Annotated in this window: 60 protein-coding genes and 1 pseudogene; 31 read left to right on the top strand and 30 right to left on the bottom strand. The window is 69.0% G+C overall.

All coding sequences use genetic code 11. From position 1 onward, the window contains the following. Nucleotides 1-24 precede the first annotated feature (24 nt). From ACFQ7C_RS10900 to ACFQ7C_RS10890, 3 genes and pseudogenes are all read right to left on the bottom strand, one after another. Nucleotides 25-258: a hypothetical protein gene (locus ACFQ7C_RS10900; RefSeq protein WP_378900823.1), complete on the bottom strand. Its 234-nt coding sequence runs from the start codon at nt 256-258 to the stop codon at nt 25-27. A 4-nt stretch (nt 259-262) separates the two neighbouring features. Then, nucleotides 263-886: pseudogene (locus tag ACFQ7C_RS10895) on the bottom strand (IS481 family transposase); the annotation flags it as partial. A 91-nt stretch (nt 887-977) separates the two neighbouring features. Next, on the bottom strand, nt 978-1,544 hold the full coding sequence (locus ACFQ7C_RS10890) for a TetR/AcrR family transcriptional regulator (protein ID WP_378900412.1): 567 nt from the start codon (nt 1,542-1,544) through the stop codon (nt 978-980). A 104-nt stretch (nt 1,545-1,648) separates the two neighbouring features. Here ACFQ7C_RS10890 and ACFQ7C_RS10885 point away from each other — a divergent pair, with 104 nt between their 5' ends. Both ACFQ7C_RS10885 and ACFQ7C_RS10880 read left to right on the top strand, forming a co-directional pair. Next, the gene (locus ACFQ7C_RS10885) at nt 1,649-2,482 is read left to right on the top strand and encodes an oxidoreductase (RefSeq protein ID WP_378900409.1); all 834 of its coding nucleotides are present in this window, start codon (nt 1,649-1,651) and stop codon (nt 2,480-2,482) included. A gap of 114 nt (nt 2,483-2,596) precedes the next feature. Continuing rightward, nucleotides 2,597-2,863, top strand: a complete 267-nt coding sequence (locus ACFQ7C_RS10880; protein ID WP_378900406.1) for a hypothetical protein — start codon at nt 2,597-2,599, stop codon at nt 2,861-2,863. A 15-nt stretch (nt 2,864-2,878) separates the two neighbouring features. Here the strand turns inward: ACFQ7C_RS10880 and ACFQ7C_RS10875 are convergent, their stop codons facing one another. From ACFQ7C_RS10875 to ACFQ7C_RS10865, 3 genes are all read right to left on the bottom strand, one after another. Then, complete coding sequence (locus ACFQ7C_RS10875) at nt 2,879-3,136, bottom strand: hypothetical protein (RefSeq protein ID WP_378900403.1); 258 nt, start codon at nt 3,134-3,136, stop codon at nt 2,879-2,881. A 496-nt stretch (nt 3,137-3,632) separates the two neighbouring features. After that, a complete protein-coding gene (locus tag ACFQ7C_RS10870) occupies nt 3,633-4,172 on the bottom strand; it encodes an AAA family ATPase (protein WP_378900400.1) in 540 nt (179 codons plus the stop codon). Nucleotides 4,173-4,273: 101 nt separating this feature from the next. Continuing rightward, nucleotides 4,274-4,915, bottom strand: a complete 642-nt coding sequence (locus ACFQ7C_RS10865) for a hypothetical protein (RefSeq protein WP_378900397.1) — start codon at nt 4,913-4,915, stop codon at nt 4,274-4,276. A gap of 184 nt (nt 4,916-5,099) precedes the next feature. Here ACFQ7C_RS10865 and ACFQ7C_RS10860 point away from each other — a divergent pair, with 184 nt between their 5' ends. Both ACFQ7C_RS10860 and ACFQ7C_RS10855 read left to right on the top strand, forming a co-directional pair. Beyond that, nucleotides 5,100-5,339, top strand: a complete 240-nt coding sequence (locus ACFQ7C_RS10860; RefSeq protein ID WP_378900395.1) for a hypothetical protein — start codon at nt 5,100-5,102, stop codon at nt 5,337-5,339. An 88-nt stretch (nt 5,340-5,427) separates the two neighbouring features. Next, nucleotides 5,428-5,823: a hypothetical protein gene (locus ACFQ7C_RS10855; RefSeq protein ID WP_378900392.1), complete on the top strand. Its 396-nt coding sequence runs from the start codon at nt 5,428-5,430 to the stop codon at nt 5,821-5,823. Nucleotides 5,824-5,933: 110 nt separating this feature from the next. On the opposite strand, the gene ACFQ7C_RS10850 is transcribed toward ACFQ7C_RS10855, so the two are convergent. Beyond that, on the bottom strand, nt 5,934-6,164 hold the full coding sequence (locus ACFQ7C_RS10850; RefSeq protein WP_378900389.1) for a hypothetical protein: 231 nt from the start codon (nt 6,162-6,164) through the stop codon (nt 5,934-5,936). An 841-nt stretch (nt 6,165-7,005) separates the two neighbouring features. Between ACFQ7C_RS10850 and ACFQ7C_RS10845 the strand changes: the two genes are divergently transcribed. The 7 genes from ACFQ7C_RS10845 to ACFQ7C_RS10815 all read left to right on the top strand — a co-directional run bounded on the left by ACFQ7C_RS10845 (nt 7,006) and on the right by ACFQ7C_RS10815 (nt 12,231). Beyond that, nucleotides 7,006-7,713 (top strand): hypothetical protein, encoded by a 708-nt coding sequence (locus ACFQ7C_RS10845; RefSeq protein ID WP_378900386.1) that lies wholly within the window; start codon nt 7,006-7,008, stop codon nt 7,711-7,713. Nucleotides 7,714-7,773: 60 nt separating this feature from the next. Then, on the top strand, nt 7,774-8,055 hold the full coding sequence (locus ACFQ7C_RS10840; RefSeq protein WP_378900808.1) for a phosphatase PAP2 family protein: 282 nt from the start codon (nt 7,774-7,776) through the stop codon (nt 8,053-8,055). 445 nt (nt 8,056-8,500) lie between these two features. Beyond that, nucleotides 8,501-8,977: a hypothetical protein gene (locus ACFQ7C_RS10835; protein ID WP_378900383.1), complete on the top strand. Its 477-nt coding sequence runs from the start codon at nt 8,501-8,503 to the stop codon at nt 8,975-8,977. 233 nt (nt 8,978-9,210) lie between these two features. Beyond that, a complete protein-coding gene (locus tag ACFQ7C_RS10830; RefSeq protein ID WP_378900380.1) occupies nt 9,211-9,963 on the top strand; it encodes an SDR family NAD(P)-dependent oxidoreductase in 753 nt (250 codons plus the stop codon). 236 nt (nt 9,964-10,199) lie between these two features. Beyond that, the gene (locus tag ACFQ7C_RS10825) at nt 10,200-10,640 is read left to right on the top strand and encodes a pyridoxamine 5'-phosphate oxidase family protein (protein WP_378900377.1); all 441 of its coding nucleotides are present in this window, start codon (nt 10,200-10,202) and stop codon (nt 10,638-10,640) included. A gap of 257 nt (nt 10,641-10,897) precedes the next feature. Continuing rightward, nucleotides 10,898-11,830, top strand: coding sequence for a hypothetical protein (locus tag ACFQ7C_RS10820; RefSeq protein ID WP_378900374.1), 933 nt, complete (start codon nt 10,898-10,900; stop codon nt 11,828-11,830). Further along, on the top strand, nt 11,827-12,231 hold the full coding sequence (locus tag ACFQ7C_RS10815) for a GntR family transcriptional regulator (protein ID WP_378900372.1): 405 nt from the start codon (nt 11,827-11,829) through the stop codon (nt 12,229-12,231). The genes ACFQ7C_RS10820 and ACFQ7C_RS10815 overlap by 4 nt, the downstream gene beginning before the upstream one ends. A 440-nt stretch (nt 12,232-12,671) precedes the next feature. Here ACFQ7C_RS10815 and ACFQ7C_RS10810 read toward each other — a convergent pair whose 3' ends face one another. From ACFQ7C_RS10810 to ACFQ7C_RS10795, 4 genes are all read right to left on the bottom strand, one after another. Then, nucleotides 12,672-12,869 carry a hypothetical protein gene (locus ACFQ7C_RS10810; RefSeq protein WP_378900369.1) on the bottom strand — a complete coding sequence of 66 codons (198 nt, stop codon included), beginning with the start codon at nt 12,867-12,869 and terminating at the stop codon, nt 12,672-12,674. Between the two features lie 526 nt (nt 12,870-13,395). After that, entirely contained in the window at nt 13,396-14,379 is a 984-nt protein-coding gene (locus ACFQ7C_RS10805; RefSeq protein WP_378900366.1) for a hypothetical protein, read from the bottom strand. A 74-nt stretch (nt 14,380-14,453) separates the two neighbouring features. Beyond that, entirely contained in the window at nt 14,454-14,759 is a 306-nt protein-coding gene (locus ACFQ7C_RS10800; protein ID WP_378900363.1) for an NIPSNAP family protein, read from the bottom strand. A 166-nt stretch (nt 14,760-14,925) separates the two neighbouring features. Further along, the gene (locus ACFQ7C_RS10795; protein ID WP_378900360.1) at nt 14,926-15,549 is read right to left on the bottom strand and encodes a hypothetical protein; all 624 of its coding nucleotides are present in this window, start codon (nt 15,547-15,549) and stop codon (nt 14,926-14,928) included. A gap of 32 nt (nt 15,550-15,581) precedes the next feature. Between ACFQ7C_RS10795 and ACFQ7C_RS10790 the strand changes: the two genes are divergently transcribed. Beyond that, nucleotides 15,582-16,478, top strand: a complete 897-nt coding sequence (locus ACFQ7C_RS10790) for an alpha/beta fold hydrolase (RefSeq protein WP_378900357.1) — start codon at nt 15,582-15,584, stop codon at nt 16,476-16,478. Between the two features lie 65 nt (nt 16,479-16,543). After that, a complete protein-coding gene (locus ACFQ7C_RS10785) occupies nt 16,544-16,786 on the top strand; it encodes a hypothetical protein (RefSeq protein WP_378900354.1) in 243 nt (80 codons plus the stop codon). A 138-nt stretch (nt 16,787-16,924) separates the two neighbouring features. On the opposite strand, the gene ACFQ7C_RS10780 is transcribed toward ACFQ7C_RS10785, so the two are convergent. Continuing rightward, a complete protein-coding gene (locus ACFQ7C_RS10780; RefSeq protein WP_378900351.1) occupies nt 16,925-17,476 on the bottom strand; it encodes a GNAT family N-acetyltransferase in 552 nt (183 codons plus the stop codon). Nucleotides 17,477-17,544: 68 nt separating this feature from the next. Here ACFQ7C_RS10780 and ACFQ7C_RS10775 point away from each other — a divergent pair, with 68 nt between their 5' ends. Both ACFQ7C_RS10775 and ACFQ7C_RS10770 read left to right on the top strand, forming a co-directional pair. Then, nucleotides 17,545-18,309, top strand: coding sequence for a hypothetical protein (locus ACFQ7C_RS10775; protein ID WP_378900348.1), 765 nt, complete (start codon nt 17,545-17,547; stop codon nt 18,307-18,309). Nucleotides 18,310-18,404: 95 nt separating this feature from the next. Next, complete coding sequence (locus ACFQ7C_RS10770; protein ID WP_378900345.1) at nt 18,405-18,908, top strand: ASCH domain-containing protein; 504 nt, start codon at nt 18,405-18,407, stop codon at nt 18,906-18,908. A 98-nt stretch (nt 18,909-19,006) separates the two neighbouring features. Here the strand turns inward: ACFQ7C_RS10770 and ACFQ7C_RS10765 are convergent, their stop codons facing one another. Further along, nucleotides 19,007-19,948: an SMP-30/gluconolactonase/LRE family protein gene (locus tag ACFQ7C_RS10765; RefSeq protein ID WP_378900342.1), complete on the bottom strand. Its 942-nt coding sequence runs from the start codon at nt 19,946-19,948 to the stop codon at nt 19,007-19,009. 130 nt (nt 19,949-20,078) lie between these two features. Here ACFQ7C_RS10765 and ACFQ7C_RS10760 point away from each other — a divergent pair, with 130 nt between their 5' ends. Beyond that, nucleotides 20,079-20,348 carry a hypothetical protein gene (locus tag ACFQ7C_RS10760; protein ID WP_378900339.1) on the top strand — a complete coding sequence of 90 codons (270 nt, stop codon included), beginning with the start codon at nt 20,079-20,081 and terminating at the stop codon, nt 20,346-20,348. Between the two features lie 3 nt (nt 20,349-20,351). Here ACFQ7C_RS10760 and ACFQ7C_RS10755 read toward each other — a convergent pair whose 3' ends face one another. From ACFQ7C_RS10755 to ACFQ7C_RS10745, 3 genes are read right to left on the bottom strand one after another with little or no spacing between them, the layout of a single operon-like run. Next, nucleotides 20,352-20,813, bottom strand: a complete 462-nt coding sequence (locus ACFQ7C_RS10755) for an SRPBCC domain-containing protein (protein ID WP_378900336.1) — start codon at nt 20,811-20,813, stop codon at nt 20,352-20,354. 10 nt (nt 20,814-20,823) lie between these two features. Continuing rightward, nucleotides 20,824-21,471 (bottom strand): dihydrofolate reductase family protein, encoded by a 648-nt coding sequence (locus tag ACFQ7C_RS10750; RefSeq protein WP_378900333.1) that lies wholly within the window; start codon nt 21,469-21,471, stop codon nt 20,824-20,826. A 1-nt stretch (nt 21,472) separates the two neighbouring features. Beyond that, nucleotides 21,473-21,811, bottom strand: a complete 339-nt coding sequence (locus ACFQ7C_RS10745) for an ArsR/SmtB family transcription factor (RefSeq protein WP_378900330.1) — start codon at nt 21,809-21,811, stop codon at nt 21,473-21,475. A 139-nt stretch (nt 21,812-21,950) separates the two neighbouring features. Between ACFQ7C_RS10745 and ACFQ7C_RS10740 the strand changes: the two genes are divergently transcribed. The 4 genes from ACFQ7C_RS10740 to ACFQ7C_RS10725 are packed head-to-tail and all read left to right on the top strand — an operon-like array spanning nt 21,951 to nt 24,808. Then, entirely contained in the window at nt 21,951-23,273 is a 1,323-nt protein-coding gene (locus ACFQ7C_RS10740; protein WP_378900328.1) for an MFS transporter, read from the top strand. Further along, nucleotides 23,230-23,457, top strand: coding sequence for an RNA-binding S4 domain-containing protein (locus tag ACFQ7C_RS10735; protein WP_378900326.1), 228 nt, complete (start codon nt 23,230-23,232; stop codon nt 23,455-23,457). The genes ACFQ7C_RS10740 and ACFQ7C_RS10735 overlap by 44 nt, the downstream gene beginning before the upstream one ends. A 29-nt stretch (nt 23,458-23,486) precedes the next feature. Then, nucleotides 23,487-23,732: a hypothetical protein gene (locus tag ACFQ7C_RS10730; RefSeq protein WP_378900323.1), complete on the top strand. Its 246-nt coding sequence runs from the start codon at nt 23,487-23,489 to the stop codon at nt 23,730-23,732. 5 nt (nt 23,733-23,737) lie between these two features. After that, a complete protein-coding gene (locus ACFQ7C_RS10725; RefSeq protein ID WP_378900320.1) occupies nt 23,738-24,808 on the top strand; it encodes a winged helix DNA-binding domain-containing protein in 1,071 nt (356 codons plus the stop codon). Nucleotides 24,809-24,819: 11 nt separating this feature from the next. Here the strand turns inward: ACFQ7C_RS10725 and dinB are convergent, their stop codons facing one another. After that, on the bottom strand, nt 24,820-26,016 hold the full coding sequence (gene dinB, locus ACFQ7C_RS10720; RefSeq protein WP_378900805.1) for a DNA polymerase IV: 1,197 nt from the start codon (nt 26,014-26,016) through the stop codon (nt 24,820-24,822). Nucleotides 26,017-26,283: 267 nt separating this feature from the next. On the opposite strand from dinB, the gene ACFQ7C_RS10715 reads away from it, so the two are divergent. Continuing rightward, nucleotides 26,284-27,771, top strand: a complete 1,488-nt coding sequence (locus ACFQ7C_RS10715) for a YdiU family protein (protein WP_378900317.1) — start codon at nt 26,284-26,286, stop codon at nt 27,769-27,771. Nucleotides 27,772-27,885: 114 nt separating this feature from the next. Here ACFQ7C_RS10715 and ACFQ7C_RS10710 read toward each other — a convergent pair whose 3' ends face one another. The 4 genes from ACFQ7C_RS10710 to ACFQ7C_RS10695 all read right to left on the bottom strand — a co-directional run bounded on the left by ACFQ7C_RS10710 (nt 27,886) and on the right by ACFQ7C_RS10695 (nt 30,256). Then, nucleotides 27,886-28,584: a hypothetical protein gene (locus ACFQ7C_RS10710; protein WP_378900314.1), complete on the bottom strand. Its 699-nt coding sequence runs from the start codon at nt 28,582-28,584 to the stop codon at nt 27,886-27,888. Between the two features lie 54 nt (nt 28,585-28,638). Continuing rightward, nucleotides 28,639-29,562, bottom strand: coding sequence for a serine hydrolase domain-containing protein (locus ACFQ7C_RS10705; RefSeq protein WP_378900311.1), 924 nt, complete (start codon nt 29,560-29,562; stop codon nt 28,639-28,641). A 14-nt stretch (nt 29,563-29,576) separates the two neighbouring features. After that, entirely contained in the window at nt 29,577-29,987 is a 411-nt protein-coding gene (locus ACFQ7C_RS10700) for a GreA/GreB family elongation factor (protein WP_378900308.1), read from the bottom strand. Nucleotides 29,988-30,085: 98 nt separating this feature from the next. Next, a complete protein-coding gene (locus tag ACFQ7C_RS10695; RefSeq protein ID WP_378900305.1) occupies nt 30,086-30,256 on the bottom strand; it encodes a hypothetical protein in 171 nt (56 codons plus the stop codon). Nucleotides 30,257-30,359: 103 nt separating this feature from the next. Between ACFQ7C_RS10695 and ACFQ7C_RS10690 the strand changes: the two genes are divergently transcribed. Next, nucleotides 30,360-30,728: a VOC family protein gene (locus ACFQ7C_RS10690; RefSeq protein WP_378900302.1), complete on the top strand. Its 369-nt coding sequence runs from the start codon at nt 30,360-30,362 to the stop codon at nt 30,726-30,728. 104 nt (nt 30,729-30,832) lie between these two features. After that, nucleotides 30,833-32,416, top strand: a complete 1,584-nt coding sequence (locus tag ACFQ7C_RS10685; RefSeq protein WP_378900299.1) for an L-serine ammonia-lyase, iron-sulfur-dependent, subunit alpha — start codon at nt 30,833-30,835, stop codon at nt 32,414-32,416. A gap of 58 nt (nt 32,417-32,474) precedes the next feature. Here the strand turns inward: ACFQ7C_RS10685 and ACFQ7C_RS10680 are convergent, their stop codons facing one another. Both ACFQ7C_RS10680 and ACFQ7C_RS10675 read right to left on the bottom strand, forming a co-directional pair. Beyond that, nucleotides 32,475-33,056: a thymidine kinase gene (locus tag ACFQ7C_RS10680; RefSeq protein WP_378900296.1), complete on the bottom strand. Its 582-nt coding sequence runs from the start codon at nt 33,054-33,056 to the stop codon at nt 32,475-32,477. 28 nt (nt 33,057-33,084) lie between these two features. Further along, nucleotides 33,085-34,269: a low temperature requirement protein A gene (locus ACFQ7C_RS10675; RefSeq protein ID WP_378900293.1), complete on the bottom strand. Its 1,185-nt coding sequence runs from the start codon at nt 34,267-34,269 to the stop codon at nt 33,085-33,087. Nucleotides 34,270-34,382: 113 nt separating this feature from the next. Here ACFQ7C_RS10675 and ACFQ7C_RS10670 point away from each other — a divergent pair, with 113 nt between their 5' ends. Together ACFQ7C_RS10670 and ACFQ7C_RS10665 are read left to right on the top strand one after the other, a co-directional pair. Continuing rightward, nucleotides 34,383-35,207, top strand: a complete 825-nt coding sequence (locus ACFQ7C_RS10670) for an ABC transporter ATP-binding protein (RefSeq protein WP_378900290.1) — start codon at nt 34,383-34,385, stop codon at nt 35,205-35,207. Beyond that, nucleotides 35,204-35,938, top strand: a complete 735-nt coding sequence (locus tag ACFQ7C_RS10665) for an ABC transporter permease (RefSeq protein ID WP_378900287.1) — start codon at nt 35,204-35,206, stop codon at nt 35,936-35,938. The genes ACFQ7C_RS10670 and ACFQ7C_RS10665 overlap by 4 nt, the downstream gene beginning before the upstream one ends. 21 nt (nt 35,939-35,959) lie before the next feature. Here the strand turns inward: ACFQ7C_RS10665 and ACFQ7C_RS10660 are convergent, their stop codons facing one another. Continuing rightward, a complete protein-coding gene (locus ACFQ7C_RS10660) occupies nt 35,960-36,400 on the bottom strand; it encodes a MarR family winged helix-turn-helix transcriptional regulator (protein WP_378900284.1) in 441 nt (146 codons plus the stop codon). Between the two features lie 42 nt (nt 36,401-36,442). On the opposite strand from ACFQ7C_RS10660, the gene ACFQ7C_RS10655 reads away from it, so the two are divergent. Then, complete coding sequence (locus ACFQ7C_RS10655; protein WP_378900281.1) at nt 36,443-38,242, top strand: DUF2207 domain-containing protein; 1,800 nt, start codon at nt 36,443-36,445, stop codon at nt 38,240-38,242. A 21-nt stretch (nt 38,243-38,263) separates the two neighbouring features. Here ACFQ7C_RS10655 and ACFQ7C_RS10650 read toward each other — a convergent pair whose 3' ends face one another. The 4 genes from ACFQ7C_RS10650 to ACFQ7C_RS10635 are packed head-to-tail and all read right to left on the bottom strand — an operon-like array spanning nt 38,264 to nt 42,139. Next, nucleotides 38,264-39,745 (bottom strand): cation acetate symporter, encoded by a 1,482-nt coding sequence (locus ACFQ7C_RS10650; protein ID WP_378900278.1) that lies wholly within the window; start codon nt 39,743-39,745, stop codon nt 38,264-38,266. Next, nucleotides 39,742-40,155, bottom strand: coding sequence for a hypothetical protein (locus ACFQ7C_RS10645; protein WP_378900275.1), 414 nt, complete (start codon nt 40,153-40,155; stop codon nt 39,742-39,744). Before ACFQ7C_RS10645 ends, ACFQ7C_RS10650 begins: the two co-directional genes overlap by 4 nt. After that, the gene (locus ACFQ7C_RS10640; RefSeq protein ID WP_378900272.1) at nt 40,152-40,895 is read right to left on the bottom strand and encodes a LytR/AlgR family response regulator transcription factor; all 744 of its coding nucleotides are present in this window, start codon (nt 40,893-40,895) and stop codon (nt 40,152-40,154) included. Before ACFQ7C_RS10640 ends, ACFQ7C_RS10645 begins: the two co-directional genes overlap by 4 nt. Then, nucleotides 40,892-42,139 (bottom strand): sensor histidine kinase, encoded by a 1,248-nt coding sequence (locus ACFQ7C_RS10635; RefSeq protein WP_378900269.1) that lies wholly within the window; start codon nt 42,137-42,139, stop codon nt 40,892-40,894. The genes ACFQ7C_RS10640 and ACFQ7C_RS10635 overlap by 4 nt, the downstream gene beginning before the upstream one ends. A gap of 180 nt (nt 42,140-42,319) precedes the next feature. Here ACFQ7C_RS10635 and ACFQ7C_RS10630 point away from each other — a divergent pair, with 180 nt between their 5' ends. Next, complete coding sequence (locus tag ACFQ7C_RS10630; RefSeq protein WP_378900266.1) at nt 42,320-42,688, top strand: DUF485 domain-containing protein; 369 nt, start codon at nt 42,320-42,322, stop codon at nt 42,686-42,688. Continuing rightward, nucleotides 42,688-44,304, top strand: a complete 1,617-nt coding sequence (locus ACFQ7C_RS10625; RefSeq protein ID WP_378900263.1) for a cation acetate symporter — start codon at nt 42,688-42,690, stop codon at nt 44,302-44,304. Before ACFQ7C_RS10630 ends, ACFQ7C_RS10625 begins: the two co-directional genes overlap by 1 nt. Before the next feature lie 464 nt (nt 44,305-44,768). On the opposite strand, the gene ACFQ7C_RS10620 is transcribed toward ACFQ7C_RS10625, so the two are convergent. Next, nucleotides 44,769-46,370, bottom strand: a complete 1,602-nt coding sequence (locus ACFQ7C_RS10620) for a DUF5060 domain-containing protein (RefSeq protein WP_378900260.1) — start codon at nt 46,368-46,370, stop codon at nt 44,769-44,771. A 192-nt stretch (nt 46,371-46,562) separates the two neighbouring features. On the opposite strand from ACFQ7C_RS10620, the gene ACFQ7C_RS10615 reads away from it, so the two are divergent. Then, nucleotides 46,563-47,267 carry a DUF899 domain-containing protein gene (locus ACFQ7C_RS10615; RefSeq protein ID WP_378900257.1) on the top strand — a complete coding sequence of 235 codons (705 nt, stop codon included), beginning with the start codon at nt 46,563-46,565 and terminating at the stop codon, nt 47,265-47,267. A 66-nt stretch (nt 47,268-47,333) separates the two neighbouring features. On the opposite strand, the gene ACFQ7C_RS10610 is transcribed toward ACFQ7C_RS10615, so the two are convergent. Next, complete coding sequence (locus tag ACFQ7C_RS10610) at nt 47,334-48,239, bottom strand: phospholipase (RefSeq protein ID WP_378900254.1); 906 nt, start codon at nt 48,237-48,239, stop codon at nt 47,334-47,336. A gap of 304 nt (nt 48,240-48,543) precedes the next feature. Here ACFQ7C_RS10610 and ACFQ7C_RS10605 point away from each other — a divergent pair, with 304 nt between their 5' ends. Continuing rightward, nucleotides 48,544-50,499 (top strand): GMC family oxidoreductase N-terminal domain-containing protein, encoded by a 1,956-nt coding sequence (locus tag ACFQ7C_RS10605; RefSeq protein ID WP_378900251.1) that lies wholly within the window; start codon nt 48,544-48,546, stop codon nt 50,497-50,499. 176 nt (nt 50,500-50,675) lie between these two features. Next, nucleotides 50,676-52,781, top strand: coding sequence for a glucose PTS transporter subunit IIA (locus ACFQ7C_RS10600; protein ID WP_378900248.1), 2,106 nt, complete (start codon nt 50,676-50,678; stop codon nt 52,779-52,781). The last annotated feature ends 33 nt before the right edge of the window (nt 52,782-52,814 follow it).

Here is a 52,814-nt window from a genome sequence, read left to right as displayed (position 1 = left end):
AGGACATCTCTGACACTTCATGTATCAGGGCATCCCTGACAGTCGGTTGCGGGCGGGGCCGCGGGTTCGGCGGTTGCTGACGTAGGTGGTGCCGGGCTTGGGCCAGGCGTGCTCGATGATGAGGGTGCCGTGCAGGTCGAAGATCGTCACCGTCTTGCCGGCGTCCATGACGCAGACCCGCTGGCCGCCGAGGGCGCGGCCGATGCCGAACTCGATGCCGCGGAACTCGACCGATCCGCTGTCTTGCACCACCTTCACCCGGATGTCGTCCGCGGGTCCGGGCAGCGGTCGTCGGTTTGTAGGGCTTGCCGGTGAATCGGCTCGACACCGAGGGGGCGCAGCTAGGCGACCAGTTGGCCGAGCACGCCACGCCGGGACGGGTTCAACGCGGATCCGTTGTCGGAGAGCAGCCGCTGCGGAACACCGCAGGTTGCGACACCTTTCCGGATCACGGTGATCGCGGCCTCGGAGGTCTCGCCCCAGGCGACATGGGACGCGACTGCGAGGCGAGAGTGAGCTGCCAGCACGCGTTCGGCGCCGGATACACGAAGCGGCGGAACGCGGCCCGCGGCTTCTTCCGCGGCTCGATCTTCCCGACACGCTTGTCGCGGAAGATGCGGGACAGTGACGCGGTCGACGGCACCGGGTCCATTCCGAGCGCTCGCATCTTCTCGTGGACACTGATCGGGCCGTGATCCAGCCCGGACTGCTCCAGCGCCGCCCGCACCGCCACCGCCTGCGCCGCGACATCGTCGGTGAGCTTGCCGGGACTGTGATTCGGCCGCCTGGAGCGGGGCTCCAACGCCGCCGCCGGCCCCTCCGCCCGGGCTCGTTTGCGGATCGCGATCCTCGACGGCACCTGGACACCACCCGCCGTCACGCGCAACTGAACCACCATCGCGCCAGCGGGGCTTACCGCCGCGATCGCGGGGATCCTCATACGGGCACCACACGTACGGGGGACTGCGTGCGAACGATCAGTTCCTGGTGGTGGTGATGCCCGGGAGGATGAGGTCGAGCCAGCGGCGTCGGACGATCGCAGATTGCGCGGTGGGAGCGGTGGCCATCAGCAGGTAGATGTCGTCCAGGGTGATGTCGGGCCGGACGTCGCCGTCGGCCTTCCCGAGTTCGAGCAGGGTGCGGAGTGCTTCGCCGGCGCGGGTCTCGTCCGTGTGGTCGCCGTGCCCTTCGATACCCAGGCCTTGCGCTGCGGCTTTCACGGCGTGGTTCTGCGCGGATGACTCGGCGACTCTCTCGAGAAACCCGACGACCTCGTCCACAGCCCGGCCGCTGGCTTGTGCGCGTTCCAGGGAGGCTTCCGCGTCGTCGGCGACCTCGTTCACATGCACCGCGATCACCGCGGCGAGCAGGTCGGTCTTGGTCGGGAAATGGCGGTACAGGGTGCCGACCGCCACACCGGCGGCGTCGGCGATCTCGTCCATCCCGATCTCGGGGCCGTGGGTCGCGATCTGCAGCCCGGCGGCATCCAGGATCTTCCGGCGGTTGCGGACCGCATCGGCACGCATAGGGCGAACGGGGGTCATCAGCACTCCTGAAAACGATAGGCGGACTCTCACTTGCGCGAAAGTGAGTCATGGTTCATGATAGATAGTGAACCATGGTTCATTTTACTCTAGGAGTCCCCTTCATGACCAGCAAGACCGCCCTTGTCACCGGCGCATCCTCCGGGATCGGCGCCGAGACCGCCCGCCACCTCCAGTCGCTGGGCTTCACCGTCTATGGCGCGGCGCGCCGCACCGACCGCCTGCAGGCCCTCGGCGCAGACGGCATCCGTCCACTCGCGATGGACGTCACGGACGAGCAGTCGATGACCGACGGGGTCGCGCAGATCATCGCCGAGACGGGACGGATGGATGTTCTGGTCAACAACGCCGGCTACGGGTCCTACGGCGCGATCGAAGACGTTCCCCTGGAGGAGGCGCGCCGCCAGTTCGAGGTCAACGTGTTCGGGGCCATGCAACTCGCGCGTCTTGTCCTCCCGCATATGCGCGCACAGCGTTCGGGTACGGTCGTGAACATCACCTCGATGGGCGGGAAGATCTACACACCACTCGGCGGCTGGTACCACGGCACCAAGTTCGCCCTCGAGTCCCTCAGCGACTGCCTACGCCTGGAAGTCGCCCCGTTCGGCATTGACGTCGTCGTCATCGAACCCGGTGGGATCGCCACCGAATGGGGCGGGATCGCCGCGGACAACCTCGATGCCACCTCGGGCTCGGGCGCGTACAAGGCGCAGGCGGTCGCGGTCGCGAAGTCGCTGCGCTCCGAGGCGAACGCGAACCGCAACTCGCCGCCGTCTGTCATCGCAGAAGCGATCGGCAAGGCGGTCACCGCGAAGCGACCGAAGACCCGCTACGCGGTCGGGTTCGGTGCGAAGCCGCTGATCGCCACGCGGCGGGTCCTCAGCGACCGCGGCTTCGACTGGCTCATCTCCAGCGCTACCGGCCTACCCCGCAAGTAGATCGACTGGATCGGTGCGAGGGCAGTGCGCGCTGTGGCCGGCGTGACGAACGGGCCGATCCGTCTTGGGGAAACCGTGACCTGGCGAGCTCGACACCTCGGCATCCGGCGGACCATGACCTCACAGATCACCGCGCTCGACGAACCGACTCCCTTCGTCGATCAGCAGGTGCGCGGGCGGTTCAAGACCTTCGTTCACGAGCACCGGTTCGAGCAGCTCCCGATCGGCTCCCGAATCACCGACACCATCGCGGTCGCGTCACCCGCCTTCGGATCACTGGTCGGGCGACTCGTGCGCGTGCCATACCTACGCGGCTCATCGCCAAGCGCAACGCGCATCTTCTCAACGCGCTCGGCTGAGCCCCCGGCAGCTGCACGTTAGCGACCGGCGACAGTGTCAGCGGGTCCATCTCGCCCGGGACGCCCGGACTATCGCCCTGACCGCCGCGACGACTCCCCACACGAGCAGGGTAGACACGCCGATGAGAAAGATGCCGCCGATAATCCCACCCTCAGCGAACGCCTCGAGGACGCCCCACACGATGAACGGTAGCAGAGCGGCGCAAACGATGACGACACCAATGGCCCATGCCACCAGGCTCTTGTTGTTCTTCGGCGGGCGACTCTTGCCCTCGTTGTAGAGCATCCAGCTCATGCAGTTATCGCCCTCTTCACCGCGATGACAGTGTCACCGGCCAGCGCAGACAATGCCAATGTCATCAGATTCCCGTGCTGTCGGTCCGCACCCAGCGGATGTCACGCCGCCTCGTACGCTAGCGGACCGCCTTGAGAACCGCGGTATCGGGCTGCCCCCATCAGCGGTGTCACCAGGCGTCAAGAAGCCAGTGCAGCAGACGACCAAGGGCGCGCAACGGCAAGAGGAGAAGCCACACGAGGAACTGCCAAAGGAGCTCGCCAGCGACCTCGACGCCGACTCGACGAAAGAGACCGCGCGTTCGACCGGGCCCGTCCGGCATCCTCACCCCACCTCCTACAGCAGCAGATGACGTTGCTGACGGGACCAGATTTCCCACCTGTGGAGACATCAGGCGGTGCGGACTGGCGGACCGATGATCGCACGTCCAGAAGGGAAACTTCGACGGGCCACTTCCGCGCATGGACCGCTGGGCGACCCACTTGCGGTCGTGGGCTCACCGAGGTCGAACTCTGGGTTGGTTCGCCGTCGGCGGGATGAGCTGCCACAGAATGACGCTCGCAACATGCTGCGTCGACTCGCGGGCGTCGACTCGCAGGTGCACGTCGCCCCACGGCTCAAAGGACTCGCGACGACTGCTCACGTCATCCCAGCTCGGCTCGAGAACGTTCTGAAGGTTTCGACGTCGACCTTCCAGCCGACGACGATGTTCCACCTCGTCATCCAGGGCGAGGAGAACGAACTTCAGCGGGACGGCCGCTGTCGCGGACGCGCGACGCCATGTTTCGCGCGCGGGCTCGCTGTCGTTCACGGCATCGACCACGACGATGCGCCCCAGAGCCAGATTCTGCTCGGTCGCGGCGCGCACCGCTTCGTACGCGGCGACACCAGTAGTCGACGAACGCGGGAGTCCGGCACCAAGGAGCGCATCCTCGACGGTGTCGATCGAAAGGTGGACGGCTTTTGCCCTGCGAGCAACCTCGGCGGCGACGGCAGTCTTGCCCGTCCCAGGCAGTCCGGAGATCACAACAAGCATGAGCCCATTGTCCGACTTGGGACACACGGTGAACGGCTCGAGAACGGGTTCACGACGACGACGTGGACAACGGGCGGTCAAGGACCCAGGTGCGGGCGACGCTATTCAGCCGCAGAAGAAGAACCGAAGACAGCGACGGTCCTCGCGCCGGAACGACTGCTCAATACGACAGCGAGGATGCCCAGCCCAAGCGTGGCAGCCAGGAAGCCGAGGGTGCCGAGCGCGCTGAACAGGCCGACCATCTGGAGCAGCGCCGACGGTGCGGCGACTCCCAGCATCTGTGGCAGCACCCACAGTGCGACCTGTGCTGCCAGCACCCACAGCGGCGCCCAATTCCACGGACGCGGAACCACCTGCGCTCGGCCCACTTGGACCGTGGCGATCAACCCTGCCACTACGGGCAGGACGATCGAGAGGTAGACCCAGAACAGCCAGGCGTCTGAGCCGGCGGTCGTCGCATCTGTGGGTGTGGTGAGCAGGTTGACGACGGTCGCTACCGCGGGCCACAGCGCGACGATCGTTGCCGCCGCGAGGCCGAGCGGTGTTCGCGCGACGACGCTTCCTTCGCGGTGAAGTCCGAATGCCAGAACGAGGATCGCGGCGGCCCACAACGCGTCGGCGAGCAGGGAGAGAACGGTTCCCGCGATCGGGACTCCGAGAACAGACCCGCGCAGGATGCCGACGATCCCACACGCGATGAGTCCGATGCCGCCGATCCGCCAGGTGAGCCTGCGCCCATGCATGAGCCAAAACTACCCGCGTCGCCGCAAACCCATCGTCCGGTCGAGGACCCGCGATCGAACGCGCTTCTTCCCGCACGCGAGCACCGCAATGCGGGCAGTGCCCGACAGCGGACCGTCATTCGAACGAGTTCTGCAGCAATGTAAGTAGGATCGCTGGACCCACGGCTACACCTTAAGTTGCCACATGGACCCAGGGAACCTTGCCGCGCTCGTCATCGGCCTGGTCGTCGCGGCGATCGGCGCGCTGTTCCGCTGGCGTGCCCTCTGGGTCGCACGCCGGGTCTACGGAACCGCGTACTGGCGGGGCCAGTCGGTTGACGAGGTGGCGCTGATGCTTCGAGCCGGCAGCTACGGGGTGATCGTGATGGGTGTGCTTTACGCGGTCCTCGGAGCGCTCGGTGTGGAACTTAGGCCGCCTCGATGAAGGACCCCGTCCTGATCGACCCTAGTAGGGCATCGCGAGCCTGTGGATAACAACTTTGGCCCGGAGGGTGTCCGCTAGGGTCCTGGCTATGTCGACGCTTGCTGGAGATGGCACTGCCAACACGGATGCTCCGTCGAGCAACCACGTCGTCCCAGTTCCTGATGCGGGCGATCCGTTCCGCGTTTTCGGCATCGTCGGGTTTGTGCTGTCCCTCTTCGCGATCTTCAATTTCGCGGGTTTGGTCATCAGCATCATCGCCTTGATCCGCTCCAAACGAGCCGGTTTCCGGAATCGGTTCGCACTCGCGGGCGTCGTGATCGGCGGCGTCGGCGTAGTGATGACCTTGATCATCGTCGCCGTTGCGGTTGGCGCGCTCGTCGACGCCGCCCAAACCTGTGCACGTCTCGGCGACGGCGTTCACATCATCGGCAACGCGACTTACTCATGCGCGCCAGGCTCGTTCTACGTCAGCTACCCACGGTAGTGAGCGGCAATCTCGTCATCATCGCCCGGCCGCATTGACACTGGTTGAGCGACGACAGGTCCATCACAGACTTGCGGCGGGAACAGCGCGGTCGCCCGATGAAGGACCGATTATCGCGCGAGCAGATCCAGACGTCGGTCGCCGCTGATGACGATGCTCCCGACCGCGTGAAATCCGAGCTCAGCGTAGAACGCGCGGGCGGCCGAGGCCACCGCGAACAGGCCGAGGACGACAGACGTCGCCGCACGCACCAGGAGCTGTTGCCACTGAGGGTCCGCAGCCAGCGGCCGCCCGAGACCGAAGCCCACGATGCCGTCATCGTCACGCGCGACGACGAGCATGGCCCCCGGTGAAGAGAGGAACTCCGGCCCCCAAGCCGACATCCGCTGGGATCAGGCTCAGACGTTGGTTCCCATGCCTCAGCATGTCGACCGGAGCACTGCCGAACACTACTCGAGGGGCGGGGTCAGCGACGGCTGGCTGCTGGTCAACCGCGAGGACATGTCGGTCATCGAGGAACGCGTGCCGTCGGGCTCCGCTGAGGAGTGGCACGTGCACGCTGCACCGACGGCGCATCGCGCATCAGGCGTGCATGGGTTCACTGCCACAGCGACTCGCTAAGCCCGTGTCCCCACGTGCTCGGCTAGGAAAGTCGCGGCCTTCAGCGTCAGCCGCGGTTCAGCTCGGCGGAGCTTGCGAACGACAAGCACGACATCACTCTCGCCGATCTGCCGAGCAGAGCCGAGACGACCCCGCGCCCACGCGATCGCCGCCATCGGCGGCTGCCCACTTGCGGGGATCTCACCGCCGACGTGGACTGGAGCCGCCTCCGCGGCTCCTCTCGATCTCCGAACAGCTTGGCCGCCCACTCGCTCTGCATGAACTGCACCTCCCCACGATGGCTAACCAGCGCACCCCGCTGTCCGCCTCCTCCTTGCGGGGGAATTGCCGCGCGGCGAGAGACCGGCTTGAGTGCCCGTTGTGGCGGGCCCCGATCGAATGAATGATGAAGCGATGGAGCATCGCGGCCGTACTTCGCCGAGCAGTCGCCGTGGTGGGCTCCTTGCCGCGGCTCGTGCCGAGGCCGGCAAGCGCCGCCCATCGGACCTCCTCACGCAGTGGGCGACGGATCCGACCGTGCGCCCCAGTCCCATCGACCTTCGTACGAGCGTGGCGTACGACGTGCTGGCGCTCGAGGCTGCAGGCGGATACGAGGCCGTGCTGCTGTCGCCGGTCGCACCGTTGGGCGTCTCTTCGGTGCTGGCACCGGGCTCGCAGGACCGCATCCTTTCGACGATCCGTGGAAGCGAGGTGGTGTCAGACGCGACGAATGTCCTGGCGCTCGAGTGCGCCACACGGCTTCGTCGGAATCCGACCGCGCATGTCCGGCTCTGCACGGTGCATCAGCTGCTTCGCATGCAGCCCACCGGCGACGGCGCCGGACACACGAAGCACTTCCGACTGTTGGTGCTCACTGAGGCGGGAGCCGGTCTGCCGGAGGACGGATTCGAAGTCGACGCCGTCGTCGCGCAGCTCCGCGTGTACCGGCGCCTGCTCGAATCGGCAGCCCACGCTCACGGACTTGCGTGGGAGCGGCCGGTCGCCGTCGTGAGGTTCGACGATACCCTGCCGGCGATCGGCCCCCGCGTTCGAACCGCGCTCGAACGCGCGTTTCCTGACGTCGAGATCCGAGAGGAATTCCTCGCATCGGCCTATTACCGCGGGCTGCGCGTGGGATACGGGGTTCACGATCGAGCGGGTGAGCTCCGCGAGATCGTCGACCTCGGTGTCTTTGACTGGGTGGCTCAGCTCACCAGCAATCGACGTCACCGATACGTCGCGAGCGCGATCGGTCTGCAACTCATGCCCTCGCTTCTCGCGCGGCCCTGAGCCGCCGCGCGACAAGCCGAGCACCGCCCGCAGGCGAACCCACAACCGAACGCACTCCGGCTGGCACGCCACGCGCCTCAAGCGCTCACTGCCCTCGCGCCGACCGTCCTACTGCTCGCCGCGCGCAAGCAGCGTATCGACGGCGCCCGATTCGACTATCCCGATCACCGCGGCGCCCGCGGCGCCCGGCTTCTCAGGCCCCTCCTGCGGTACGGGATACCCGGAGCGATCGCGTTCTCGCGGGTGTTCCGCGGCCAACACCACATCTCGGACACCGTCGCGGGCGCCTTGCTGGGACGATGGAGCACCGCGGTGGTGCGGCGGGAGCTGATCTCGTCGTAGGGGGCGCGACGCTCAGCCGACGGCCATGCGGGTCTCGCGGGTCCGCCGTTCAGCGACCGAGAATCGTGCGGGCTCATTCCTCACCCGACCGGACAATTCGTGCTCGTCGCCCCAGTCTGGGCACCGCCCGGCGCACAATGCCACCTCCCTCCAGCGCGAGATATGGAGTGGGCGCGTTGACGAAGCCCAGGTCCGTGCTGATAAATTCCGGTAGCAACCCCCGTCGTCGGGTGTTTCAACACCTACGCAGACCGGGGCCGCGGCAACGCCGGCACCATGCTCTCGTACCAGGCGTACCCCGGTAGCCCTTACTGCTACGCGGCTGTGATGGTGATTCAGGGGCCGCAGGTCGGCCTGACTCAGAGCGCAACGTGGATCGCGAACCACAAGACCTACCCCCACAGCGGCGTCAAAGTCGGCTCGGTGAACTCGGAGGGAGCGGGAGATGAAGAAGCGAACGATCATCGCAGGCGCGCTCGTCGCCGCGGCCGGTTTGGTGGCAGTCGGCGGGCTGGCTGCGTCCGCTGGAGCACCCACCAACCCTCAAGCAGGACCCCTGCCTGAACGTGTCACCGTCGTCACGCAGCAGGTGTACGAGGACGCCTTCGCGAAGTTCGAGGCGTGCATGAACGAAGGCGGTGCCTCGCTTGCCGCCAAGCACGATGTCGGCGGTGTCCACCAGTTCTCCTATCTCGCCGACGCGGCACCGGTGTACGACCGGTGCTACGTCGACTTCGCACCGGTCGACTTCCAGTGGCAGATCTCCAGGTCGTACGACATGCCGGAATTCGACAGGTACCGCGAGTGCCTGGCGGACATCGGCATCGAGCCGGGCAAGGACGCTGACACGATCTTGGCCCAGGTCGAGAAGAGTGGCATGGACGTCCGGAAGTGCATCGAGGAAGGCGCAACGAGCGGGTGACCTGACACCACGCCCATGCATCGGCCGAGCGTATGGGCAGCAATCGGGCAGGACAGCGCATTCCAGTATTTCGGTCGCGCTGACGCAGGTCACCGCTCTGCGTCAGCGCGACCGGGAGTTCGCGGCACCTTCATGGGGATGGAGTAACGCGGCCCACTAGTCTCGGGCGCGAGAGTGAGCGGAGGGAAGGGCGTGACTTGGCGCCCCTCCGGAGGGAGTGACTGAGGAGCGACATGGAGTACTTCGATCTGACCGGCCGGCGAGCTCTGGTCACTGGAGGCAACCGCGGTCTCGGCCTGGCGATCGCACACGCGCTCGCAGCCGCCGGCGCCCACGTGGTCCTGGGCGTCCGCGATCCCCAAAGCGCGGAACGACCACTCCGGGCGATTCGGGCTGAGGGTGGTTCCGCTTCCTCGATCGCTCTCGATGTCACGCAGCTCGATGAGGCCAGGGCGGCCGTCGATGCGGCATCGGAGGATGGCGCGTTCGACATCCTCGTGAACAACGCTGGCGGAGGGAAAAATGCTCCGGCGATCGACGTCACGGAGACGGATTTCGATGCGGTGTGGTCGCTGAACGTCCGTTCGGCACTGTTCCTCTCGCAGCATGTCGCGCGCTCGATGCCATCCGGGGGCGCGATCGTGAATGTCGCGTCGCAAGCAGGAATCGTGGCGCTCCCCGGCGAGTCGTCTTACTGCATCGCGAAGGCCGCGATGCTGCATATGACTCGCTGCCATGCGGTCGAGTGGGGCGATCGGGGAATACGCGTCAATGCGGTCGCTCCCACGTTCATCGAGACCGACGGCACAGCCGAGGCGCTCTCTGACCCCGCGTTCCGCGCCGACGTCGTCGACCGGATAGCGGCGTTGCACCGGATCGGCAAGCCCACAGAGGTGGCCGGGGTTGTCGTGTTTCTCTGCTCTCCCGCGGCGTCCCTGATCACCGGCCAGACGCTGGCCGTTGACGGTGGGTGGACCATCCGCTGAGGCGATGGTTACGACGACAGTCGGCGACGCGTGACATACCTGCCAGAGGGGATGCCAGCGTCTACGAGCGTCACGGACGTGTCCGGTCTCCGGACGCGGGACGGTGACCGACCCGCATCGGGGCGGCCTCGGACGGTGGGGAAATGGGGCGAGCCATTTCGATCGTCGGCCGGGGCGGATAACGTCGAGGCGTTGGCATCAGCGAAGGAGCTGGGATGAGTACATCTACTCACGATGTGTCCTTGCTGGAAGATCCGGTCGCGCAGCAACTCCTCGCGTCACCGGTTCCGGCGAGGCTCGCCTACAACTGGTCCGATGGAACACCTCGCGTGGTGCCCATGTGGTTCCACTGGGACGGTCGGAACGTCGTTGTGGGCACTCCGCCAGGGGCGCCGAAGGTGAAGGTGTTGGGGAGCCGCCCCGATGTCGCGCTCACCATCGACACCGATGCGTTCCCGTACCGAGTGTTGTCGATCCGAGGGCGGGCGGAGATGGACCTGCTCGATGATGTCGCACCCGAGTACGCCGCCGCGGCGGAACGGTACTTCGGTGAGGAACAAGGGCGAGCGTGGGTCGAGCAACTCCGAGGGCAGCCGATGTGTCGAATCCGCGTCGTGCCCGAGTGGGTCAATATCCTCGACTTCGAAACGCGCTTGCCCAGCGCCCTGAGCTTGTAGTCGGCGCCTGCTTTCCGGTCTCTCCTGGCCACATTCGATGTGGGAGGTCGGCTTCCCGACGTCGGGGAGTGCGGACAAGGAAGGTCGTGCGCGCGTGGCCAGGTGAATAAAGGACAGGAGTCCGTCAGTCGCTCCTCACGGCCACCGATCTCACCATCCGCGTGGCATCGGCAGGAGTGACCTGATTTATTCGCGTCACGCGTGCGCCTGAATGTAGCAATCCGATGCTACATCCGTGTATCGTCGGGTTGATACAAGTGAAGGGATGCGATGATGCCGTGGTTACTGCTCTTGTTCGGCGCACCGCTCGTGGGTGTCGTGCTCGCAGTCGCATGGTGGCTCATCAGATACCGCGGGTGCGTTCCCTGGGCGCGGCAGTCGGGGTGTTCACGCTGCTCGCCGGGCTGCTCGGCGTTCTGGCGGATGTGCTGATCCGGTTCGCCGCGAATGTGTCGCTCCTGGTGCCTGTGTATCCGACCATGCAGTTCGTGACCTGGTATTTCGACAACCGCTACATCCTGCCGCTGGTCGTGGGGATTCTGGGGCTGGTGCTGCTCGCTTTCCCCGTTCGTGCCCGTCGCGGTGAGGGTGTGGCGGAGTTGGCCCCGCGGGGCCTGTTCCGCTTCACATCAGCACGATGGCTCATCGCACCCGTCGCCGTGTTCGCCCTGATCTTGCTGATCACCCTTATTGCGGGATCGGCTTCACAGCCAGACCCGGCCACGAGGCGGTACGACATGTACATCGTCGAGATCACTCCCGAGAACACGATGGCGACGGCGATCTACGGTTGGTACTACTCGGTTCCCGCGCTGGTCGCGACCGCGCTGATGGCAGCGACCGCGGCCGGAACCCTGGCGCTCATCGCACGCCCACCGCTGTCTCAGGACCGCGACCTGGATTCTCAGATCCGCGCGCGTCGGTCGCGCAACGTCATCACCGTCACGACGGGTGCACTTCTGCTTCACCTCGGGCTGATCCTGCAGTCCCTCGCAGGTACAGCCTCGCTCGCCGCATCGATGCCCTCGGAGCTCGGACGAATCACGCTGTCGACACCGGTCGCCGCCATGATGCCCGTCTTGACCGTCGCCTCGTACGTCGCCGCAGCACTCGGTGTTGCGCTGTGGGCTACAGTCGCACTCACCGCCGTCGGTGTCCGCCAACGGGAACGGGTCGTCGCCGGATCATGATCATCCGCTTATCGGGATCTGCCCCACCCACGGACCAGATCCGCGACCAGATCCGAGGGCTCATCGCCTCCGGCCGACTTGCCGGCGACGACCGACTCCCATCCGTCCGACAGCTCGCGAGAGACCTCGGAGTCGCGCCTGGAACCGTCGCGAAGGCCTACCGTGTCCTGGAAGCTGAAGGCCTGCTCGTCACCCGCACGGGCGGCGGAACCCGCGTCAGCACGACAGCGACCACCACACGCCGCCCCGTTCTCGACGCCGTCCACAAACTCGTCGACACCAGCATCCGCGTCGGCGTCGACCTCGATTCCACCATCCAGATCCTCCGCGCCGTCTGGCCCACCAGCCCGCCAGACACGGAACCCGCGCGCGACCCGCACTCGGATGGCACCCGCCCGTGACCTCACTCCGCCCCACTGCCAAGAGCCTGTGTTGCAACAACCCGGCTCGACTGGTCAAGGTGAACGCGTAGCCGACCGACAAGCGCCCGACTGAAGAGGATGATGCGCGCTGTCTGGTCTCCGATCCGGATCGCTAGGCTCGACGACTGACCGATGCCGGGCACCGATCTCGCCTACGCCGTCTACGAGTCGGGAGCCGCCCCGTTGCTTGCGCAGGGAGTCCCGATGGAGGCAACAGCCTTCGTGGGCGTGGGCGTGGGCGTGGGCGTGGGCGTGGGCGTGGGCGTGGGCGTACGACTCACCGCGCCCTCCCGCCCCCCGAACCACGCGGTAGCGCGCCGCCGGTGGCAACGTGTTCCTCGCGCTCTTCGTCGCGTCCATGCTGTTTCTGCTCGGGCGAGAGATGCAAAAGCGCCGGCATGCGCGAAACAGCGTTCCGCCTAGCCCTGTCCTGGTGCTCCGTACGTCGCGCCGTCAGGGAGAGGCGGGCAGACAGCGGACTCGGTCTGAGCCGCGATCTCGGCTCTCACGGCGACGCCATCGCCCTTCCGCTCGATCGTGTAGACAATTCCTTCCTGCGAGTCCGGTGCAGGAATGTAGCCGACGATCGCCGAGTCGATCGCCGGGTCCTCTGTCACGGTAGCGAAGGCTGTCGTGACAAGGTTCGCGGTCGGATGTTCCCTCAGCCAGTTGGCCGTGTCACTGACACTCGCCCCGGGAATGGTCCAGAACGCTTCGAGCTCCTCGACGGGGCCGCACGGCCACCCCGTGTACGAGCTGAAGCCGCGGATGGCCACGTCTGAGCGAACTGCTCCCGCCGGGAGGGTGGCGGCGTCGAGCCAGGCCTGGGCTTGCTTCCGTGCCGCGGCGACCTCGCTGTCTGAAGGGGCGGTGGGCCCCGGTGTCTCGGCGGGCCCGCTCATCGCGCCAGGTGTGGTGATCCCCGCGCCAGCCACGGGCGTGGCACAACTGGTCAGAGAGAAAACGAGGAACAAGGATCCGATTGCCAAGGCTGGGCGACACCGCATACGCCCACCGTAATGGTCGGGACTTGCCCTGCCGCGAAGAGGTATGCGTCTCGAGTCGCCAGCGGCGTGGGGCCCGCCCGATTCGAGAATGAGCGACCCTCGATCGGACGTCTCGGACGGTCTTGGGCGCTTCGAGTCAATGTCGGCCGGCGGCGCGGAGGACGCGAAGGGCGATGAGTGTCACCCACGGGTTGGGCAGCGTGCTTCCGGTCGGGCCCCAGTCGATCGAGTCCACGTTGGATCCGTCATCACGAACGCGGTACCACCGTGCTGTCGCCGGCCACCCCCCGTCGGGGAGGCGGAGGCGCTCCAACAGTTCCAGGGCCCGGGTGCAGCGGGGGTCTCGAAGGTGATCCGCGTCGCGCAGCGCATCCAGTCCGGCCAGGACGTCGTAGTGCCAGTACGGGGGGAAGTGGAGCTGCACGGTCGACCGGTGGATCGGCTGGTCGACCGATCGACGATAGGCGACGTGCCGCTCGAGGAAGAAACCTGCAGCGCGTGCGACCTCGCCGCCGTAGCCGGGGTGTGCCGCGAGGCCGCGCATCGGGAGGAAGGATTCGTTGACGGATGACATGCGTGCTTCCGGTCGACGGTCGCAGTTCCAGCCACCGTCCGGCCACTGCCAACGTGCCAGTCGCTCAGCAAGGAGTCCGACTCGTGGATCCGCGCCGTAGCCCAGCGTGATCGCTGCCCACAGGGCTCCGCCCTGCTGCGAGGCACAGCGGCGCGCCTTCCCGTGCACTACGGGAACGAACAGTTCTCCTGACCGCACTTGCGTCACTTCCCGCTCCGTGAGGTGCTGCGGCGCCGTCCAATGCTCGAGCACTTCATCGACGAGCTCGTCGACGCCCGGATCGCCGCCCGCGCAGCCGAGCATGGCGAGGTGGATCGTGACCCAGTGAGCACCCTGCCATTTGCGGTACGTCGCCGCGCCCGTCCGCTTACGACCCGCCAGCAGTGCAGCGACGCGCGACGACCCCCGCACCTGCTCCCGCAACGCACGCATAGACCGCGACGTCGGGTCCTCGTCGGCAAGGTCGCGCCGCGCCAAGAACCGCAGCGCGACCTCTTCCGATGCGAGAAGGGCGCCCCGCTCGGCGGCATACTGCCTCCTTGCCACGCTCCCGACTGTATGCCCGAGAGCGACTCGGGACACACCCTTACCGCACTTCAACCACGCCCGCTGGAGGACCGCTACGCGAACACCGGCGAGAGGAAGCCACGCTCGTAGCGGCGGATGCACCGAGTCCGTCGTGCGAGCTCGAATGCCTTCTGACACCCTGGGTCCGTCTTCGAGGTGTTCCGGTAGGCCTCATACTCGGCCAGCGACGGAAAGGTGAACAGCGCGAACGCTTCGTCGCTGTCGCCCTCGCTGGGCATGAAGTAGCCGTGGTGGGTTCCGCCGAGCTTGTTGACGAGGTGGATCCAGGCGCGGCCGTATTCGGTGAAGTCGTCGAGCTTGTCGGGATCGATCTCATAGCGAAGATGAACAGTGATCATCGAGGGTCCTTCGTAATCAGGCGCTCTCACGAGCCTTGCCGATCGGAAGGCTGGTCGACGACGATCGCGATCCCGTGTGCGAAGAGTTGGCGGAGAACGATAGGAATGTTGGCAGAGCGGAGCGCGCTGAGCGACCGTGTTCAGCACGCCTCGAACGGTGATGCCGTCAAGACAACTCGAAGTCTGGACGCACCTCGGCGACCGCGTCGAGCTCCGTCTGCATGCGCGCGTGGAGCTGTCGCCCGTGTTCGATCCACGCATCCGGCACAGGCTCGGTCTCGTCCCGCGCCTGCCAGACGGCGTTCCACTCGTGGAGGTCGGCGGCCAGCTCACGGCTCAGCGGCAGGTCTTCGGCGTCGAGCGTGTACTGCTCGCTGAAGGATTCCCACAGCGGCCACTCGCGCCCCCAATCCGGGAAGAGCCGGATCACCCGCCGCCCGTCCGGGAGGGTGAGTGGGAGATTCTTCCGGCTTCGGTGCGAGAGGAGCCGGTCTTGCATCTCCGCGCGCATTCGCCACTCGCGCGGCGACTTCGGCGGCGAGTTGTAGTCGCCTCCGACCAGCCAGATCAGGCCGCGTCCGTGGACGGAGTCGTCGACGACCAGTGCGACCGACCACAATCGGTCATCGCCGGCGAGCGTCGTCGCGGACCATTCGACGTCCTTGAGCGAGGCGTCGACAAGATCGACCGTGGTCACCGCCGAGCCGGCGCCGTCGAAGACGTAGATCCGGTAGCGCGGCTCGTGCGACTCCCACGATGAGTCTCGTTCGTCGACCTGGATCCCGCGCATCACACCACGATAGGACGGCCAACACCAGGTGTGTGCACGATGACCCCGTCCTCGAATCTGCCCAGATGCTGTGTCAAGGGGTTCGCCTGAACCAACATGGGGACATGACGATGAGGGTTCGGCTGAGCGATGCGGCTTCGCTGGCTTACGACGCCGTAGGCAGCGGCATCCCGCTCCTCGCGCTCCACGGGGCGTACTCCGCGCGAAGCGAGGTGCGCGACTTCCTTGAGCCGATGATCGATTCACGGCCGGTTCGTCGGGTCTACATCGACCTGCCCGGCCACGGCGACTCCCGCCCTTCATCCGCAGTCCGGAGACCTGATGACGTGCTGGACCTCGTCGACCGCCTGCTCGACAAGGAGGCACCGGACGGCAGGTTTCTCCTGCTGGGGCACTCCTTCGGTGCACACTTCGCCCGGGCGATCGCGGCCCGACATCCCGACCGTGTCGCCGGTCTCGCACTGATCTGCCCGGCCCTTCCCGGGGAGCAGCACATCCCTACGCCGACGGTGGTTCGAGACGATGGCGTGTCCGCCGCACTCGATCCGGATCAGCGCGCCGAGTACGAGGGGTACTTCGTCGTTCGAACGGCGGAGACCCTCGAGCGATTCCGTCGCGCCGTGATCCCCGTCGCCGGAGAGGTCGACGAACAGACGCTGCAGACTGCGATCACTGCCGGCCCGCACGCCGCGGATCCCGACACGGTACCTGTCAGCGCTCCGGTGCTGGTGATCGCGGGGCGACACGATCACTGGGTCGGCTGGGAACGGCAACAGCGCCTCGGTGATCAATATCCGCGGGCCACGGTCGTCACCGCCGGTGACGCCGGACACGCCCTTCCCCACGAACGCCCCGGTCTGGTCGCGGCGCTGCTCTCCGACTGGCTCAACGAAATCGGCATCCCCACAGCAGCCGACTCAGGGCAGTAGGCGACAGTGCTCTCATCCACCATGAGCCGAGCACCATCCGCACCACGCTCGAGGAGTTCTCTCGAGTGCTCCGGCCAGGCGGCACCCTCCTTGTGGGCTTCTTCCTCGGCGAGGCCGTGGAGCCGTTCGATCATGCCGTGATCACCGCGTACCGCTGGCCGCCGGCCGCTCCGGCGGACGAGTTGAGGGCCGCCGGCTACGAGGTCGTCGAGACCCACCCGGACGGGCCGCGACCCGAAGCCTCGCCCCCACGGAGCGATCCTCGCCCCCACGGAGCGATCCTCGCCCAGCTCCCGCCAACGAACTGAAGTGCCAGGTCGACGACATGCCACCGGCCAGTTGCCTCTCCGCTGACCGGCCGGCATCCGTCGCGGCCGACCTGCGCGCAGGCGGGCCGAGGCGCGGGCGGGTGGGCGCGCCGTCTACGGTGGACGGCGCTGCTCGGGTCAGCGAGCAGGCTCCAGATCCTTCATGAAGAAGAGGGAGTCTCCGTGCTCGGGGTCCGGCTCCACTCGCGAGGTCTGCACGAAACCGAGCTTGGCGAGGACGCGCTGCGAGGCACTGTTCCAGTCTCGGACGGTCGCCCACAACCGGCGATAGCCCAGCGATCGCGCCCAATCCACGACCGCGCCCGCAGCCTCGGTCGCAAGACCTTGGCCCCACTCGTTACGCAGAAGCTCATACGCCAGCTCGGGTTCACCGCCCTCCCCGTACGAGTTCGCGATGAGACCGCAGTAGCCGGTGACCGCACCGTCCTGCTTCCGCACCGCCGCGAGCAGTCCCAATGACGCTTGCGGGTTCTCCTGACGAATCCGGTCCTCAAGGTCCTGCACGGTCGGATGACCGTCGACGGAGATCCGGCGGTGAGGAGGGACACGAGCATCTCGCTCCGCCCATAGTCGGCGCTGCACCGCGGCATCGGACACCAGCCATCGGCGCAACTGAAGCCGCTCGGTCTCGAGAACCGCCTCGCCCGGGGATGGCATCGCGTTGTCCATGCACGCAATGGTGCCCGATCCCGCCCCGACGTCGCCCACGCGGTGTGGTGTGCGGCAGGATGTCTCTGATGTCGACGTCAGACGGTCCTCGCCTCGAGGAGCTTCGTGCTCTTCGCACCCGTGCGTACGGACCGCACGCCGACATACATGAAGACCCGGCCGCACTGGCTCGGCTGCGCGAACTCGAAGCGCGCGCGACGGGCCAGGATGGCCAGGATGGCGACACGTCGATCCATGCGCAGGCCGCTGAACCACGCGCGGAGTCTGCGGCGACCGGAGAGTCGGTCTCTGCAGATGCCGGGCACACATCGGCGGAGTCGGGTAGTGACGTAGCGCCCGCGATGGCTGTGGAGTCGCCGGCGTGGTGGCGGCGGATACCCGTGGTCTGGACTGCTGCGGGCGTGGTGGTGGGTATCGTGCTCGGCATAGGAGTGATGCTGGCCCTGCAGCCAGCCGCGTCTGACCAGGTCGCGGTGCTGCAAGCCGATCCCGACGCCGAGTGGCCGAACGAGATGTTCGGTGTGCGCCCGGACGATGGTCAGCGCTACAACGAGTTCCACGGGCTGACCGTGATCACCTACGACCAGAGCGCCGCCGACGGCGCCTCGCTGCCGTGCCTTGCCGTACTCACCAGTCCGAACGGTGCGGGTTTCGCCGGGGCAGGCTGCGGCGCAGGGCCGTTCCCAGCGACGGTCTCGTTGCAGATCCACTCGCTGCTGCCTCAGGAGTTGCGCGACCAGTTCCCTGAGGGAACCTCCCTCCAATTCGTTCACGACGGTGCGCAGGTGCAGGTCCACGCTTCACAGCCGATCACCGCACGACCGACCCCCTGAGCATTGCCGGCCCGGCCGGCATCCACCGCAGGGTAGCTACGGCTCAGAACCGCCCGTGGTTCGGGCGGTGCGCGGAGCGTTTGGCACGATGAACTATGACTTCATCACCTGTGGCCCCGGTCGATGTCGAAGCAGGTCGGCGGATGTGGCGCGAGTACGCCGCCGCCTGCCCGCACGCGGTCGCTGCGTGTCCTGAATACACCATCGAGCACTTCGGAGATTCCGAGCGGCTCGCCGACGAACTTCTCGCACACGTCATCAGCGGGAGGAAGCGGGCTACTTCGGAACTCGCCGCAGACTTCGTCGCCCGCGGAGACGAGGTTCCTCGCATCGGGTCTCACTGGATCGCATGCGACGGGCGCGGTGCGCCGACCATCATCATCCGAAGCGTTGAACTGCGCCTAGGTGATTTCGCGAGCGCGGACGCCGCTTTCGCCGCGGATGAAGGCGAGGACGATCTCAGCCTCGCCAGTTGGCAGCGTGAGCACCGCCGATACTGGACACGCGTATCCGCGGCGCAGGGACGTCAATGGTCTGAAGACGAAGAGATCGTCTTCGAACGCTTTCGAGTCGTATGGCCTCCCGAGCACGCTGACTGACCGCGCCCATCACGCCCGCCCGCCGTGCGGCCAAAGAGTCCCGTTCGCGGGTGTTGAGACCAGCACGGATGCTGCGTTCCCTTGAGCCAGCGCCGGGCTCAGCGGTCGATGCGCACCACCTCGTACTCCGTGTCGGGCGTCGGAGGCACGCCGAACCGAGCGTTGGGAAGGAAGAGGCCGGATCCGTAGCGGGCGACCGTGGTCGGCACCCGGAAGTCCGGATCCGTGAGCGTCTCCACGAGCACGCCGGTCGTTCCGCTCGCGTCCAAGCGAATGACCGCCACCTGGTTCAACTGGTTCTGGACGACGTAGAGCGTGCGACCGATGACGAGCAGGCCGTCGCCGGATGGCAGGGACGCGCCACCCAGATCGACCTTCGTGGCTTCTCCCGTTTCACGATCCACCCGGAAAAGGGTCGCCGTCGACGATTGGATCACGAGGAGCGCCTTGTGATCGGGCGTCTCGGCGATGCCGTTCGCGTTGAAGCCGGGCTGCTGCACCCACTCGCCCGTCAGAGGCAGGACCACCGGCTCGTCGGGAAGCCCTCCCGACGGCTGGAGCGGGAGGAGGTACAGCGCCGGCGCGAAGCTGTTCGTGAACCACGCGCCGTCGTGGGTGAGGATGACGTCGTTGATGAAAGCCGGCGTGGGTGCGAGCTCGAAGTCGGCGAGCAGGCCGCCGGTCGCCGAGTCGATCACGCGCGCGGTGCCTGAGGTGCCGCCCGCAACGAACAGGCGTCCGAACTGATCGATCTTCAGCCCGACCGACGGAGTGCCGGGACCCTGGCTGATGATCTCGCCCTCAGCCGTTCGCACGTCGACGGCGTAGATATCGCCGTCGGCGAGCGAGCCGAGGTACGCCGTGCCATCCGGGCCGATCGCGATGCCCTCGGGCTGGAAGCCGTCCGGCAGCGGGATCACGTCTTCGACCGCACCACCTGCTCGGGGAGATTCCGCACCGTAGGCGGCGCCCGCCGAGATCACGAGCAGCCCTGTCAGTGCGACAACGGAGAATGTACGCGCAACCCTGCGACCGGACATGGGCACATGGTACGTCTGATCGAGCTGCTATGTCAGGTCTTCCGGACGACCTTCCCGACGCCCTCGCGTTCCTCGGGCTGCGCGGTGCTCAATCACGTACCCGGTGCGTGGGGCACGAGATGATGGAGTCATGTCCTCCTCCGTCGAACGTCGTTCGAATCCGACTGCCTGGGCCGCGTTCTGGTTCGCTCTCGCAGGTCTCGTGCTCATGCCGATCCCGCTGTTCATCGGGCTGATACTGGGCGGCGGCCTTTCCATCGTCGCCGCAGTGCTCGCCGTGATCGGCCTCCTCAAGGGACTCGCGCGCAACGGCAAGGGCATCGCGCCCGTCGTCTTCGCCGCGATCTTCATCGCGCTCACATGGGGCGGCATCTCGATCGGCGGGGGCACCGTCTGGTAGGCGCTATCGGAGGTGATCGTCGAGGGCTTCGAGCAGGCCCCGACTGCCTTCTTCGCGATGAGGCCCGTCCGCCCAGAACTGGTCGAAGAACACCCCGTGCTCGACGTGGGTGAGCCGGGTGCCGCCGGGGAGTTCTTCGAACTCGAACGCCGCCACCGAGGTGGACATGTGAACCCCGTCGAGCCACATGTCGTAGGTCGTGACGATGCGAACGTTCTCGACGATGTCCGTGTAGACAGCCTCGTAGCGAGACAGCGGTCCGCCGTGGAACCTCGCTTCGTCGACGTCGCGCCCGCCGACGCGGAAATCGAACACCCACTCACCACGCTCGAACGAGGCTCCATCGCCCATCCAGCTGCGTTTCTCGTCGCCATCCGCGAACGCCGTCCAGACTCTCGCGACCGGCACGGGGTAGTCGCGGGTGAGGGTGAATCCGGCGTGGGCGAGGCGGCGCTCGATGGTCATCGGCGCCCCCCTATCGGCTGAACGTGACATGGATGGTGCCGCTCTCGGCGACCACGGTCGTCATCTCATGGGTGCGTTCGAGGCCCCGTAGGCCCTCCCACACCCGATTGCCCTGGGCGAGGACGATCGGTGCGACGGCGACATGCAGCTCGTCGACCAAGCCCGCGCGCAGGAAGGCGCCCGCCGTGCGGATCCCACCTCCGATCCGCACATCGAGACCGCCGGCGGCAGTGACCGCCTCGGCGAGCACGTCCTCATTCTCCCCGCTGCGGAAATGGAAGGTCGTGCCGCCGTCCATGTCGATGGATGGCCGCGGTGCCGCGTGGGTGAGCACGTAGACCGGGCAGCCGAACGGCGGCTGGTCACCCCACCACCCTTTCCAGTCCGGGTCGTCGGGATACGCGTGGAGCCCGAACATCGCGGCGCCCATGATCTCGGAGCCCACGCCGGTGAAGAATGCCGACGCGTAGGACTCATCGACGCCGGTCGTACCCGCGCCGCTCGTGTCGCCGAAGATCTTCTCTCGAAACGTGCGGGTCGCTGCGTACGCAGCAGTGAGGGCGCCCCAATCGGCCCCCATCGGATTGTCGGCCGATGGGTCCGGCGCCGCGGTGTATCCGTCGAGCGACGAGAACAGATCGATTCGAACGCGGGTCATGTCAACTCTCCTTCGGGGTCATGCGGGCCAGATGGACACCGAGGCGATCCGCCTGGCGCTCTGCGGAGGTCCGTTGCTCGCCGAGCCACAGGTGCAGGACGTCGAGCGCGCCCGGCCGCAGACTCACCGTGCGGACGCGTCCTTGCTTGCTCGAGGTGACGACTCTCGCGTCCTCGAGCACTCGCAGATGCTGAAGCAGAGAGGGAAGCGCCATCGAGAACGGCGCCAGCAGATCGGACACGACTGCTGGTGATTCGGCCAGCCGTTCCACGACCGCCCGGCGAGTGGGATCTGCGAGGGCTCGAAGCACCTCATCCACCTCCTGGCGATAGTTAGGCATATGCCTAAGTATCACGTCGGCCCCCGCTCTCGTCAACCCGCTCCGCGGATTCCCGCCCTCGACCAGCCCGCCGGCGGACCGATCGCCCGACCCTCCTCCGGCTTCGCGAGATCAGGTGATGCGCCCATAGAATCCAGGGATGACCGCGCCCGCTGCCCTTGCGCGGCTCTCGGCTGCACGACGCGGCGTTTCGATGCTCTTCATCGCGAACGCGTTGGTGTTCGCGACGATCGTCACCCGTTATCCGGAGTTGAAGGACCGCTTCGATCTCGGCGAGTTGACGTTCGGCCTGATGGTCGCGTGCGGTCCGGTCGGCTCCGTCATCGGAAGCCTCTTCGCGGGCCGGCTGGTGAATCGTCTGGGCGCCGTGCCGGTCGCTGTCACGTCGTCCGTGCTTCTCGGCGCCTTGCTGGCGGTGGCCGGCTTCGCCGGCACGCCGGTCGTGCTCGGGGTGGTGCTGTTCGCGATCGGCTTCGGAGATGCCACGGGCGATGTCGGAAACAACGCGCACGGGCTCGCCATTCAGCGGCAGATGGGCCGATCGATCATCAACGGCCTGCACGGCGCGTGGAGTGCGGGGGCCATCGCGGGTGCGTTGCTCGGTGCGCTCGCACTTCAGCTCGCGATCCCCATCCACGTCCATCTGCCCGTCATGGGCGTCATCATCATGGTCGGCAGCCTCGGCGCGCTGCCGCTCGTGCGGACGCACGCGGCGCCGCCTTCGCCCCCCGCGCAGCAGTCCCACCCTCATCGACACCGTCGGATCAGCGCCATCCTCGTGGCGGCGTGCGCCGTCGCCGCCATCGGCGCCTTCCTGGAAGATCTCGGCTCGACGTGGGGCGGGGTGTACGTGGTCGCCGAAACGGGTGCCGGCGTCGCCGAAGCGGCGATCCCGTTCGCCGCGCTGATGGGTGCCCTCACGCTGGGCAGATTCGCCTCTGACGCGCTCGTCGACCGGATCGGTGCCGTCGGCACCGTTCGGGTCGGCTCGATGGCCGCCTTCGTCGGCCTGGTCGCCGCCGTGTTCGCTCCGCACACATGGGTCGTCGCCGTCGCGCTCGGGCTGCTCGGGCTCGGCATCGCTCCCATGATTCCGCTTGCGATGGACGCCGCCGAACGCGCGCCCGGCCTCGATCCGGGAACGGGCCTCGCCGCCGCAGCGACAGTCATGCGACTCGGCCTCCTCGCCTCGCCGCTGCTGGTGGGAGCCATCGCCGAGTGGGCGGGGCTCCGGATCGCGATCGCCGTGTGCCTGCTGGTTCCCGCGGTGGCGCTGATGCTCGCGGGACGGCTGCGCAGCCCAGAACCGCTCGCCGCCCCCCCGCGCGGCCGACCTCGGCCGGTGACGACGCGGGCTCAGCAGCACCCTCGTGCGGCGGAGGCCGGAGGCCTGGCTGGAGGTCGGCTAGCATTCGGGAATGACGAACCCGACTCCGATCGAGGACGTGTCCATCGGCGGTGAGGCTATTCGCCTCGGGCAGTTCCTGAAGTTCGCCGGGCTCCTCGACTCCGGTGGGAACGTGAAAGAGGCCGTCATCGATGGCTTCGTGCTCGTGAACGGCGAGGTGGATCGCCGTCGTGGACGGCAGCTTCAGCTCGGTGACCTCGTCAGCTTCGAAGGGCGCACCGTCCGGGTCTGCGCGTGAAGATCGCTTCCTGCGGATAGGGTGCGTCCATGGCAACGGACGTGACGCTGTACGTCGGCCCGGAGACGGCATATCGGAAGTTCCGGTTCACGGATCCGGACGTCTGGGAAGCCGTGCGTTCGCAGATCCTGTCCGCGATGAACGCGGGCAAGGGGACGATCCAGATTCCGTGGAAGGGCGACAACGTCGTCTATGTTTACAGTCCGTATCTCATGGTGACCTGGGTGGAGAAGGACGCGGAGTCCTCACGCGGACTCACCTCGTCGACGCCCTGATCCCCATGCTCACCGATCGTGACATCGCTCGCTGGCGACTGCGCTCCCAGCATCTTGCGGCGCCCGTCGACGACGCAGAGGACGCCGTGCGCTCGCTCCTCGCCGTTCAGGCGGAGAACCCGTCGCAGTCGGCGTGGGCCGTCGCCACCCGCACCCGCGACCCGAGTCAGGCGGATCTCGCCGGTCTGCTGGCGAGCGGCCGGGTGCTGAGGACGCACGTCCTGCGTCCGACGTGGCACTACGTCCATGCCGAGGACGCGCTGTGGCTTCTCGAGCTCACCCGCGATCGGGTGCTCCCGACGATCGACCAGCAGCTCGTCCCGCTCGGCGACAGCCTGAGTTCCATGGCCGACGGCGTGCTCGAGGCACTGGCTGAATCGCCGGACCGCACCCGCGCGGAGCTCGCCGACGCGCTCGCGGAGCGCGGCCACCGGCTGACGGGGATGCAGCTCATGCTCCTGGCGGGTCATCTCGAGCTGCATGCCCTGATCTGCAGCGGTGTCCCGCGTGACGGGGAGCACACGTACGCGCTCTTTCCCGACAGGGTCGACGCGCCCCGGCGGCTGGAACGCGAGGAGGCGCTCGTCGAGCTCGCGCTGCGCTACTTCACCTCTCACGGACCCGCCACCGAGCGCGACCTCGCGTACTGGGCGACGCTCACCCTCACCGACGTGCGTCGCGGTCTCGCCGGCGCAGCAGACCGACTCGAGTCGTTCGAGCACGACGGACGAACCTACTGGCACGCTCCCGGCCGGGCGGCAGCATCCGTTTCGCCGAAGGGCCACCTGCTTCAGGTGCTGGACGAGATGTATCGCGGCTATCAGGACTCTCGCTGGGCGCTCGATGCCGACGGCCTGCTGTCGCGCGGGCGCGAGACCGCGATCGGCATGGCACTCGTCGACGGGCAGGTGGTCGCCGGGATGAAGCGCACGCTCACGACGCGCGCGGTGACGTTCGAGGTCCACAAGCTGCGCGCCCTTTCTCCCGAGGAGGAGGACGCGATTCAGGATGCTGCGGGCCGCTGCGGTCGCTACCTCGAACGCGAGCCGCGCCTGACGTGGAAAGAGCCCGCCTGAGGGGGCCGCGGTCATTCGTGCTCCGGGAGAAGCGGCGTCGACCAGCCTGGATCGCGGCCGAGCTGAGCGGCTCGGGCGACGGATGCCGCACCGAATCGATCGCGCACGGCGTCGAGCACCGTGTCGAGGCGCAGTCCGTCGTCCCAGTCGATCGGCAGCTCCGGTGGGACGCTGTCGGCGCCGGCCAGCTGCGACAGCGAGACGCCGATCAGGGTGATGCCGCGTTCCGCGATCTCCGGATGTGCGGCGGCGAGGAGCCCTCGCGCGACGGTCAGCAGCACCGCAGTGCGATCGGTCGCCGAGCGGAGGGTGCGGGAGCGGGTCGCCTTCGTGAAATCTCCATAGCGAAGGCGCAGCACGACCGTTCGGCACACGCGGTCGCGATCGCGCAGGCGGCGGCCGAGTCGATCGACGATCTGCGTGAGGAAGAGGTCGAGTTCGTCGGGCGACCTCGGGCGGCTGCCGAGCGCACGCTGAGAGCCGATGGAGCCGCGGCGTCGCGTGGTGTCGACCGGGCGGGGATCCCGCAATCGCGCGAGCGCGTGCAGGTGCGCCCCGGTCGCCTTGCCGAGCAGCCGCTCGGCCGTCGCGGCTTCGAGCTCGGCGAGCTGGCCGACCGTACGGATGCCGAGTCGGTGCAGCTTCTCGGAGGTCACGGCGCCGACGCCCCACAGCCGTTCCACCGGCAGCGGGAGCAGAAACTCCTGTTCCCGTTCGGGCTCGACCACCAGCAGTCCATCGGGCTTGCTCACCGCGCTGGCGACCTTGGCCAGGAACTTGGTTCGCGCGACCCCGACCGAGATGGCGAGTCCGACCTCCGCGCGTACGCGGGCCCGCAGTCGCACCGCGACCTCCTCCGGCGTGCCGGCGATGCGCCGCAGGCCTCCGACCTCGAGGAACGCCTCGTCGATCGAGATCCCCTCGACGAGCGGCGTCGTGTCGCGGAAGATCGCGAAGACCTCCTTGCTGGCTGCGGAGTACGCATCCATGCGCGGTGGGACGACCACGGCATCGGGACACAGTTCGCGCGCCTGCCGCCCGCCCATCGCGGTGCGCACCCCACGGGCCTTCGCCTCGTAGCTCGCCGCCAGCACGACGCCGCCGCCGACGATGACCGGCCGGCCGCGCAACTCGGGTGCGTCCCGCTGCTCGACCGACGCGTAGAAGGCGTCGAGGTCCGCGTGCAGCACGGTCGCCTCGCCCCGCATCGACATCACCTCTTCGAACATTTGTTCTGAGATCGTCGCACGCACCGACGACATCGGCTGCCTTTCTCTGCGCGCGGCACTCCTCGGCGCGACGGCGGTGGTCGACCGTTCCCGCGACGATGTCGTCGTGTGACGGAGTGCGACGAGCCGTGACCTCCTCCGACACCGGATGACACGCGAGAGATCGTCGCCGTGCGCACCTTCCTTATGGTGGGGGGACCGGCGGAGAGCGAGGTCCTCCGCACCGTCTTCCTGTGAAAGGCCCCGATGGCTGCAACCGCCGCCGTGACAGTGGTGCGCGAAGCGCCGGTGCTCGAACGAGTGTGGGCGGAGATGTTCCCGGAGCTCTCACGGCCCGTCACACCCGTCCGCGCGCCGCAGCCGCACCTCCTCGCACTGAACGAGCAGGTCGTCCGCGACCTCGGCCTCGATCCCGCCTGGCTGCAGTCCGGCGAGGGCGTGCGGTTCCTGACGGGAGGATCGCCGGGGCGAGGATCCCGACCCATCGCCCAGGTGTACGCGGGCCATCAGTGGGGTCTGTTCAAGCCGATCCTCGGCGACGGTCGTGCTGCGCTCCTCGGTGAGGCCCGTGACCGGACCGGGCGCCTGCGTGACGTGCACCTGAAGGGCATCGGCCCGACGTCGATGTCGCGCGTCGACGGCTACGCCGTCGTCGGACCGATGCTGCGCGAGTACCTGATGGGCGAGGCGATGCACGCACTGCGCGTCCCCACCACCCGCGCGCTCGCCGTCGTGGCCACGGGTGCGCCTCGCCACCACGACGGCCGGGTGCTGCCGGGGGCGGTGCTCGCCCGCACGGCAGCGAGCCATGTGCGATTCGGCACGTTCGAGTACGCCCGCGCACAGGGCGACCACCCGTTGCTGCGTCGCCTCGCCGATCACGTCATCGCACGCCACTACCCGCGCGCCGGTGCTGCCCACCACCCGTATCGGGCTCTTCTCGACGAGATCGTGGAAGCGGTGGCGGCGCTCACCGCCGACTGGATGCGCACCGGCTTCGTCCACGGCGTGCTCAGCACCGACAACGCGCTGGTGTCCGCCGAGACCATCGACTACGGTCCGTGCGCATTCCTCGATGCGTATGAGCCGGGGGCTTACTTCAGCTCCATCGACGAGAGCGGCCGCTACGCCTACGACAGACAGCCGTCCATCATGCGCTGGAACCTCGAGCGGCTCGGAGACGCGCTCTCTCCGCTCCTGGCCGACGACGCGTCGACGGGCGGGCTGGTCGCCGCGGAGATCGTCGCCACCTTCGACGCGCGTCACCGGGCGCATCGGGTGGCCGCGTTCCGCGCCAAACTCGGCTTCGACGAGCGGGTCGACCACGCGGACGCCGCTGAACTGGCAGATGCCGCCCTGCACCTTCTCGCCGACCACGACGTCGACTTCACCGGCTTCTGGCGAGATCTCGCCGCTGCCGCCGACGGTGACGAACGGCCGTTGCGCGACCGATTCCTCGGACACGTGCCGGATCTCGACCTGTGGCTGGCGGGGTGGTCCGCGCTGGCGCCCGATGCCGCCCTGATCCGTGCGGTGAACCCTGTCTACATCGCCCGCAACCACCTCGTGGAGGAGGCTCTCCTCTCGGCGACCGCGGGCGACCTCGAGCCCTTCGAGCGGCTGCTGCGGCTGGTGCGCGATCCCTACACGGAGCGGCCGGGGAGCGCGTACCGGCGATTCGCGCAACCGGCCCCGCTCGGCAGCCCGCGGCACCGGACGTTCTGCGGCACGTGAGTCCGGCCTGACGTCGGCGCCGCGGGGCTCAGCGGCTGGCCCGGTAACGGGGAACCGGGGTGGGAGCTGCCGGCCGAGCGTGCCCAGACCGATCGGGGGCCAGAGGGCGTCGGGTCAGGCCGATCCCGGATCCCGCGTCCGAAGCGCGATGCGCAGGAGCGGCACGTGCTCGCGCGGGACGACGACCGTGGTCACCACGTCGTGGTCGAGTTGCGCCCCGATGGCGTAGACGAACGGATCCGTGTCGATCTCGGCGGCGGGAACGGCGTGCCCGTCGATCTCGAGCGTCGCCGCGGCGTTGACCGACGACGGGCCGACCTGCCAGGGGCCGTCATCGGTCGGTCCCGGCGGCAGCCCGAGTTCCTCGCGGAACTCGTTCATCAGGATATAGTTCGCGTGGTCGATGAGCTGCCGGCTGAGCGTCGTGTACTCGGACGCATCCCGGTTCCAGCTCGTGCGCACCGCTTCCCACAGGCGGGGATAGCGCATCGTCTCGACGTACTCGATCAGCCAGGACGGGCGGGGCCATGGCGGGACGTCGTCGATCGCCGCCCGCTCCTGCGGGTCGAGTTCCCGGAGGTTGACGGGGTCGCTGCGATCGTCGGGGTTCCGCCAGAGCGTGTAGGACAGGCTCACCGATAGCTGAAATCGTCCCTTCGCGTCCGTGCCCTCTGCGAAGCCTGGGGCGCCGATGTCCTCGATCGAGGGTTGCGGAGTCAGATCCATCAGCGGGAAGGGGAGGTCGATCAGACGCCGCCGGGCCTGAATGCGCGGGTCGGGGGCATCCTCGGGAAGCACTCCGGCGAACTGCATGTCCCGAGCGTCTCGGATCCCGCGGCCACGCGCAACCCGCAAATCGTCGGACGGCTACTGCTGCTGCGCGTCGGCGAGGATGACCGCGACGCGGGCCGCCATGGCGTCCGCGCCGAAGTGGTCGTCGGCGGTGAGGGTCGCCACCGCGTCGCCCGCGAAGATGAGCAGCTGACCGTATGCGCCGTGCAGCCGCCACGCGGCACCCGGGCCGTCCCACCCGGCGAGCGCGTAGCGGGCGTAGCCGTCGTTCTCGCCGGCCGTCACCCAGTCGGAGTGCATCGCATCGATCCACTCCGCCGACACGAGGCGCCGGCCGTCCCACTCGCCGCGGTCGCGGATGAGGCGGCCGATGCGCGCCAGCTCCTCGGTGCGCAGCGCCAGGCCGCCGCCGGCGACGATCCGCCCGTTCGGGCAGCGCTCCCACTCGACGTCGTCGATGCCGAGCGGTGCGAACAGCCGCGGGGCGAGGTAGTCGGCCACGTCGCCCACCCGCTCGGCGAGCACGCGCATCGCGGTGTAGGTGCTGGCGTTCGAGTACTGGAACACCGGTCCGCGCGAAGGGCGCCGGAGGAACTCGTCCGAGAGGTCGGGCCAGTCGGTCATCATCGTCGCGGACCAGGCCAGGTCGATGCCGCTGGTCATCGTCAGAAGCCGGCGCACCGTGACGGCCTCGACGCCTTCGCCGAGCTCGACGCCCGGGAGGTATGTCGCCACAGGTTCGTCGAACGACAAGCGGCCTTCGTCGGCGGCGATCCCGGCGGCGAGGACGCAGACGCCCTTCGCGGCGGAGTGGATGTCCTCCCGCACGTCGGCGGTCCAGCGGTGCTGCGCGACATCGTCGCCGACGAGCACGTGCAATCCGTGCGCGCCGAAGGCCGCAGCATCCGTTTCGCTCACGATCTGGTCGCGGACGAACTGCGCACGGGTCGAGCCCCGAGGCTGTTCGTTCAGCGGAGCGCGCTCCGGCGTGCGCGGCATCCGCGGCGCGGCGCTCAGCTGTGCGGGACGGCGTCGATCACCGCGCCGCCGATCGTCGCACCGGTGGGCGCCGGATACGAGAAGCGGTCGCCCGGGAGCAGCCCCGCGATCGCCTGGCCGAGCGGCGAGTCGGGGGAGTAGACGGCGGTGTCGCCGTCGGCGCCGAGAAGGGTGCGCGAGCCGAGTAGGAACGTCTCCCGCGACCCGTCGGCCTCGAACTCCACGGTGACCCGCATGCCGGGTTCGACGATCCCGTCGTCGGGGCGCTCGCCGACCTGCGCACGGCGGATGATGCCGCGCAGCTCGAGCACTCGGACCTGGGACTGCTCGTCCTCGGAGCCCTCGCGCGCGAGCAGCTCGAGCTCTTCCTGCAGCTGACGCAGAGCGTCCTGCGTGAGCCAGATCGGCTCCTCCACAACAGACACGGCAAACCTCCACGGCCGGGACAGATGAAGTTCCCGAGCCTAGCGGTTCGCGCCGCGGGGCGCACCGCGAGTGCGGCCGTCGGCGCTCGCGGCGCCGCCTACCTGCGCTGTTCGAAGGCGCCCGCGGTGATGGGGATGGCGACCGCGGCCACGATGCACAGCAGGCCCGCGATGAACACGAGCGCGGGCAGGATCGGTGACGCGAACGACAGGCCCAGGATCACCATTCCGCCGATGAGCAGGATCAGATAAAGCACGAACAGCAGCATCGCCAACCTCCAGGATCGCCTCCCTCATTGATACTCCTCAGGGCGGCATCGCGGGAAGGGCGACGGCCTGGCACGACGCCCTTTCCCGGGCGACAATGACGCCATGAGACTCGTGCAGGTCGCCCAGCACGCCGACGACCTCGAGCGTGCGGCCGCCTTCTACTCCGCCCTTCTCGGCAGCGAGCCGACGGCCGTGTTCGACCCGCCGGGGCTGCTGTTCTTCGACCTCGGCGGCGTGCGGCTCCTGCTCGACCGCAATGCGCCCACCGCCGTCCACTACCTGTACGTCGACGACCTCGCCGCCGCGATCGAGCGCATCGGCGATCGCGCGGAGGTGATCGGGCCGCCGCATCGGATCTTCACCCACGAGGACAGCACGCTCGGCCCCGCCGGGCACGACGAGTGGCAGGCGTTCGTGAGGGACTCCGAGGGCAACACCGTCGGCCTGGTCTCGTTCCGGGCCGTCGCCTGAGAGCGTCATGCTGCACCCTCGGCTCGTCCCTGATGAGGCATCCTGCTCGTATCGAGTCGGTAACGCCGGTCACATTGCATGCTGGAGCGGTTAGCCTGGTGGCGATGAGCGCCTATGTCTCGGCGTTCGAGCTGTTCTCCATCGGCGTAGGACCCTCGAGCTCCCACACGGTCGGCCCCATGCGGGCCGCCCACGACTTCGTCGTCCGGCTCCGCGAGAGTGGCATGCTGCCGCGCGTGGGCCGCGTCACCTGCACGCTGTACGGCTCGCTCGGTGCAACGGGCATCGGCCACGGCACACCCGACGCCGTCGTCGCCGGCCTGCAGGGCCTCGAACCCGAGACGGTGGATCCGGATGCTGTGCGCTCGGCGTGGAGCACCTGGCCCGACGATCGCACGCTCGAGCTCGCCGGGGTCCACCCGGTGCCCTTCGAACGCGGAGACGTCGTGTTCGCTCCGCGCACGCGGCTGCCTGCTCACCCGAACGCCATGACGCTCGAGGCATGGGCCTCACCCGATGACGGCCCCGCCCGTGCGCTCGCCGCGACCGGGGTGCGCGAGACGGGCACGACCGTCGCCGCCGAGCCGGTGGAGGGGGCGGATGCCGGGCTGCTCGTCCGCGAGACCTACTACTCCGTCGGGGGCGGGTTCATCCGTCGCGACGGCGAGGCGGCGCAGGTGCGCGCACACGCCTTCCCCCTCGACTTCTCGAGCGCCGAGGAGCTGCTCGCCGTGTGCGACGAACGCGGCATCACGATCGCCGAGGCCGCCCGCGTCAACGAGGAGGCGCTGCGCCCCGACGAGGACATCGCCGAGGGGCTCGACGCGATCTGGGACGCGATGGCGGCATGCGTCGAGGCGGGCCTGCAGGCCGGCGGCGTGCTTCCCGGGATGCTGGGCGTCAAGCGCCGCGCGGCCTCGATCCGCGAGCAGCTCGAGGCCGCCGAGGCCGACGGGCGCAGAGAGCTCCCGGGGGAGTGGCTGGGCGCGTTCGCGCTCGCGGTGAACGAGGAGAACGCCGCCGGCGGCAGAGTCGTGACCGCGCCGACGAACGGTGCCGCCGGCATCGTGCCCGCGGTCGCGATGTACTGGTGGCGCTTCCTCGCGGACTCCGGCCTCGGGGCCGGCAACGCGGTGACGCCGTACGGCGAGCTGGTCGGCAGCGCCCTGCTCGGCTACCACGGGCACACCGCGACCGCCGAGGAGGCCGCAGGCTGGGATGACGAGCAGGTGGCCGAGGCGAACCGTCGCCGCGGCATCCGTCGCTTCCTCCTCACGGCCACCGCGCTGGGCTCGCTGTTCAAGGCCAACGCGTCGATCTCGGGCGCTGAAGGCGGGTGCCAGGCGGAGGTGGGATCGGCGTGCGCGATGGCCGCGGGCGGCCTCACCGCGGTGATGGGCGGCACGAACCGGCAGATCGAGAACGCCGCCGAGATCGCGATGGAGCACCACCTCGGCCTCACGTGCGACCCGGTCGGCGGCCTCGTGCAGATCCCGTGCATCGAGCGCAACGCGATCGCTGCGTCCACCGCGGTCACGGCCGCGCGGCTCGCGCTGCGCGGCGACGGCTCGCACTACGTCTCGCTGGACGCGGTGGTGGAGACCATGCGCCAGACCGGCATCGACATGTCGCACAAGTACAAGGAGACGAGCGAGGGCGGCCTCGCGGTCAACGTCATCGAGTGCTGACGCCAGCGCACGGGCTGAGAGGCGAGGGGGAGGCGGAGGTGAGACGGATGCTGCGGCCTCAGGTGCGTCCGCCGGTGAAGTGCCGGCGGCAGCGGGCCTGGTAGGACTCGATGCCGCCGACCTGTGCGGCGGTCGGCACCCGCGGGTCGCCGGTGGTGTCGGCCGCGATGCGCTGGTGGAACGCGGCGTCCTCGCCGCAGACCGCGCACACCGCGGTGAGCTTGAGGACGTCCTCGGCCATCGCCATCAGCGCCGGCAGCGGCTCGAACGGCCGGCCGTCGAAGGTGACGCACAGCCCAGACACCACCACGGTCACTCCGCCGGACACGAGCTCGTCGACCGCGGCCACGAGCTCGGTGCCGAAGAACTGCGCCTCGTCGACGGCGACGATGTCGAGACCGCGGCCCTGCACCCCGGCGACGAGGGAGGCCACGTCGGGCACCGACCGCGACGGCACGCTCAATCCCGAGTGCGAGCTCACGAGCCCTTCGCCGCGACGGTCGTCGAGGGCGTGGCTCACCACCTCGACCTCGAGGCCGGCGATGCGCGCGCGGCGGACGCGGCGCAGCAGCTCCTCCGACTTGCCCGCGAACATCGGGCCGCACACCACCTGAAGCCGGGATTGCCTGGTCGCGCGCATGTCGCAACCTTACGTCCGCAGACGGCGATCAGCCCCCCGCCCGGCTTCCGCGCCGCACGCGCCCGACCGTCTCTCCGACGGCCACGCCGGCGAGCACGAGCGCCGTGGCGATCGACAGGGTGAGCGTGTCGAGCACCATCGCGGCGACCGCGAGCAGCGCGAGCGCGAGCAGCCCCGCGAGCTGCGCACGCGCCCAGCGGCGCTCGAGCAGGTGGCGGAACAGCACCGTGCCCACGAGGAACAGCATCGGGCCGCCGATGACGGCGATCGCCGCGGCGACGTCGTGCGCGTGCGGGTGCGAGAGGGCGTCCTTGTCGCCCACGCTGATCACGACGATTCCCGCCACGATCGGCAGGTGCATCCACGTGTAGGCGGTCCGTGCCAGCCGGCCCGGTGTGTCGGACGTCTCGATGGCCTCGGCGCCGACGCGCTCGCCGTGGTCGAAGTAGATCCACCAGGCCGCTGCGGCGGTCGCGAACGCGCTGACGAGGGCGACGATGGATGCCGCGGACGACTCGGTCTCGGCGAAGATGAAGCCCGTGACGAGCATGCCCTCGCCGAGGGCGATGAGGACGAAGAGCGAGGTCCGCTCGGCGATGTGAGGCCCCGAGAGATCCCAGCGGTCGAGGCGCACCCGGCCGAGGCCCGGGACGGGGAAGGCGAGGAGCGTCCCCGCGAGCTCGATCGCGAGCGCGATCGTCCACAGCGGCAGCTGCCACGGGAGCGGCAGCAGCGCCCCGACGAGCCAGAAGACGGCGCTCGCGACCGTCCACGCCAGCACCGCGGTGAAGTCCCTGGACACGGCCGGATCGTGGCGAGCGGTCGCCCACACGATGAACGCCGTGCGCCCCACCTGCAGGACGACGTAGGCGATCGCGAACGCCCACGCCCGCTCGCCGAACGACTCGGCGATCGAGACGCTCATCACGAGCGAGACGAACGCGAGGCCGATGACGGCGCCCCGGACCGGCAGCGTCACCGGGTCGAGCCAGTTCGTCACCCAGGTCGTCGAGACCCACGCCCACCACAGCGCGCACACCATGATCACGCTCTCGAAGACCCCGAGGGGGCTCTGATTCTCGTAGAGGAACGCAGACAGCTGCGTCAGTGCGAACACGAACACGAGGTCGAAGAAGAGCTCGATGTGCGTCACGCGATCGGCGCGCGGCGAGTCCGTCGGCCTCATCGCGTTCCGGGTGATCCCGAAGGGCATGCTCCATCCTGGCACCGCGCGCTCGCGAGGGAGGGCCGATCTCTTCGACCGGACGATCGGCGCGCCGACCCCAGCCCTGGACGGCGGGGCGGCGCGGGGCCACTATTCATCACGTGACGAACAACGCGGGGACGGATGCCGTGAGCGTGCGTGGTCTGCACGTCCGGCGTGGCAGGACCGAGGTGTTCACGGGGCTCGATCTCGACATCCCGCGAGGCCAGATCACCGGGGTGCTCGGTCCGTCGGGGTGCGGCAAGACCACGCTGATGCGCTCGATCGTGGGCGTGCAGAAGGTGGCGGCGGGCACCGTCACCGTGCTCGGCGAGCCCGCGGGCTCGAGCGCCCTGCGCAAGCGGGTGGCGTACGACACGCAGGCCGCGTCGGTGTACGGCGACCTCACGATCCAGCAGAACCTGCGGTACTTCGCTCGCCTCGTCGACGCTCCGCGCAGCGACATCGACCGGGTGATCGAGCAGGTCGGTCTCGCCGACCAGCGCGATCAGAAGATCGACTCGCTCAGCGGCGGGCAGGAGAGCCGCGTCTCGCTCGCGGTCGCGATGCTCGGCGTTCCCGAGCTGCTCGTGCTCGACGAGCCGACCGTCGGGCTCGACCCGCTGCTGCGCGCCGAGCTGTGGGAGGTGTTCCGAAGCCTGTCGGGGGCGGGCGCCACGCTCGTCATCTCGAGCCATGTGATGGACGAAGCGCTGCGCTGCGACCGTCTCGTGCTGATGCGTGGGGGTCGCATCATCGCCGACACGACACCCGACGGCCTCTTGGCCGACACCGGGACGGCGGATCCCGATGCTGCGTTCCTCACGCTCATCGACCGCGACGCGCACCCTCGGGCAGAGGTCGAGGCGCAGCATCCGCTCACCCGCCGTGAAGCGCGCGAACAGGGCGAGCATGCGCACCACCCGCACGACGGGAGCGCCTCGTGAACGGTGTCCTGACCCTCGCGACGGCCGGGCGGGTGCTGCGGCAGCTCAGCCACGACCCGCGCTCGATCGTGCTCATGCTCGTCGCGCCGAGCCTGCTCGTCGGACTGTTCGCGTGGCTGTTCAGCGACCAGGAGGGAGTGTTCGACCAGTTCGGGGGTCCGATCCTGGCGCTGTTCCCCTTCATCGTGATGTTCCTCATCACGTCGATCACGACGCTCCGCGAGCGCCGGTCGGGAACCCTCGAGCGGCTCATGACGACGCCGATCGCGAAGGCCGACTTCATCCTCGGGTACGGGCTGGCGTTCGGACTCATGGCGACGCTGCAGGCCGTCATCACCGTGACGTTCGCGGTGTGGGTGTGCGGGCTCGAGGTCGACGGGCCGCTGTGGCAGCTCGGCCTCGTCGCGGTCGTCGACGCCATCCTCGGCACCGCGCTGGGGCTGCTCGCGAGCGCCTTCGCGCGCACAGAGTTCCAGGCGGTGCAGTTCATGCCGCTGATCGTGTTCCCGCAGATCATCCTCGGCGGCCTGTTCATGCCGCGCGAGGACATGCCAGAGGCGCTGTACCAGATCTCGAAGATCCTGCCGCTGAGCTACGCCATCGACACGATCAACGCCGTCACCGACGGCGACGAGGGCTGGGAGGTGTTCGGGCCGCTGCTGATCGTGGTCGCGTTCGCGGTGGGAGCGCTGATCCTCGCGTCCCTCACCCTCCGGCGCCGCACGCCGTAGCCCAGGCCCCGGGAAACGAGATCAGCAGCTCGCCTGCTTGTTCCGCAGCTTCGCGGTGAGGTCGCGCAGCTGGCAGAGCTCGTCGTCCGACAGCAGCGACATCCGCTCGGCGATGGCCTTGCCGTGCGCGCTCGCGATGCGGCGGAACAGCGAGGCCCCGGCGTCCGTCGCGTGCACGAGCGCGCCGCGCCCGTCGTCGGGGTCTGCGCACTTGGTGAGCAGCCCGCGCGCGACCATGCGGTCGACCAGGCGCGAGACGCTCGGCTGGCTGATCAGCATGTTGGCGGTGACGTCGCGCAGGCGCGCGGTGAGGTCGGTGCCGCGGGTGACGGTGAGGAGCACGTCGTACTCGGCCTGACTCAGCGTCTCGTCGTCGAAGTCGTCGTTGATGTCGCCGAACACCTCGTGCTGCGCGCGGAAGAGACTCTCCCACGCGTCGATGGCGAGACGGCGATCGGTCATAGCGTCAAGATTAGAGCCTCTCACCGACCCTAGGCTGGCCCCATGGCGTCTTCTGCAGTCGCGTCGTCGCGCACGCGTCGCTGGGGAATGGTGGGGCTGGTGCTCGCCGTGCTCGCCGGCGTGCTGCTCGCCGGTGTCCACCCGAGCCCGGCTCGCGCGGACGTGGACGACTTCTCGTTCGAGAGCCTCGACGTCGAGTATCAGCTCGGCCGCGCCGAGGACGGCACGAGCACGCTCACTGTCGTCGAGACCTTCATCGCGCGGTTCCCCGAGATCGACCAGAACCGCGGCATGCGCCGCATCATCCCCGACAGCTACCAGGGCGCGCCGCTGCGTCCGGACCTCGTCTCGATCACCGACGAGAACGGTGCGCCGCGTGCCGAGGAGACGGAGTCGGAGGACGGCTTCTACATCATGACGTCGCGTGCCGACGACTACGTGCACGGCCGCCAGACCTACGTCTTCACCTACACCCTCGAGAACGTCACCCGCTATTTCGCCGACACCGGCGTCGACGAGTTCTACTGGGACGTCAACGGCGTCGCGTGGCCGCAGCCGTTCGGCCGCATCACCGCGCGTGTGACCATGCCCGGCGACCTCGAGGCCGCGCGCACCGGCGCGCAGGCCTGCTACGTGGGCTCGCAGGGCTCGACGCAGACCTGCCCCATCGGCGACGCCGACGGGGCGGTCGTGGCGTCGGTCTCGAACGTCGGGCCCTACCAGACGCTGACGATCGCGATCGGATTCGAGCCCGACACGTTCACGGAGTTCGACCCCGCCTACCTCGCGTCGCCCTGGGGGTGGCTGCAGGGCACGGTCGCGCTGCTCGGACTGGGCACCGCCGTCGTGCTGGCGGCCGTGGCACGCCGGCGCCACCTGCGCGACGAGCCCGGAAGGCCCGTCATCATCGCGGAGTACACGCCGCCTCGCGGCATCGACGCCCTCGAGAGCGCCGTGCTGCTCGGCCACACCACGAAGGCGATCCCCGCCGAGGTGCTCGAGCAGGCGGTGGTGGGCAGCATCCGTATCGAGGAAGGCCCGCCCAAGTGGTTCGGCGGCACGAAGCTGAAGGCCGTGCTCGTGGACCCGTCACTCGCCGACGGAGACGGACGGATGCTGCTGCCCGGCCTCTTCCCGATGGGCACGCCGGGCGAGGAGTTCGAGTTCGGCCGCAGCGACACGAGGTTCTCGACGACCGCGCAGAAGGTGCTGAAGGCGGCGTCGGCGGAGCTCTCGGCCCGGGGGCTCCGACGCAAGGTGCCGCTGGGCGCACGGGCGTGGCCGGTCGTCGTCGCGATCGTCTCCGCGGTCCTCGTGCTGCTGTTCGGCATCGGCGCGCTGGCGGGGTACGTGACGCCGTGGGTGCCGATCCTGGTCATCATCGGCGCGGTGCTCGTCGTGCTCGTGGTCGCGGGGATGGTGTCGCGCAAGCCGCTCACCGCCGCCGGCGCCGAGGCGCGAGATCACCTGCTCGGCCTGAAGCAGTTCATCGAGTGGGCCGAGGCCGACCGCATCCGCATGCTGCAGTCGCCGCAGGGCGCCGAGCGGGTGCGCATCGACGTCTCCGACCCGCGCGAGAAGCTGAAGCTGTACGAGAAGCTGCTGCCGTACGCCGTCGTGTTCGGCCAGGAGAAGCAGTGGGCCGAGGAGCTCGCCGTGCTCTACGGATCGGGCACCTCGCCGGGCTGGTACGCGGGATCGAGCGGGTTCGACGCCGCGGCGTTCTCGGCCGGGATCTCCAACCTGTCGACGTCGGCTTCGTCCTCGTCGTCGTCCGGCGGGTCGTCGGGAGGCGGCTCGGCCGGCGGCGGAGGTGGCGGGGGCGGGGGCGGCGGCGTCTGACGCGGATGCCGACCGCTGGTCTCAGCCTTCGCGCCCGGCCGGAGCGGTCGCCTCGGGCACGTGCAGCCGGGTGAGGAAGCGGTCCGTGCCGCGCGGGATCCCGCGCCGATCCGCGCGTGAGACGAGCACCGTCACGACCACCGCGACCGGGACGGTCCACGCCGCGGGCTGCTCGAGGAACGGGCGCATGACGGGGAGCCCGGCGGTGACGAGCCCGCCGCCCAGGATCGCGACGCCCGACAGCACCGCGCCGGTGATCATGCCGGCGATCGCGCCGCGCGCCGTGAGACCGCGCCACCAGATGCCGAGCAGGAGCACGGGGCACAGGGTCGACGCGGTGAACGCGAAGACCAGGCCCACGCTGCCCGCCAGGCCCGCCGGCTCCGTGGCCAGCGCGACGACCAGCGGCACGAACGACGACAGCACCGCCGCGATGCGGAAGCCGCGCACGCTGCCGCCGAGCAGATCCTGGCTGATCACACCGGCGAGCGACACCACCAGGCCCGACGACGTGGACAGGAACGCCGCGAACGCCCCCGCGATGACCAGGGCGGTCAGCACGTCGCCGAGCGGCCCGGGGATGAGCCGGCCGGGGAGCAGCAGGACGAGCGCGTCGGCGTCGCCCGACGCCGCCAGGTCGGGCGCGAAGGCGCGCCCCAGGAACCCGAACGCCGTGGGGAACAGGTAGAACACCGACAGCAGCACGAGCACGATGACGGTGGTGCGGCGGGCGGCGACCCCGTCGGGGTTCGTGTAGAAGCGCACGAGCACGTGGGGGAGTCCGAGCGTGCCGAGCAGCAGCGCGACCATGAGCGACACCGTGCGGTAGACGTCGAGGTCTCCCGGCCCGGCGCTCGGCGGGAACGCCTCGACCGGCGGCAGGACGGGCGGCACGTCGCCGACCAGGAGCAGGATCGCGACGACCGGGACGGCGAGCGCGGTGAGCTTCAGCCAGAACTGGAACGCCTGCACGAAGGTGATCGAGCGCATGCCGCCGGCCGCGACCACCACGGCGACGATGACGGCGACGGCGAGCGACCCCACCCAGGCGGGCAGCCCCGTCGTGATCCGCACCGTGAGGGCCGCGCCCTGCAGCTGCGGCACGATGTAGAACCAGCCGATGACGATCACGAGCGTGCTGGTGACGCGGCGCGCCCACAGCGAATCGAGTCGCGCCTCGGTGAAGTCGGGGATCGTGTAGGCGCCGGAGCGGCGCAGCGGCGCGGCCACGAACAGCAGCAGCATGAGGTAACCGGCGGTGTAGCCGATCGGGAACCACAGCGCCGAGGAGCCCGTGAGCAGGATGAGGCCGGCGATGCCGAGGAACGACGCGGCCGACAGGTACTCGCCGCCGATCGCCGACGCGTTCCACCATGGCCGCACGGTGCGGCTCGCGACGTAGAAGTCGCTCGTCGTGCGGGACACCCGCAGGCCGTAGAAGCCGATGAGCGCCGACGCGACCGCCACTCCGGCGATCGCGAAGTACCCGATGGCGGCGTTCACTCGTCCTCCGCGAGCGCCCGGTACCGTGCCTCGTTGCGCGACGCCGCGCGCATGTAGAGTCCGCCGACGGTGATGGCGAGCGGGTACACGCCGGCGCCCAGGAGCAGCCACGACAGCGGCACGCCGAGCACGAACGTCGTGTCGAGCTCGGGCACCAGCGCGACGGCGAGCACGAAGAGTGCCGTCGCGACCACGAATCCGAGTGCGAACACGATTCCGAGCCGCAGCTGCGAGCGGATGAGCGAGCGGACGTACACCCCGGCGATGTCGCTCGTGGGCCCGCCGTCCGACTGCGGCGCCGCGGAGCGGACGGATGCTGCGCGGGAGCCCGCGCGGGGAGCGGTCACACGGACGCGGCCCGGGGCAGGTGGGTGCTGGTCCGGTGGTGCACCGTCGCCCACGGAGGTCATGCGCGCGGCCGGATCGTCGCGGACTCGAGCCGCTCGCGCAGCGCCGGGAGGCACCGCCGGCTCACCGGCAGCTCGGCTCCGCCGACCGTCACACTGGGGTGGTCGCCGCCGAGGCGCAGCCGCGCAAGGTGAGGGATCGCGACGAGGTACGAGCGGTGGATGCGCACGAACGCGTCGGCCCACTGCCGCTCGAGGTCCGCCATCGGCACCCGCACGAGGTAGCTGGCCTCCTCGGTGTGCAGCCGCGCGTAATCGCCCTGAGCCTGGACGTACCGCACCTCGTCGCGGCGGATCATGCGCGTCGTCCCGCCGAGCGTCACGGCGATGAGCTCCGCCTGGGCGGCGGCCGCCGCATCCGTCACCGGCGCAGCCTGCGCCTTCATCGCCTCGATGATGCGCGTGACCGAGCGGTGCAGCCGCTCGGTGCGCACGGGCTTGAGGAGGTAGTCGACCGCAGCGAGGTCGAACGCCTCGAGGGCGCTCTCCTCGTCGGCGGTCACGAACACCAGGGCGGGCCGGCGCTCGAACCGCTGCAGCGCGCGGGCGAGGTCGAAACCGCTCAGTCCGGGCATGTGGATGTCGAGGAACGCGGCGTCGACGCTCTCCCGCGTGAGCAGGCGGATCGCCTCAGCCCCCGACGACGCCTGGTGGATGATGCCGATCCGCGGGTCCTGTCCGAGCAGGAACACGAGCTCGTCGATCGCGGGCTGCTCGTCGTCGGCGATGAGCACGGAGATCACGGGTTCGGCCCTCCCTCGTGGTTCGCGGGGCGCTCGAGCGTCGCCGTCGATCGGGCGGGGCCGACGGATGCTGCGACCCGCCCCGGCTGCGACTTCGGCACGCGCATCCGCACCAGGGTGCCCGCGCCGACGTTCGTCTCGACGACGAGGCCGTGCTCGTCGCCGTACACCTGCCTGAGCCGGGCGTCGACGTTGCGCAGGCCCACGTGCTCGCCGGGGGCGCCGCCGGCGAGGGCCCGTTCGAGCACGACCGGGTCGATGCCGACGCCGTCGTCCTCGACGCTGATCTCGGCGAACGCACCCTGATCGGACGCTTCGATCGTGATGCGCCCGCCGCCCTCCTTGCCCTCGAGCCCGTGCCGGACCGCGTTCTCGACGAGCGGCTGGATCGACAGGAACGGCACCACTGTCGACAGCACCTCGGGCGCCACCTGCAGCGTGACCCTCAGGCGGTCGCCGAACCGCGCGCGCTCGAGCTTCAGGTAGCTGTCGATCGAGCGGAGCTCTTCGGCGACCGTGGTGAAATCGCCGTGACGGCGGAACGAGTACCGCGTGAAATCGGCGAACTCGAGCACGAGCTCGCGCGCCTTGACCGGATCGGTGTTGATGAACGACGCGATGGCGTTCAGTGAGTTGTAAATAAAATGCGGGCTGATCTGCGCGCGGAGCGCCCGGACCTCGGCCTCGGCGAGGGCCGCTCTCGAAGCGTCCAGCTCACCGAGCTCCACCTGCGCCGCGACCCAGTCCGCCACCTCTCCGGTGGCGCGCACCAGCCCGGCCCGCACGCGCGGCGCGAACGCGACGATGGCCCCGGCGGGCTCACCGCCGGCGAGGATCGGTGCGGCGACGGCATCCGTCTCCCGTTCTCCGATCCGGATGCGCCGCTGCATCTGGGTGCGCCCCGACGTGCGTGCCTCGGCGGCGAGCCGGCCGGCGACTTCGCGCACGGCGTCGTCGCCCTCGACGGTGACATGGCCGGACGGGTCGGCGAGCGCCAGCGTCTCGCACCCGAGGAGGGCCTTGAGGTGGCGTCCGGCGCGCGTCGCGTCGCCCTCGGCCATGCCGCCGCGCAGGTGCTTCGCGGCCCGGCTCGCGAGGTGGAGCGTCTGATACGTCGCCTGTTCGACGTCGGTGCCGAGCTCCTTCGATGCCACCACGATGCGCCGGAGCAGGATGACGACGCCGACCGCGAGGGCCCCGGCGAGGACGCCGGCGGCAGCGGCGAGCAGCATCGACTCGGGCATGCGGCCAGCGTAGCCGTCGTTCGTCGTGGTCGATCCGCCGTTCGTCGCACCGTGGGCGCCGTTCAGCGACGACGAGCGGCGGCGACCCCCGGGCCGACCGGCCGAAGACGAGCATGGTCGCACTGTCAACGCAGCGGCGCGGCCGACGGGCGCGCCGATCCCCCTCGAAGGAGAGACGCCATGGGCAACGAGGCCCCCAGCGCCACGACGAACCTCGCAGAGGTCGACTACGGCGCGGTCCAAGCATCACCCGAATTCCAACGGCTCCGGCGCACGCATCGGAGCTTCGTCTTCCCGGTGCTGGGCGCATGCCTGGCCTGGTATTTCGCCTATGTGCTGCTCGCGAGTTACGCCCACGACTTCATGTCGATCCGGGTGTTCGGCAGCGTCAACGTCGCCATGCTGCTCGGCATGGCGCAGGTCGTCACGACCTTCGCCGTGACCACGTGGTACGTCCACTACGCCAACAAGCGCCTCGACCCGCTCGCGGAGGAGATCCGCGACGAGATCGAGACCGGCGAGTTCGAGAACGCAGGGGAGGCGCGCTGATGCGGTACTTCGAAGCGGCGGCGACCACGTCGCCGGGCGAGCCGTGGCTCAACATCGCCATCTTCGGCGCGTTCGTCGCCGTCACGATGGTGATCGTGTTCCGGGCCAGCCGGAACAACAAGACCGCGGCGGACTACTACGCCGCCGGACGCTCGTTCACGGGCGGCCAGAACGGCTCGGCCATCGCAGGCGACTACCTCTCGGCGGCGTCGTTCCTCGGCATCGTCGGCGCGATCGCCATGACGGGATACGACGGGTTCCTCTACTCGATCGGCTTCCTCGTCGCGTGGCTGGTCGCGCTCCTGCTCGTCGCCGAGCTGTTGCGCAACACCGGCAAGTTCACGATGGCCGACGTGCTGTCGTTCCGCCTCAAGCAGCGCCCGGTGCGCATCGCCGCGGCGACGACGACGCTCGTCGTCTGCTTCTTCTACCTGCTCGCGCAGATGGCGGGAGCAGGCGGTCTGGTCTCGCTGCTGCTCGGCATCGGCGACCAGCTCGGCCAGGCGGTCGTCATCACGGTCGTCGGCGCGCTGATGATCCTCTACGTGCTCATCGGCGGCATGAAGGGCACCACGTGGGTGCAGATCATCAAGGCGGTGCTGCTCATCGCGGGTGCCGGTGTGATGACGGTCTGGGTCCTCGCGCTCAACGGCTTCGACTTCTCGGCGCTCCTCGACAAGGCCGTGGCCGTCGCCGAGAACCCGGCCATCCTCGACCCCGGACTCAAGTACGGCGTGTCCGACACCTCGAAGATCGACTTCCTGTCGCTCGGGCTCGCGCTGGTGCTCGGCACCGCGGCGCTTCCCCACGTGCTCATGCGGTTCTACACCGTGCCCACCGCGAAGGAGGCGCGCAAGTCGGTGGTGTGGGCCATCTGGCTCATCGGCATCTTCTACGTCTTCACGCTCGTCCTCGGCTACGGCGCGGCCGCGCTCGTCGGCCCGGCGGTCATCGCCGCGGCACCGGGCGGGCCGAACTCGGCGGCTCCGCTCCTCGCGTTCTCGCTCGGCGGCCCGCTCCTGCTCGGCCTCATCTCCGCGATCGCATTCGCGACGATCCTCGCGGTCGTCGCCGGCCTCACGATCACCGCGGCGGCGTCGTTCGCGCACGACATCTACGCGTCGGTCGTGAAGAAGGGCAAGCCGGAGCCGGGGGCCGAGGTCAAGGTGGCGCGGCGCACGGTGGTCATCATCGGTGTCGTGGCGATCATCGGCGGCATCGGCGCGAACGGCCAGAACGTCGCGTTCCTGGTGGCGCTCGCCTTCGCGGTCGCCGCCTCGGCGAACCTGCCGACCATCGTGTACTCGCTCTTCTGGAAGCGGTTCACCACCAAGGGCGCGCTCTGGAGCATGTACGGCGGTCTCGCCTCGGCGATCCTCCTGATCGTGTTCTCGCCGGTCGTCTCGGGCTCCGAGACGTCGATGCTGAAGACGGACGCGATCGACTTCGCGTGGTTCCCGCTGTCGAACCCGGGCATCGTCTCGATCCCGCTGGCATTCTTGCTGGGCTGGATCGTGAGCGTGCTCGACAAGACCCCCGAGGACCCGAAGAAGCAGTCCGAGATGGAGGTGCGCTCGCTCACCGGCATCGGCGCCGAGAAGGCGGTCAGCCACTAGCGCAGAGGGCAAGAGTAAGGGCCGGTCGGAGAGGCTACCGACCGGCCCTTGTCCCTTGCACCAAGAGTGTCCTGCAATCACATGCCGGTAGCTGCCACAGCAAAACAACTACCGTGCAAGCACTCTATAACGGCGAGGTAACGCTGGCAAGGGCTCGTCGTGATCTTTTCGTGACCTGCGCCGGGGTGTGCACGGCGCACGCCTCGGCTCCCTAGCGGAAGGGCAGCGCGGGCCGCAGCGTGAAGCGATGAAATCCCTGGTCAGGATGGCAAAGTGAAGGGCCGGTCGGAGAGGCTGCCGACCGGCCCTTTGTCCCTTGCACCAAGAGTGTCCTGCAATCACATGTCGGCGGCTGCCACAGCAAAACAGCTACCGTGCATGCACTCTATAACGGCCAGATAACGCTGGCAAGGGCTCGCCGTTATGTTTTCGTGATGGGTCTTCCGAGAGTCCGACCCTGCCTCTCACACCTGCGTGAACCTCACCGCGATCCACTGCTTGCCCGGCAGCCCGACGGCCGGACGCGCGGGATCCTGGGCGCCACGAGGGACCTTCGCCATGTTGAACACGCCCGCCGGGGTGATGGTCATGTTCCAGGTGTCGATGATGTCGACGTTGTACGACCGCCCCGCGCCGCTGGGCAGGATGGCGGCCCACTCGGTCGGCGCGTCCTCGCCGAAGTACTTCACGTAGTACTGGTTGTCGACGCCGGCGATGTCGTAGTCCCAGTCCGGCTGGAGCGCATTGATGCCCGGCGCCGGGCCGTCCTCCATGACCTGCTTGAGGAACGCCAGGCGGGGCGCGCTGGTGCCGTTGAGCGTGCCGCCCTGCCCGAGCCACGAGATGCTGGGCTTCTGCTCGGGGTTGAGGGTCTCACCGTGCCCGCAGTAGGTGCCGCCCACGAACGTGTTCCAGAACCGGTGGGTCATCTGCTCGCCGGAGAGCTGACCCCAGCGCTCACTGATGTTGCCCTCGTACGCGACCTCGTCGAAGATCACCGGCTTGAGCGCGAACTGGCGGTGGAAGTGCGCGCGGAGGCCGTCCAGCGCCGCCCCGCCGGCCTGGATGCTGGCGTGCGTGATCCAGGGTTTCCGGGCGTCGTAGTAGATGTTCTTGTTGTGGATCGACCGCAGGCGGCTGTGCGGATCGGCCGCCTGCAGCACCTGGAACAGGTGGTCCCAGTTGTCGAGCGTCTTGGTCTTGATGCCGTCGTACTCGTTCGCCATCGACCACCACACGTTTCGGTACGCGCCGAACCGGGCGGCGACGTAGCGGACGTAGCGCTCGTCGTGCTCGCGCGCCATGTCGGAATACCCGCGAGCCGTGTCGTATGGCTGATAGAGCACGACGTCGGCCTGGATCCCGAGCTCGAGCAGCCGCTGGATGCGGCTCTCGTAGCGGCGGAAGTACGCGGGATCGATGCGCGTCGGGTCCCAGTCCTTGAGGCCCGGCCCCGTGCGCACGAACGGGTCGGTCGCCTCGGCGGGCACGTTCGGGAACACCAGCATGCGGATCTTGTTGAACGGCGACTTGCTGAGGGTGTCCAGTGTCAGCTCGCACTTCTCGTCGGGCTGGAGCGCCCATGAGTACGACGTCGTGCCGATCTGGCGGTAGGGCGACCCGTCGGCGTAGACGAAGTGGTATCCGTTCGGAACGACCAGCACGGGCCCGTGGTTCCCGGCCGAGGGCTCGACCACGGTGAGGCGTCCGGACTGGCGCAGCGCCGGCTGGTTGCTGTCGACGGCCCAGGTCCACTCACCCGTCCGCGGCGGCGAGAAGCGAACGCGGAAGGTGCCGTCGCCGTCATAGAAGCCGGGAACCGTGATCGTCTGACCCGCGGCCTGGTAGACGGCGGCGAGCGTGACGTCCACATAGGGGTTTCCCTTGTCGGGGCCGCGCAGGACGATCTCGTGCATGCCCCAGCGTTCGACCGTCTTGGGGTTGTTCGCGCTCTCGCCCTGCGCTCCCGGCGCCGTCGACGCCATGGCGGGACTCGGTGCCCCGATCGCGGCGGCGGCTCCCAGGATGGCGGCGCCGGTCAGGACCGTGCGTCGTGTGATCTCCATCGATCATCCTCCAGATGATTCGTCGAGGTGGATTGACTGCCTCCCCAGGCTATGGAGCCATCGAGTAATTTCGCTACCCCGTATAAAAATGCAGTGTGGGAGTGGGGTCAGGGGCGTCAGTGTCGACCCCTTGACCGCGGCATCCAGATGTGTACAGTGTGAACATACGCACTCGCACACTCGGAGGTTCCGATGCAGAGCACGACCCAGAACGCCCTTCCGCCCGTCGTCGATGCCGAGACGTGGCGCCGCGAGCTCGAGGAGCTCCGCGTGCGGGAGAAGGCGGCGACGCGCGAGCTCGACGCGATCGCGGCGCAGCGCCGGCGGCTGCCGATGGTCGAGATGCCCGACTACACGCTGATGGGCGAGTACGGCCCGGTGCGCCTCGTCGACGTCTTCGAGGGCAAGTCGCAGCTGATCGTCTACAACCACATGTGGTTCGAGGGCAAGCAGTGGCACTGCCCCGGCTGCACCGGCTACACGTCGCAGTTCACGCGGCTGGACTTCCTCGACGCGTACGACGCCCGCTTCGTGATCGTGACGCAGGGGCCGATCGACGAGGCGCTCGAGTACAAGGAGCGCACCGGCAACCGCATGGACTGGTTCTCCACCGCCGGCAGCACGTTCGGCGCCGATGTGGACGCCCCGGCGGGCGGCGGGTTCGCCGTCAACGTCTTCCTCCGCGACGGTGACACCGTTTACCGCACGTGGCACACGAACGGCCGCGGCACCGAGCAGCTGAGCCACACCTTCCCGCTGATCGACGTGCTCCCGTACGGACGCCAGGAGGAGTGGCAGGACTCGCCAGAGGGCTGGCCCAAGACCGACACCTACGACGGATGGTTCACTTCGCAGAAGGTCGCGGAGCTCTATGGGCCGGGCGCCCACGAGCACTGAATACGCGGATGCCGCACTCCGCGACTGCGGCCGGGGTGCGGCATCCGGTTCACCAGATCGCGGAGATCAGTACCAGTCGGTCGCCTGCGAGTGGCCCCACGCGGCGCAGGGCGTGCCGTAGGCGCGCAGGATGTAGTCGAGACCCCAGGCGATCTGCGTCGTGGCGTTGGTCTGCCAGTCGGCGCCGAAGCTCGCCATCTTGTTCCCGGGGAGCGACTGCGGGATGCCGGTCGCCCCGCTGCCGGAGTTGTAGGCCTGGTAGTTCCAGCTGGACTCCTTGGTCCAGAGCGACTCGAGGCACGAGAACTGGCCGTCGCCCCAGCCGTACTGCGAGGCGGCCATCTGACGCGCGGTCGCCTTGGCGCCCTCCGGGGTGTTCGCCGCGGCGAGGGCGGCGGCGGCCTCCTCGGCCTGCCGCTGCGCCTCAGCGGCGGCAGCGGCGGCGGCGGCCGCTGCGGCGGCGGCGGCCTCTTCTGCGGCCTTCTTGTCCTCGGCGACGTCGAGGTGCTCGCGGAGCTCGGCCACGCGGGCCTTCACCTTGTCGGTGACGCCGGCGGCGTCCGCGGCGAGGCCGGGGATCAGGAGCATCGGCACCACGTCGAGCTTCGTGAGGCGATCAGCAGCCTCCTCGAGATCGGCGGTGTCGATCGAGGTGTCGGCGAGGCCGATGTCGAGGCCCGAGGCGGCGATGTCGGCGGTCACGACGGCGGCATCGCTGAGCGCGGCGTGCGCGGAGAGCAGCGTGTCCTGGGCGTCGCCGCGGATCTCGCGGAGGCTCGCCGCAGCGCTCTCGGGTGCCGCGACGGCGGCGATGGTCGATGCGGCCAGCGGTGCGGCGGCGGCGAGGGCTGGAGACGCGAGCGTGAGGCCCGTCGTGGCGAGGACGCCGACGGCCGCGACGGCGGCGACAGTCGGCACGAAGAAGCGGCGGCGTGGACGGCGGGCAGGCGTGTGTGAGGTGTCTGAATGCATGGCGAACGTACGATCCTTCGGGTTTCGCGCCGCGGGTGATCGGCGCTATGCGCCTTCGGGTCGGACGCACAAGTCCACGAGTCTGCCTCATCGCGTCTGGACGGTTCCCGGTGGTTTCCTGGGCGGAACGTGAGAGCGCTTTTCGGGGAAAGGCCTGATCGGAGTATGAGAAACCTCTCACGCAGGCTTGTTCCTCTGGCCCGCACACCATGCCTGACCAGTGAATTTCCGTTCACTTAACTCTTGTCCCGGCGCACCTGCGTGGTGCATGCTGGCCGCAGCAACGGCGCACCTGGAGGCACCCATGACGTTGACCGCAGTGCAGCGGGCGACATTCGAGTCCATCTTCGACACCTTCGCCCCCGGCGACGGCAACGGCATCCCCTCGGCCACCCGGCTGGGCGCGGTGCCCATCGCCGAGGGAATGCTCGAGGCGAACCCGCGGAAGGAGGAAGCCGAGCTCCTCGCCCGCGTGCTCTCCCTCTGGGACACGCCGCTCGGCGGCATGCTGCTCGGCATCGGCCCGCGCCGGTTCTCGACGCTGCCGGCGGCCCGGCGCGAGGCCGCGCTCATCGCCCTGTCGGACTCGCGCGTGCCCCTCAAGCGCGTGCTGTTCCAGAACCTCAAGTCTGCGGCGATGCTGTCGTACTACGTCGCGCCCGGAGCCGACGGCGCCTCACCGCTGTGGACGTCGATGGGCTACCCGGGTCCGCCGGGCCCTCGCCCCGACGCATCGACGCCGCCGCTGCACCCGCAGACGCCCGAGTCGGACCTCTCGCTCGACTGCGACGTCGTCGTCGTGGGCTCCGGGGCCGGCGGCGGCACGGCTGCGGCCGTGCTCGCGGCGCAGGGGCTCGACGTGATCGTGCTCGAGAAGGGCGCGTACTACGACGACCGCGACTTCGACGGCAGCGAACTCGGCGGCCTCGCCCGCCTCTACGCCCCGGGACCCTCCGCCACCGCCGAAGGGCAGCTCAGCATCCTTTCGGCGCAATGCCTGGGCGGAGGCACCGTCGTGAACTTCTCGACGTCCTTCCGCACGCCCGACCACGTGCGCGAGGAGTGGGCGGCGAACGGGGTGCCGCAGTTCACGACGCCCGAGTACGACGCAGCCCTCGACGCGGTATGGGCGCGGCTGGGGGTGAACGGCGCGTACAGCGAGCCGTCGGCGCGCGACCGGATCATGGAGCGCGGGCTCACCCGCCTCGGGTGGCACGTCGGTGCTCTCGAGCGCAACGTCGTCGGCTGCGACACGGGTCTCGAGTGCGGCCGCTGCGGCTACGGGTGCCGCATCGGCGCGAAGCAGTCGGTCACGAAGACGTGGCTGACGGATGCTGAGACCGCCGGTGCGCGGCTCTACACGGGCGTCGACGTGCGCAAGGTCGAGACCGCGGCCGGGCGTGCGACCGGTGTGACGGGCCGCACCGCCGCCGGTCACACGGTGACGGTGCGGGCCCGCGCGGTCGTGGTGGCGGGCGGCAGCGTGCAGACGCCCGCTCTGCTGCGCCGCTCGGGCCTGACGAACCCGAACATCGGAAAACACCTCCGCCTGCACCCCGCGACCGCGGTGTGGGCGGAGTTCGACGAAGAGGTGCGCCCGTGGGAGGGCGCCATGCAGGCGCGGTACTCGGCCGAGCACGCCGACCTCGACGGCTCGGGCTACGGCGCCGTGTACGAGACCGCGGCGGCCAACCCGGGGCTGTCGGTCGCGTTCCAGTCGTGGCGCGGCGCGCAGTCCCACCTCGATGTGATGAAGCGCCTCGCGAGCTACTCGAGCGTCGGCGTCATCACCCGCGACCAGGACTCCGGCGAGGTGCGAGTCGACAAGTCCGGCGAGCCGACGATGCACTACCTCCTGTCGGCCCGTGACGCCGCACGCGTGCAGGCGGGAGTGGCGGGCGCGTCCCGCATCCTCGAGGCGGCCGGGGCGCTGCGCATGTTCTCCGGACACCAGGCCGGAATCGAATGGACCCGCTCCACCAGCGAGCCCCTCGACGCCTTCATCGCCCGCTGCGCGGCCGCGGGCTACGGCCCCGGCCGCTGCTCGATGGCGGCACTGCACATCATGGGATCGGCGCGCATGGGCGGTTCCGCGGCCACGAGCGCGGTCGACCCCGACGGGGCCACGTGGGAGGTGCCGAACCTCGTCGTCGCTGACGCCTCCACCTTCCCCACGGCGTCCGGCGTCAACCCGATGATCTCGATCGAGGCGATCGCCTACATGACCGCGACCCGCCTGGCCGGCCGCCTGCAGGCGTGACTCCGGACGGATGCCGCGGCACGCCGCACGACGGCGGGGCGCAGCATCCGTGACCGACGTCGTGGCGTGGGGTATTTCCCGCGCCATCAGGCGACCGCTAGCGTTGCGCTCGACGGGGCACGGCGTGGTGCAGTGCGTCGTCGGTGCGCGCACGACACCTCGCGAAGGAGAGATCCATGGCTACATCGTCCGCAGCAGACATCGTCAATGCCGTCGGAGGCGCCGGCAACATCGAGAGCCTCACGCACTGCGCGACAAGGCTCAGATTCCAGCTCCGTGATGCCTCCGGTGTCGACAGCAAGGCCGTCGAGGCGATTCCCGGGGTCATGGGCGCCGTGCCGCAGGCGGGCGAGCGGTTCCAGGTCGTCATCGGCGGTGGTGTGCAGAACGTCTACAACGACATCATGGCGCTGCCCGAGATGAAGGGCGGGGGCGGGGCGGCAGCACCCGATCCCGACGACATCGACTCGATCAAGGCGCGCGAGCGCGCGAAGGGCGTGCGGGGGAAGGTCGCCTGGATCGACTCGCTGTTCGAGTTCCTGTCGGACTCGTTCCGCCCGATCCTCGGGGCGCTGCTCGGCGCCTCGTTCTTCATCACGTTCATGGCGCTCATGGCGACGCTCGACGTGATTCCGGACTGGAACGCGCCCGGCGTCACGCTGGATCCGTCCTGGGCCTTCATCAATCTGATGTGGCAGAGCGTCTTCGTCTTTCTGCCGCTCATGGTCGCCTACAACGCGACGAAGAAGGTCGGCGCGGATCCGTGGGTGGGGTTCGCGATCATGGCGGTGCTCATGCTCCCGGGCTTCACGTCACTCGCCCAGGGTGTCGAGCCGACGGCGCTGTTCGGGATCGAGGCCGCGCAGGTCGCCATCGTCCCCGTCTTCGGCATTCCGATGCCGATCGCGAACTACAGCTCGCAGGTGTTCCCGCCGCTGCTCATGGCGGCGGTGCTCGGCCCGCTGTACAAGCTGCTGCGAAGGATCATCACGGCCAACCTGCAGCTCATCTTCGTGCCGTTCTTCGCGATGCTCATCATGATGCCGCTGACCGCGTTCGTGATCGGGCCGATCGGCGTGTACGTCGGTGCGGTGCTGGCTCAGACGCTCGCGGCGATCAACAGCTTCTCGCCGTTCATCTTCGCCATCGTCATCCCGCTCGCCTACCCGTTCATGGTGCCCCTCGGCCTGCACTGGCCCATCAACGCGATCATGCTCCTGAACATCCAGACGCTCGGGTACGACTTCATCCAGGGCCCCATGGGCGCGTGGAACTTCGCGTGCTTCGGCGCGACCGCCGGCGTGCTCGTGCTCGCGCTGCGTCACCGCGACACCCAGATGCGGCAGACGGCGACGGGCGCGCTCGCGGCGGGCCTGCTCGGTGGCATCTCGGAGCCGTCGCTGTACGGCATCCATCTGCGGTTCAAGCGGATCTACCCGCGCATGCTCGTCGGCTGCTTCGTCGGCGGTCTCACGATCGGGCTCGGCAGCCTCCTGATGGGACTGGAGAACGGCGTCACCACCCAGGCGTTCGTCTTCACGTCGCTGCTGACGATCCCGGCGTTCCAGCCGACGGGGCTGTACGCGATCGCGATCGGCCTGGCGTTCTTCACGTCGATGTTCCTGGTGATCTGGTCGAACTTCCGCACGCCCGAGCAGCAGGCGGAGTTCGAGGCGGCGCGCGACGCGGCCGAGGCGGCGGCGGCCGCCGAGCACGTGGCTCCGGCCCTCATCGAGGCGAGCGAGCCGCGTGCGATCGACGCGTCCGAGGCGGCGCCCGCCGCGGCGGCGGTGCCGACGGCGACCGCCGTGCTCGAGAAGGCGTCGATCGAGGTGCTCTCGCCGCTGGCGGGCAAGGTCGTCCCGCTCTCGGAGGTGCCCGACCCGGTGTTCGCGGGCGGGGTCATGGGCCCGGGGGCCGCGATCGAGCCGGTCGGCGACACCGTGTTCTCGCCCGGTTCGGGCGTGATCGCGGCGGCGCAGCCGACGGGTCATGCGTTCGGCATCGTGCTCGACGGGGGCGTGGAGCTGCTGATCCACGTCGGCATCGACACGGTCAACCTCAAGGGCGAAGGGTTCGACGTCAAGGTCAAGAACGGCGACCGCGTCGAGCTCGGCACCCCGCTCGTCACCTTCGACCGGTCGGTGATCCAGAAGGCGGGCTACCCCCTCATCACGCCGGTCATCGTGCTGAACGCCGACGACTTCGGAGAGGTGTCGCCGGTGCTCGAGGGCGAAATCGCGGTGGGCGGCTCGCTCATCACGGTCGACCAGAAGGAGTAGGAGGACGGATGCTGCGGCCCGGCGCCGTGCGCC

Source organism: Microbacterium sp. NPDC056569, from assembly GCF_042793475.1.
Classification (GTDB): domain Bacteria; phylum Actinomycetota; class Actinomycetes; order Actinomycetales; family Microbacteriaceae; genus Microbacterium.
The sequence above is the reverse complement of the archived record's forward strand: the minus strand, read 5'-3'. Positions and strand labels throughout refer to the sequence as shown.

What these genes read in the sequence shown, in the direction of transcription:
- ACFQ7C_RS10890 (WP_378900412.1), bottom strand. Translation starts at nt 1,544, where the DNA reads ATGACCCCCGTTCGCCCTATGCGTGCCGATGCGGTCCGCAACCGCCGG.
- ACFQ7C_RS10885 (WP_378900409.1), top strand. Translation starts at nt 1,649, where the DNA reads ATGACCAGCAAGACCGCCCTTGTCACCGGCGCATCCTCCGGGATCGGC.
- ACFQ7C_RS10880 (WP_378900406.1), top strand. Translation starts at nt 2,597, where the DNA reads ATGACCTCACAGATCACCGCGCTCGACGAACCGACTCCCTTCGTCGAT.
- ACFQ7C_RS10875 (WP_378900403.1), bottom strand. Translation starts at nt 3,136, where the DNA reads ATGAGCTGGATGCTCTACAACGAGGGCAAGAGTCGCCCGCCGAAGAAC.
- ACFQ7C_RS10870 (WP_378900400.1), bottom strand. Translation starts at nt 4,172, where the DNA reads ATGCTTGTTGTGATCTCCGGACTGCCTGGGACGGGCAAGACTGCCGTC.
- ACFQ7C_RS10865 (WP_378900397.1), bottom strand. Translation starts at nt 4,915, where the DNA reads ATGCATGGGCGCAGGCTCACCTGGCGGATCGGCGGCATCGGACTCATC.
- ACFQ7C_RS10860 (WP_378900395.1), top strand. Translation starts at nt 5,100, where the DNA reads ATGGACCCAGGGAACCTTGCCGCGCTCGTCATCGGCCTGGTCGTCGCG.
- ACFQ7C_RS10855 (WP_378900392.1), top strand. Translation starts at nt 5,428, where the DNA reads ATGTCGACGCTTGCTGGAGATGGCACTGCCAACACGGATGCTCCGTCG.
- ACFQ7C_RS10850 (WP_378900389.1), bottom strand. Translation starts at nt 6,164, where the DNA reads ATGCTCGTCGTCGCGCGTGACGATGACGGCATCGTGGGCTTCGGTCTC.
- ACFQ7C_RS10835 (WP_378900383.1), top strand. Translation starts at nt 8,501, where the DNA reads ATGAAGAAGCGAACGATCATCGCAGGCGCGCTCGTCGCCGCGGCCGGT.
- ACFQ7C_RS10830 (WP_378900380.1), top strand. Translation starts at nt 9,211, where the DNA reads ATGGAGTACTTCGATCTGACCGGCCGGCGAGCTCTGGTCACTGGAGGC.
- ACFQ7C_RS10815 (WP_378900372.1), top strand. Translation starts at nt 11,827, where the DNA reads ATGATCATCCGCTTATCGGGATCTGCCCCACCCACGGACCAGATCCGC.
- ACFQ7C_RS10800 (WP_378900363.1), bottom strand. Translation starts at nt 14,759, where the DNA reads ATGATCACTGTTCATCTTCGCTATGAGATCGATCCCGACAAGCTCGAC.
- ACFQ7C_RS10795 (WP_378900360.1), bottom strand. Translation starts at nt 15,549, where the DNA reads ATGCGCGGGATCCAGGTCGACGAACGAGACTCATCGTGGGAGTCGCAC.
- ACFQ7C_RS10780 (WP_378900351.1), bottom strand. Translation starts at nt 17,476, where the DNA reads ATGGACAACGCGATGCCATCCCCGGGCGAGGCGGTTCTCGAGACCGAG.
- ACFQ7C_RS10775 (WP_378900348.1), top strand. Translation starts at nt 17,545, where the DNA reads ATGTCGACGTCAGACGGTCCTCGCCTCGAGGAGCTTCGTGCTCTTCGC.
- ACFQ7C_RS10770 (WP_378900345.1), top strand. Translation starts at nt 18,405, where the DNA reads ATGACTTCATCACCTGTGGCCCCGGTCGATGTCGAAGCAGGTCGGCGG.
- ACFQ7C_RS10765 (WP_378900342.1), bottom strand. Translation starts at nt 19,948, where the DNA reads ATGTCCGGTCGCAGGGTTGCGCGTACATTCTCCGTTGTCGCACTGACA.
- ACFQ7C_RS10760 (WP_378900339.1), top strand. Translation starts at nt 20,079, where the DNA reads ATGTCCTCCTCCGTCGAACGTCGTTCGAATCCGACTGCCTGGGCCGCG.
- ACFQ7C_RS10755 (WP_378900336.1), bottom strand. Translation starts at nt 20,813, where the DNA reads ATGACCATCGAGCGCCGCCTCGCCCACGCCGGATTCACCCTCACCCGC.
- ACFQ7C_RS10750 (WP_378900333.1), bottom strand. Translation starts at nt 21,471, where the DNA reads ATGACCCGCGTTCGAATCGATCTGTTCTCGTCGCTCGACGGATACACC.
- ACFQ7C_RS10745 (WP_378900330.1), bottom strand. Translation starts at nt 21,811, where the DNA reads ATGCCTAACTATCGCCAGGAGGTGGATGAGGTGCTTCGAGCCCTCGCA.
- ACFQ7C_RS10740 (WP_378900328.1), top strand. Translation starts at nt 21,951, where the DNA reads ATGACCGCGCCCGCTGCCCTTGCGCGGCTCTCGGCTGCACGACGCGGC.
- ACFQ7C_RS10735 (WP_378900326.1), top strand. Translation starts at nt 23,230, where the DNA reads ATGACGAACCCGACTCCGATCGAGGACGTGTCCATCGGCGGTGAGGCT.
- ACFQ7C_RS10730 (WP_378900323.1), top strand. Translation starts at nt 23,487, where the DNA reads ATGGCAACGGACGTGACGCTGTACGTCGGCCCGGAGACGGCATATCGG.
- ACFQ7C_RS10725 (WP_378900320.1), top strand. Translation starts at nt 23,738, where the DNA reads ATGCTCACCGATCGTGACATCGCTCGCTGGCGACTGCGCTCCCAGCAT.
- dinB (WP_378900805.1), bottom strand. Translation starts at nt 26,016, where the DNA reads ATGCGGGGCGAGGCGACCGTGCTGCACGCGGACCTCGACGCCTTCTAC.
- ACFQ7C_RS10715 (WP_378900317.1), top strand. Translation starts at nt 26,284, where the DNA reads ATGGCTGCAACCGCCGCCGTGACAGTGGTGCGCGAAGCGCCGGTGCTC.
- ACFQ7C_RS10710 (WP_378900314.1), bottom strand. Translation starts at nt 28,584, where the DNA reads ATGCAGTTCGCCGGAGTGCTTCCCGAGGATGCCCCCGACCCGCGCATT.
- ACFQ7C_RS10705 (WP_378900311.1), bottom strand. Translation starts at nt 29,562, where the DNA reads ATGCCGCGCACGCCGGAGCGCGCTCCGCTGAACGAACAGCCTCGGGGC.
- ACFQ7C_RS10695 (WP_378900305.1), bottom strand. Translation starts at nt 30,256, where the DNA reads ATGCTGCTGTTCGTGCTTTATCTGATCCTGCTCATCGGCGGAATGGTG.
- ACFQ7C_RS10690 (WP_378900302.1), top strand. Translation starts at nt 30,360, where the DNA reads ATGAGACTCGTGCAGGTCGCCCAGCACGCCGACGACCTCGAGCGTGCG.
- ACFQ7C_RS10685 (WP_378900299.1), top strand. Translation starts at nt 30,833, where the DNA reads ATGAGCGCCTATGTCTCGGCGTTCGAGCTGTTCTCCATCGGCGTAGGA.
- ACFQ7C_RS10680 (WP_378900296.1), bottom strand. Translation starts at nt 33,056, where the DNA reads ATGCGCGCGACCAGGCAATCCCGGCTTCAGGTGGTGTGCGGCCCGATG.
- ACFQ7C_RS10675 (WP_378900293.1), bottom strand. Translation starts at nt 34,269, where the DNA reads ATGCCCTTCGGGATCACCCGGAACGCGATGAGGCCGACGGACTCGCCG.
- ACFQ7C_RS10660 (WP_378900284.1), bottom strand. Translation starts at nt 36,400, where the DNA reads ATGACCGATCGCCGTCTCGCCATCGACGCGTGGGAGAGTCTCTTCCGC.
- ACFQ7C_RS10655 (WP_378900281.1), top strand. Translation starts at nt 36,443, where the DNA reads ATGGCGTCTTCTGCAGTCGCGTCGTCGCGCACGCGTCGCTGGGGAATG.
- ACFQ7C_RS10645 (WP_378900275.1), bottom strand. Translation starts at nt 40,155, where the DNA reads ATGACCTCCGTGGGCGACGGTGCACCACCGGACCAGCACCCACCTGCC.
- ACFQ7C_RS10635 (WP_378900269.1), bottom strand. Translation starts at nt 42,139, where the DNA reads ATGCCCGAGTCGATGCTGCTCGCCGCTGCCGCCGGCGTCCTCGCCGGG.
- ACFQ7C_RS10630 (WP_378900266.1), top strand. Translation starts at nt 42,320, where the DNA reads ATGGGCAACGAGGCCCCCAGCGCCACGACGAACCTCGCAGAGGTCGAC.
- ACFQ7C_RS10625 (WP_378900263.1), top strand. Translation starts at nt 42,688, where the DNA reads ATGCGGTACTTCGAAGCGGCGGCGACCACGTCGCCGGGCGAGCCGTGG.
- ACFQ7C_RS10620 (WP_378900260.1), bottom strand. Translation starts at nt 46,370, where the DNA reads ATGGAGATCACACGACGCACGGTCCTGACCGGCGCCGCCATCCTGGGA.
- ACFQ7C_RS10615 (WP_378900257.1), top strand. Translation starts at nt 46,563, where the DNA reads ATGCAGAGCACGACCCAGAACGCCCTTCCGCCCGTCGTCGATGCCGAG.
- ACFQ7C_RS10610 (WP_378900254.1), bottom strand. Translation starts at nt 48,239, where the DNA reads ATGCATTCAGACACCTCACACACGCCTGCCCGCCGTCCACGCCGCCGC.
- ACFQ7C_RS10605 (WP_378900251.1), top strand. Translation starts at nt 48,544, where the DNA reads ATGACGTTGACCGCAGTGCAGCGGGCGACATTCGAGTCCATCTTCGAC.
- ACFQ7C_RS10600 (WP_378900248.1), top strand. Translation starts at nt 50,676, where the DNA reads ATGGCTACATCGTCCGCAGCAGACATCGTCAATGCCGTCGGAGGCGCC.